Here is a 56169-nt window from a genome sequence, read left to right on the forward strand (position 1 = left end):
TTGAATACCAGTTATCAAGAACTGATGGTTCGGCTCGAAGGTGGGTATCAAACTGATCCAGTTCTTGCGGCGAGCCAAAAGGCAACGGTTCAGGAGGCTCAGCGCGCCTGGATCAAACTGCGCGATACTGATTGCCAGGTCGATGCGTTGGAGACGGAACGGGGCTCTTCGGCGCATGTGGCAGCGGTGAACAATTGCATCGCCAGTATGAGTCGTGACCGTTCAGTGTTTTTGGACAATATCGCGTCCGATACCGGGAGTGGCCCGACAATTGGACGTGGCTCGTGCCCTACGCAAGACTTTGCACAGTTTCTTCCAGCATTCTCCGCTAATGCCGAATCGCAGAAGCGACTAACTGCGCAGGCCGTGAAGCTATTGGTGTTGAAGGGGACGTCGGATATAGGACGGATAGTGACTCACGTCACTGCAGTGGTGGGGCGCGAGATGGCGTTTCCCTTAATGGCTGCGGTGCCAGATGGGAAAGTCGAAGGAATAGAAGTCGAGAAGGTGGATGATCGTCACGTTGACGTTGTGGATAAACGTGCCGGAAACAGCAATATCAAGATCTTCAACTTTTCGCGTAAAGCCTGCTGGACGCTTGAGGGGGTTGAGGATTGGTCGATTCCCGAAAAGGAGCTTTCTGTAGCCAGTACGCGCTCATTGAGTCGTGAGGAAAATTTCTGCTCACAGCGTGCACAAGGGTTTATTAGTTTGGGTGGTCTTGAGCAATATCGACTCACAGTGGAGCTTTTTGAAGCGGCTTTGGAAAATTACCTGTGTGCAGCTGCTTCAGGCGATCCTATTTCCAGTGAGTCTGCGGCTAGGCTGAGTCTGTCGGGTATGGCTCCGCACTTGGAATACAGCAAAGTTGAGGCTCTTTTCAAAGCAGCAGCTGTGAATTCACCAGGAGGCGCTGAGGGTCTGGCAAGCTTCTATTGTTTTGGCAATGAAACGGCCGGAAGCGGACCGTGCCAGCGGCCAATTGATGTTGAGAAAGAGCTTATTCGTGCCGGCTCCATGGGGTCAGCGCATGCAATTGTCGCGCTTGGTGACTATTGGAAGAGTGGCGATCTCGGCGAGAAGGATATTCCTCGTGCCTTGGCTTGCTATCAGCTAGCCGCCGACAAGGGATACGAGTCAGGTCTCGATGCTGCTAAGCGACTTCGGTCGGAAGTGATTGAGCCAATAGCTCCGAGCAAATGCTACTAAATGTGCAACCGAGCGGCGGGAGCCGTGGAGGTCGTCGGCGAGGTCTGAGGCAATGACGCTTATGGACAGGCGGTCTTCGGAGGCGTTGGCCATGAGTGCTTCGGCGTCGGTGCCGGGGAGAGGCTAAAGAGGCCGGTCTCGCGTGTTGCGTTTGGTTCAGTGGGCAGTTTGACGTGGTGGTCGATGGCGCGTTCGGCGGCTTTGTGGAATTTCTTGGATTCCAGCGATTCAATTGAATGTATTGGAGCAGGTGGCTCAGTGAATGGAAATGCGTACAGGGGCATTCAGTTGAGCTTGCCCCAATCTTGTTTGAGGTGGGTGTTCGCATTCTGCACGACACTTCTATCACCGACATTGTTTGCTCAAGAGTCCACCTGCGAGTTTCATGACGTTCAGCCAATGCTGGAGCTCGTCAGCTGTGTCAGCAAGGGCGCAATTGAAGTCCTGAAATTTTCGCCACTTCATCAGTCAACTTATGAAGGTGATCTAGACGGCCTCCCCACGTTTATCGTGCGGGGTAAGGACCTCGCCGAAGTCACGAAAACCGTGGGAATGAGTTCTTTATCGTCGCCATACAACTTGCTCGTCAAGCTGCCGAATGCTGAGGCAATCATGCACTTCGATGGACTTCCTGAATCAGCCAGGACGAAATTGGCAATGGCAGGCTGGGTGCTGACGGATGCGCGGGATGTCGTGTATGGAAGGCAGGATGGCGGGGAAGGTCCGGGGATTGTATGCAGCACCCATGAAAAAGCGACCGGCTATGAATATGTGGTCGTGACGCAATGTAATGCCTTTTATGAGGAGGATATTGCTAGGTTGAAGGAGCTGCTCGTCTTGATTGACGCTCACTCAGTGCGATAGCGACAAAACGTATTGTGTTCGAGCGACTGAAAACCCCCATTTTCCTTTAAACTCCCCACCCCCAAGGAATGCGCTCAGGACTCGGAATGCCAGCCCCCTCGACCTCGCTTCGCCCCGCGTTAGTGCTCTGGCTATACGCCGCCGCAATCGTGCACATTCTCGCCGGCCTCACCCTGACCTGGGCGGGTCATTCCGGATTACTCGACGGCTATCTGCACACACTCGAACTCGCATTCTGGGGCGCCGATGTGGTACCCGCTGCCGGCCACGAACAACAAGTCTGGTGGCTCGCGCTGTTCGGCGCGACGCTGCAAAGTTATTCGCTGTACATGCTCGCGTTGGTGCACTTAGGCAATCGCTTGAAAGCCCCGGCAGTCTGGGGCTGGTTGAGCGCCGGCATCCTGTTATGGGCGCCGCAGGACATGTGGCTTTCAGCGCAACAGCAGGTCTGGTCGCACCTGTGGCTAGATGGTTTTGCGTTGCTGGTGTTGTTGCCGCCGCTGTTCTGGTTGTATCGGCATGACCGCCGAAAATCCCCTTCAGTAAAGGCACCGAGCCAATCCAACCCGTTTGCCGGTGGCGCTTTCAAACGCGTGCTGATCACCGGCGGCACCGGTTTTATCGGTGAAGCCTTGGTCAATCAATTACTCGACGCGGGCCACTCGGTCAGCGTACTGACGCGCGATCCGTTGAGCGCGGCCAATCTGTTCAACGGCCGCGTCCGCTGTGTGCATTCGCTCAGCGAAATCAGCCACGACGAAGCCTTCGACGTAGTGATCAATCTCGCAGGCGCACCGGTCGCCGGCCCACGCTGGACTCCCGAGCGTCAGGCACAACTGCTCGCCAGTCGAGTCGGCACCACCGAAGCGCTGATGACCTGGCTGAAGAACACCAAGCACAAACCCGCGCTATGGATTCAAGCCTCGGCCATCGGTTTCTACGGCGTGCGCGATGCCAGCGAAAGTCTCGACGAACACGCCAGCAAGGGCGACGGTTTCATGGCTGAACTCTGTGCGCGTTGGGAAGCTGCCGCGCAACCGGCCACTGAGTTTGGCGTGCGTCAGGTGGTGCTGCGTCTTGGCGTGGTCTTTGGCTTGGGCGGTGCGTTGACGCCGTTGCTGCTGCCGTTCCGCTTGGGTTTCGGCGGGCGCATGGGTGATGGTCGGCAGATCATGAGCTGGGTGCATCGCGACGATGTGCTTCAGGTGATCGCGCGGGCGTTCAACGACGACACTCTGCGCGGCACCTACAACATGGTCGCGCCCGAAACGGTCAGTCAGGCAGCGTTCGCCGAGCAGGCCGGCAAGGTCCTCAAGCGTCCGGTGTGGTTGCACATTCCCGCCGCGCCAGTGCGTGCAATGGCGGGGGAGATGGCGCAGTTGTTCTTCGACGGTCAGCGCGTGGTGCCGCAGCGTTTGACCGACGCCGGTTACACATTCCGTTATCCAACCCTCGACGCCGCTCTGCGCGATCTGACCTGAGGATCGCTCATGAGCAAGCCGTTGATGTACCTGCTAGCCGGCAACGGTAGCACTGCCGATTGGTGGGACGACGCGCTGCCGCACTTTCAGCGCTACGACGTGGTGCCGCTGGAGTTGCCGGGCTTCGGCGCGAATCTGCAGCCGCCCTGCGAGGATCTCGCGGACTACGCGCAGACCTTGTTGGCGATGACGCAGAAGGGCAGCGCGATCATGGCGGTCGGGGTCAATGCCTTGCTGGTGCTGCACGCGTTACAACGTCGTCCCGGGCACTTTTCCCGCAGCGTTTTGCTGGCGCCGGTCGGTGCGTTTTTGTGGCAGCGTCGCTTGCCGGCATTGATGTCGCCGCTGCCGATCCGCAAGACCATCCACTGGCTGCTGTCGAACAAACCCACGCTGTTCGCGCGCAAGTTTTCCAACCAGATCTGGACGCCCGCGCAGTACCAGCGCATGGGCGCCGGCTATGCGCGCTGCCGTGCGTTCGTGCCGCACTGGGATCTGATTCGCGCCGATACCGCGCTGCCACTGCTGGAGTGGATCACCGATCCGGTCGAGCTGGTCTGGGGCGATCAAGACGCGGTTCTCGGCATCGAGCAAGCGGCGGCGTGGTCGGCGATTCTGGCTCGCGCTGATCTGACCATCAGCCTCAAACCCGGTTGGGGTCATTACCCGTGGATCGATTCGCCCGCCGAATTCGCGCAGTGGCTGGAGTCGGGCGAGCGCGGGTTTGTCGCGCACACCAAGGGCGGGCGTTTGCGCTTGGCTGAACTGGCGCGGCAAGCGGTGCCGGCAGCGCTGACGCTCAACGATTGCAGCGATCCGCGCCTGCCGGCATTTCTCGCTGCTCAACCTGATGTGACCTGGGCGGTGCGCTCCTCCAGTTATGGCGAGGATCAGGCCGATTCGGCGAATGCCGGATTGAGCACAACCTATCTGCGCGAGCCGACCGCCTATGTGCCGAAACGCATTGCCGAACTGACGGCCGAAGGCGTCGAGGAAGTGGTGGTGCAGCGCTTCATCACCCCGGTAGTGTCCGGGATCGCTTTCGTGCGCCATCTCTCGGTAGAACTGGAATGGGTTGAAGGCCATCTCGAATCGCTGGCCGACGGTCACGTCAGCCCCTCACGGGCAACGCTTTCGAGGCTCGGCGATGCGTGGCGCAGCGGCACAATCACGCCATCCCACGGCTTGACCGAAGACCTGCTCTGGCACTTTCTGCAAGACGTGCTGCGCGTGTTCCACTACGTGCCCGGCGACGTCGAATGGGCCTGGGACGGCGCGCAATTGTGGCTGCTGCAATACCGGCCAATCAGCGACTACGGCTGGCGCCGGCACCTCACCGCCGCCAACATCGCCGAGATCCTGCCGCCGCAACCGAGCGTGTTGGTTGAGTACGCCCAGCGCCGCGCGGCAGCGAGTATCCCGGCGATCATGGCGCGGTGGGATGCGCGGGTGTTGCAGGACAACGAGCCGTTCACCGCGGTGTTCGGCGGCGCGTCCTATATCAACAATGATCTGTTTCTTGCCCGGCTGGCCGACTGGGGCATCAGCGCCAGCAACTACGCCGGTGAAGTTGGTGGTGCGACGCCGCATCTGCCGTGGCAATCGCTGAAGATGCTGCGTTCGTTGCCGCTGTTTTTGCGTATGCAACGCAAGGCTCGCGGCCATTTGCTGAACCTTGAAAATGGCTTGCAGCGCTTCGATCAGGAACTGGCTGAACTCGTCGCCCAAGCTGCCGATGGTCAGCAATTGGCGGACTGGTTCACTCGGTTTTACGTGTTCGTGGTGCAAGGCAATCTTTGCATCGCCACGGCGCTGGCCAGCAGTGGCGGTGATTGGCTGGGTCGCCCGCCGACCGCTTACGACAACCTTGAAAACAGTCCACATCGATTGCCATGGGAAACCGATCCGGCTACACCTCGACCCGCGCCGAGCGAACTGCCGCTACAGTCATTCCCGCAATGGTCAGGGCTGATCCGCCTCGCGCATTCGACCGGCCTGCCGGGCCTTCGCGGCTACTACCTGCAAGTACGCGAGTGGTATCGCGACAATCTGATGCGCATCTTCTTCCGTCTGCATCACGCCATGCCGCTGGCGGATCGCGAACATTGGTTTGCACCGCACCCGGATGTGCGCACCCGCGATGGCAGCTTTTGGCAGGACGGTCGTGAAGGTGCGGAGCAGGCGACCGGGTTCATGATTTATCCGGGACAGGTGCAAGGCATCCTCGGCGCCGACATCCTGCTCGAAGACACCCTCGATCCGGGGCGGCACGCGCATTACCAAACCGCGCGGGCGGTGATTGCGCGGATGGGTGGGCGCTTGTCGCATGGTTCGACGTTGCTACGCGAATTGCGCAAGCCGTCGGCGGTGATACCGCAGGTGGATCCGGCGTGGGTGGGGTGTGAGGTGTTGTATCGGGATGGTGAGTTGGAATTGATCAATTCGAAGGATGCGAAGTGAAACGACTGTTGTTGATGTGTTTGGCCTGGTTGCCGATGGTGAGCATGGCAACGGATCTGTGCAATTCGGAGACCGATACGAAGAATTTTCTCTCGCAATGGGTGGAAAGACCCGATTACGTCCTGGACATACATTCAAGTTTTCAAACTGATGGATTCAGTCTGGAGGAGGGCAAGGTGGTGTATCGCGGCGATCTCAACGGCGACGGTCAGGAGGACTTCATTTTCACCTCCTACTCAAGCCGTGGTTCAGCGGGTGACTCGACCTTCGCCTTCCTTATCCAGTGCCACGGTTACTTGAAGCATGTCGGCGGCGATTACTTCGCCGAGGTCAAGGTACTGGACGGACCGCCCAAGAACGGCGGCGATGTAAAAGACATCGAGATCTACTCCTACATCCGCGATAAGCGCGACCAGATCCGCTACAAGGGCAAAGAGGCCATGACCCGGCCCCATCTGTGGCAATTCAATCCGCAGACACAGCTTTATGAAGGGCAGTCTGAGTAAGTCGACGGTCCCCACTGCATTTACGGAGTTATTACGTGAAAGGATTTTCAGTTCTTCTCGGCAGCTTGATATTGGCTGCCGCGTCCATGGCATTCGCTGCCGATCCAACCTTCAAGGATTACACCGTCACGCCAGTTTTCACCGGCCCCAACCATAAGCTGGTGCCGCAAGAGAACAGCGGCCCAATGATGGATCAGGCACGGGTGCAAGCCCTGAAAGGCAAGGTCAACTTCGCCGGCCATTACATCCTGCACAGGCTCGGCTGTGGCGGCAGCGCGATTTGTGGCGAAGTGCTGGACGCTCAGACTGGGGAAGTCGTTGGCGGTCTGCCGAATGCTTACGACGGCAGCACCTTCGGCATGGTCTACCAGCCCGACAGCCGCTTGATCATCGTCTCCGGCATCACGCTCGACGGCGAAGAAGATGCGCAGGGGAATGCGTTGGCAAGTGGTAACCGGGATCGTTACTACGAGTTTGTGAACAATGAGTTTCGGCTGCTGAGCATGACCGACGTGGAATCGTCGCCGATGGATGAGGAGTGAGTGGATGAACCGGTTTTTCATTCGGCCTGTGCTGATTGCGCTTTCGCTTTTACCTCATTCACTGCCCGCGATTGCCAGTGAAGGGAGTTGCTACGGCTACCTTACTGAGCTTGTCAGGAGCAGCGATTTTCCGTTTCGTTATGTCGGCAAGGACAAGATCAACCTGCTGATCGACGAGGACGACGGTGAAGTAGTGCGCGCTCAGTTGTTCTTCGACACCGACGGCACCGGCACGATCGGCTGGATCAAATACACCCCGGCTACCCGTGTATTGCTCAATAGCTCGGCGGAGTTGGAGGAGCCAGTGGCATTGTCATTCGATGCCAAGTTTGCGGACGGCTATGCGAAGTGCTTGGCGGAACAACAGGCCGGCTAACGGCGAAAAGGATTTCTCAATGAATCAGCTTTTGTTCGCCGGGAGCCTGGCATGGTTGTTCTCTTCCCCAGCCTTCGCCACGCCGACGGATGCTTACACCCAACGCGATGTCATGCAGTGTGGCGGTGTTGAAGTGGTGTTGGTGTCGTCTTGCCGATCGGTGACGGTGGATGATGCGGAAACCCACGTCATCCCGGTTTGCTCTGACCAAACCATCAACATCGGCGGCAAAGTGCTTCGTCGCGATATCAGCAAAGTTTCACAACTCACTTCCGACGGTGCGAAGACGAAGATGCTGAGCAATGTTGTTGTGGCGATGGATTGCGTGGAAGGCACCCAGGGCAGCCTTGTTTCCATAGGCGGATATGGCGGTTGTGGTGCCTGCGCGGAGTGGCATGGGTATTACTCGACAGCAGGGCGATTGGAGCAATACAGCTTCGATAATAACCAGCGCTCGTTTGGCTCGAAGGGATCTCGGGAAGAGCTGATCAAGGCCTATGGCGTTACGAAGAGACAGTTAATGTCAGAAAGCCCGGCGGTGAAGAGGATCGTCTATGGCCAGCCTTAAGTGGGTGTTGATGATCGGCAGTTTGTTCAGCGCTACCAATGTCTCGGCAAGAAGAAGCGCAGCGTTATTACCGCGAGTACCGCGACGCGATGAGTGCCGCCGGTAAAGCGCAGAAGATTCCGCAACGCGTCGTTGAGCGATCTGAAATTAAGGGACTGAAACAGTGAATATGTTCTTCCGCTTTATCGTGTTGAGCCTTGGGCTGCTAACCACTTCATGCGCACTCGCTGCCCCACAAGTCCTGAAGGAAATTCCGGCTAGCTTGCTGGGTGATGCATCACGGCAAAAGGTATTTGTTCTGACAGGGGATGCGGACGAGGCCTCCAACCGGTTGTTGATCGCGCCGGTGCAGGCACGTAATGAGGAAATTTTGCTCGATACGTCGAAGGCGCTGCCTCTGATCAAGAGTCAGTACTCGTCTGCGCTTCAGGGGGTCTTCAGCGTCCAAGTACTCAAAGGTCGCCCCGGCGTCATGACTGTCATTGATCCGCAGGCTGAGGAAGCTGTCGTCAATCAGCCGTTCGTTGAGGAAGGGGATTACATCGCGCTGGTAACCAGCGAAGAAGATAACGCGGTTTACAACTTCAACCTGTTGTTCGCCTTCAACAGAGGTTCAAAGCAGTTTGAGCTGAAAGCTCTGCTGGAAGTGGCGAATAACGACTCCTGTGACCGGTCGCTTGTTAGCGTAGTGGAGTTGCCGGTGCAGACATTGGGCCCCATCACTCTCGCTTCTTTCGATGGGCGTGAAGTGCTGCAGAAGCTGCGGGTTGCTCGTACTGGCAGTATTGAGGGAGTTAGAAAGAAATTGATGACCGTCAATTCGGCTGATTTGCTGGATATGGCGCTGGCAGCCTACCGAAAGGGTGATGACTCTTCCTTCAAGGATACGATGAGCTACGCGTTAATGGGCGGTGGCTCGCATGACACTTGTCCCCCGGATAGCTATATCGTCGCAAAGTACTACTACCCGCAGCGTCCCGGCTGGTCCAACGACCTCGGTTTTCTGCTCGGCGAGGCGGGTTACTACGCTGAGTCGATTGAGCTGCTCAATGCAGTGATTGCTAACCACCCAAACAGGACGGTTGCTTACCTGAATCTCGCTGACAGTTATTGGGCCGTGAACGATAAAGAGCGGGCGGTGGCGGCGTACAAGCAATACGCATCGCGAATGTCTGAAGCGGGAAAAGCTTCGAAAATCCCGGCGAGGGTGGGTGAGCGCAGCGCTGTGGCGCCCGAGGCGTGACCAGCACTCGTTGAGTTGCTGAAAGCATGTTTTTTTATTACCCATGAACCGCTAAAGGAATGTTCGGTTTGAAATTTTCGTCTGTATTGTTTTCCGCGTTGCTCGTTTTCGTTCCTCTGGCGGCTCATAGCGAGGTCACGACTGAGGTTTTTTGCTTCCGCTCCTACGAAGGCAAACCCATAAATTTTGAATTCCGAACCTATTACGACTCTGTCGCCAAATGGAGCGGTGCTGGCGTCAAGTACAGCAAGTCGAAGAAGGCCATCACTCTGGTTCATCGCAGTACTGAACAAGAAGAACTCGTGTATGGCCGGCCTTACCAGTACACGACGACCTGGGTTGAAGTAGTTGATGGCGCACTGACAGGTGAGTATCAGATGGTCACTCAGGGTGGCCGGGTTGATGCGATGACGTATACGAATTACAAATCTGCAAAGAAGTATTCGTTTGAAAACGATTACAACGTGGATTCGAAACCTGAAACAGGTTGCCAGTGGTGAAGCAGGGAATATTCAGAAAGGGGACTTAACGTCCCCTTTTTTCATCCGCAAATCTCGCTACGGCTTGGCCGCCACGCTTCGCACTTCAATCTGGTCGAGCGTCCCTTCCACCATCAATCTCACACCGTCCGCCATTCTGCTCAGGGCAAGGGCCACCGAGCGGCGGGAGCCGTGGAGGTCGTCGGCGAGGTCGCAGGCGATGACGCTGATTGACAGGAGGTCTTCGGAGGCGTTGGCCATGAGGGCTTCGGCGTCGGTGCCGGGGGAGAGTTTGAAGAGGCCGTTCTCACGTTTGGGGTGTGGATCGACGGCTGGTTTGAAATGGTGGTCGAGGGCGCGTTCGGCGGCTTCGTGGAATTTCTTCGAATTGGGGGATTCGTAGGGCGAGGTTGCTTCCGCGCTGAATGTTTCATCGGTCATCGGTTTAAATCCTGAGCAGTTAATTGATTTCCCCGAGTTCGGACTTGCACATCCGGCCACCGATTTTGCGGCGACCCACAGAGCCTATCTCCACCGCACCAACTCGCCTAGTTCATGGACAGCACCGCACTTTGCGGGAAATTTCCCATAGATTCGCGGGCCGGAAGATCAAAAGATCGCAGGCTTCGCCAGCTCCTACAGGGATGTGTTTCAACAGGTGTAGGACGTTGCCTGCGGAATCGTGACTTGGCGGTCATCGTGCGGGAAAAAGTCCGCATCCTCTTCCAACAGCGTCAGATACTGGCGTTATCGTCCGAATCCCTTACACTGCCCCGGCCGTTCATTTTCCTTTTGAGGCTGTACGCATGAAATTTCGTTTTCTTCTGTGGATGATGGGTTTGTTGATGGGTAAGGCCAGCCGGACAAATCCTGCGTTCCAGCAGCAGTTGGGTGACAAGGATCTGGTATTTCAGCTACAGACGCTGGACGGGAAAGTGGCGCGGCATTTCGTGGTCAAGGATCAGCGCATCACCAGCAAGTCTGGCGTGGTCGCAGAGCCGGCGTTTGCGATTGCGTTTAAAGATGCCGGTTATGGCTTTGCGACGATGCAGGCGAAGAACAAGCAGTTGGCGTTTATGCAGGGCATTCAGGACAAGTCGATCCAGCTTAAGGGCAACCCTGCGCTAGTGATGTGGTTTCAAGGGTTGATGAAGTATTTGAAACCAAGAAAGGTGAAGGCTAAAGCTTAGGAAGTCGCTGGCTAGAACAAACCCATGCACGCGCACTGAATAACGGTGCGCTTGTCTTGTAAGGCCATCATTGTGGCTCGCAAAGACTGCCGGACTGTCATTTCTATCAGGTGTTTCGTGCACAGTCGCGATGTTCTACTCAAGTTCCAGTTCCGGCATTAAGGGACTTAACTGACTTGATGGAGCAAGCTCATGACGCAGACACACAGTATTTCGATCCCTGGGTCTCTCGATCCGACATTTGCTCAGGATGGCGTGCTGACCTTACCGATACCTGGTATCGCGGGCGACGAAGCGGCGGCGGTCCTGGCGCTCCCCGATGCAAAATTACTCGTTGCGATACCTTTAACGGGAGCGAATGCCCCGGTTGCCATTGCGAGGCTGAATGACGACGGTTCGCTGGACGAAACCTTCGGTCCGGCGCGCAGAGGTTTTGTTGAAATAGCGCTGGAAGGGGCTCGGATCAGCTATGTATCCGGTCTCGATGCGCTTGAGGATGATGGTTGGCTGATACACCTTCAATATTCCTCGACTACCTCCAATGACGTTGGCCTTGCACTGGTCCGCCTGAAAAATACCGGTGAACTGAACGACGCGTTCGGCACCAACGGCATGCGGTTTATCTCCCATTACGGCAATCCCCATCCCGCTAGCGTGCCGCGTGAGGCAAGTCACCCGAACACCGGATCCTCACAGACTGCCCGCGTCCCATCACGATCAACGGCCCGGCAGGTGGATGGCAAAATCGTCCTGCTCCATTTAGTGTTTTTTGATGATGCACCACTGCCAGCGGGTGTTGTGATTCGTCTGCTAGCGGATGGCTCACTCGATCAATCATTCAACGGTTCAGGCTATGTGGTTGTGGATGTCGCCACATCGAATAACGTCTACGGCATCACCATTCAAGCCGATGGCAAGGTGCTGGTCTGCGGTTCATACCAGGACGGATCGGGAGGTCGTGGAGTTTTTCTGGCGCGTCTGGACGCCAGTGGCGCGCCGGACAGTCAATTCAACAACGGTGTGGCCGTGTTGATGCCCAACGATGAAGGCGAGAGTTTTCTGCAGTCGATTTCGGTACGTGAAGGCGATGGCAGGATTATCGTCGCGGGCCGAGCCCAGCGTGGTGGTCTCGACGGTGGGTTGATCGCTGCATTCACGACCAGCGGCGCGGCCAACCTTGTGTTCAATGGTGGCAAGCCGCTGTTTTCGCCGTTACTAAAAGGGTTGGCGTGGACGCATACCTCGCAGGTGGGTGGTTCGATCGCTGTTGTCGGTCAGGGTGAATCAGCCATGGTGACGGCGCGTTTCCTTGCTGATGGAAAACCGGATACGGCTTTCAACGGTACGGGTCATGCGTTGTTTGAAGACAGCGCAGGGGCAGCCTTTGCGCGAGGTGTCACCGTTATGACGGACGGCCGGATCGTGGTGTGCATCGAGCTCTCCGTCTACGCTGATCCTTCCAAAGTCCCTGGCCGTATCGTGCGCTATCTGGCGGGTGCGCCGTCTTTAAATAACGATCCGGCTTTTGGTGATGGCGGCATCCTCAGATTTCCATTCCCCGGATTCTCGGGATATGACGTCAGGGCGCTGCTGGCGCTGCCGCAAAACAAATTGCTGGTTGCCGTTCGCCTTTCAACGCCCGGTACACCTACGCGGATCGTTCGTCTGCTTGAAGACGGTGCTCTCGACTCAGCTTTCGGTGGAGAAGGCTCCGGCTATGTCGAGATCAGGCTGAAAGAAAATTTTTTCATGAGCCGGATCCTCGGGTTTACACCGCTGAGCGATGGCGGCTGGCTGGTTCGTGCTCAGTACACGGAAGAGGGCGCGAATAACTCGACGGGCCTGGTGCTGGTCAGACAGCGCGAGGACGGGCAACTGCAGACGTCTTTCGGGGAACAAGGTGTGCTCTATCTTCCCTACGCGAAGATGGGCGGCGGCGGATATACCGGGGTGGTGCAAGCGTCTGCCAGCGGTGCCGCAGGGAATGGCGCAGCAGGGATGGTCGCTCAACAACTGGACGAAAAAATCGTCGTGGTCAGTAACGTTGAGGATGCTTCCGGCCGGACAAAAGGTATCGTTCTGAGGTTCGAGCCGAATGGCTCACCCGATACGACCTTCAACGGCACCGGCTTTGCGTTCGTAGAGCTTGCAGATATTTCGCCTTTGGACATCGTTGCGCAAGCGGCGGCAACCCAGGCTGACGGCGCCGTGGTGATCTGCGGCAATTATTTTGCGGTGAGTGCGCATGGCGCCTTCGTTACTCGTTTCGACGCTACGGGTAAGGTTGACACAGGTTTTGGAATCAAAGGCGCGGTGGACGTGCCCCACGATCAATGGATAAGCCTGGACGTTGCGGCAATCGTCGACGACAAGATTGTTGTGGCCGGCGGTGCGGCGGTGGAGGGCGTCTCTCAGGGCTTGATTGCGGTGCTCAATCTCAGCGGCTCCTACAATCGGGTGTTCAATGATGGTCAACCACTGATTTCGTCACCTGTGTCCCAAGGCGTCAGATGGTTGCATTGCGTGCCGCGTACGGACGGTTCAGTCATCGTTTGCGGTAACAGTGGCACTGGCGCGCTTGACGAGAATCTCAGCGCGGTCACCGCACGCTTTCTGGCGGATGGTTCTCCAGACTCCTCTTTCTTTGGTTCGGGATTTACCGTTTTCAATGAAAGCGCGGGTTTCGAATACCCCCACGGCATGGCGGTAATGGACGATGGGCGCATCGTGGTGGGCGGAGTGTATTTCACCGACTCTGGGTACGATAAAGGCTGGGTGATCCGTTACCTGGACAAGTCGGCTTAAGCCGCAGGTTGGCCCATCGCGGGCAAGCGTCGCTCCAACTGGAGGTCGCTTGCCCGCTTTGCATTCAGGCCTGGCTGAACTGCGAAGCCAGTTCGCGCAGCAGCACTTCAGCCTCAAGCACTTTGCTAACCACGTCATTGGCCTTGTCGCGGGTCAGGCCCACACGCTCAAGCAGCGCGTCGGGGATGTCTTCATCCGGACCGGAGCCAATCCCGCGGCTGCGCAGCAGGCGCACAGCCAGGCAAACGAGGTTCGGGTATTCAGCATAAGCGCCGTCGTAGCTTGGGTCGTGCTGGAAGCGCAGAGCGGTGGCCAGTTCATCGGGCATGTCCCAGTAGCGCATCAGCCACGAGCCGATCTGTTCACGGCTGATACCGAGCAGGTGTTGCTCGATGTAGCTGTGGCACAGGTGCGGGTTGACCTCCAGGTGGCGGCAGATCAGCGAGAAGTGCGGCGGAAAGACGTGGGCCAGCAGCAGGTAACCGAAGTTGTGCAGCAGACCGGCCAGATACGTCAGGCCGGCTTCCGGGCGCTGGGCGCGCGGCATGGCGCGGGTCAGGCCTTCGATGACGGCGGCGGTGTAGATCGACTGCTGCCAGTACGGCGTGGTGTGTTGCGGGTGGTCTTTGGGCAGGCTCAGGGTCTTGCCGAGGGCCAGGCCCAGCGCAAGGTTGATCACCAGATCAAAACCGAGCACGCGGACGATCGCGTCTTCCACCGAACGAATCTTGCCCGGCGAGGCGTAGTACGGCGACGCCGCCCAGCTCACCACTTGCGCGGCCAGCGCCGGGTCGGTTTCAACCACGCCGGTGATGTCGTCGATGGTGGCGTTGGGGTCGACGCGCAGTTTGATGATTTTTTGTGCGGTTTCGGCCAGCGGCGGAATTTCGATGGTCGCTTCCAGACGCTGCTGAATGCGCCGCGCGGTGAACGCTTGCACGGCCTGGGTGATTTCCTCGCGGTCATCGTCCGGGCGGTCGAGGTTCGGACGGATGCTGCTCAGGGCTTCGCCGAAGTTAGCGGCGCTGGCCTTGGTCAGCATGGTCTTGAAGTCTTCGCTGGCGATTTCCAGCAGCAGGCCCGGCTCACCGGAGTTGATCAGCAACTTCGGTTCGCGCAGGAGGCTTTCTTCGTAGAGGCATGGCGAACTGGTCAGCGCCGGCAGGCCCGGCAACAGGCTCAGGCTGTGTTTGCCGAGCATCTTTTCCAAGCGCTCGGTCGACACAGCGGTGAGGCGCCGGCCCGTCAGTTCGGCGAGGCGATTGAGGTCGAGCAATTGGCTCTGCGGAAACAGCACCATCAGCGCGCCGACGGCGTCGTCCAGCAACACGGCTTGTACCTTGCGCGATGCATTGAGGCCGTGGTGGTCGAGCACTTCTTCGTAGGCGATCCCGAGTTTGCCTAGCAGCAGCCGAATGACAGACGGCGCGTGCGGGGATTCGGGGGCGAGAGCGGCTTCGGTCATGGTCTGTATCCGTTTTTGAAACAATGGCAGGAGTATAACCAGCTTGATCAGAACGATCTGTCAGAAACTGCGACGGTGCTCACACTTGGCCGTATTGCTGCCCGTGGCGCAGCCAGCGATCGAGTAATGGGCTGACGTGGGTTGGCCAGCGTTCCAGCAAGGCTTGCGCGGCGTCGCGGACGGCGGGCAGCAGGTCGGCGTCGCGCATCAGGTCGGCGACCTTGAATTGCAGCAGGCCGGTCTGGCGGGTGCCGAGCATTTCCCCGGGACCGCGCAGTTCGAGGTCTTTTTCGGCGATGACGAAGCCGTCGTTGGTCTCGCGCATGATGCCCAGGCGCTGGCGTCCGATCTGTGACAGCGGCGGATGGTAGAGCAGCACGCAATGGCTGGCGGCGCTGCCCCGGCCAACGCGGCCGCGCAACTGGTGCAGTTGCGCGAGGCCGAGGCGCTCGGGGTTTTCGATGATCATCAGGCTGGCGTTGGGTACGTCGACGCCGACTTCGATCACGGTGGTCGCGACCAGCAGTTGCAGGTTACCGGCCTTGAATTCGGCCATGACGGCGGCCTTCTCGACGGGTTTCATGCGCCCGTGGATCAACCCGACTTTCAGTTCGCCGAGGGCTAGGGTGAGGTCTTCAAACGTGGTTTCGGCGGCCTGACAGGTCAGTTCTTCCGACTCTTCAATCAGCGTGCACACCCAATAGGCCTGACGACCTTCGGCGCAGGCGCTGCGCACGCGCTCGATGACTTCGACGCGGCGGGTGTCGGTGACCAGCACGGTGTTGACCGGGGTGCGCCCGGGCGGCAGTTCGTCGAGGATCGAGGTGTCGAGGTCGGCGTAGGCGCTCATCGCCAGCGTCCGCGGAATCGGCGTGGCAGTCATGATCAGTTGGTGCGGGCACATGCGCCCGCCGACGCCTTTCTGCCGCAGCGCCAGACGTTGCTGCACGCCGAAGCGATGCTGTTCGTCGATGATCACCAGCGCGAGGTTCTTGAACTGCACTTCGTCCTGGAACAGCGCGTGGGTACCGACCACCATCGGCGTGCCGCTGGCGATCTGTTCCAGCGCGGCGACGCGGTTCTTGCCCTTGAGCTTGCCGGCCAGCCAAGCGACGTCTATGCCCAGCGGTTCGAGCCAGCGCTTGAAGGTGATGAAGTGTTGTTCGGCAAGGATCTCGGTCGGCGCCATCAGCGCAACCTGATAACCAGCCTCCAGCGCTTGCAACGCGGCGAGGGCGGCGACGACGGTTTTACCGGCGCCGACGTCGCCCTGAATCAGCCGCAGCATCGGTTCGTGCTGACTTAGATCGTAGGCGATTTCGTTGCCGACGCGCTGTTGCGCGCCGGTCGGGTTGAAGCCGAGGTTGGCCAGGTATTTTGGCGGCAGCTTCGTCGCTTTCGGCATCGCTGGCGCGCGCAGCGAACGCATGCTTTCGCGCAGACGCTGTTGCGACAGTTGGTGCGTCAGCAGTTCTTCGAAAGCGAGGCGATGTTGCGCCCAGTGATGACCGAGGGCGAGTTCGTCGACGTCGGCGTCGGCGGGCGGGTTGTGCAGGTAGCGGATCGCATCGGCCAGCGGCGCCAGTTGATAGTCGCGCGCCAGCTCGGTCGGCAACCAGTCGGGCAGGGTGTCTGGCTTGAGCATGGTCAGCGTTTGCATGCACAACTGACGCAGACGTGCTTGGGTCAGGCCTTCGGTGAGCGGATAGACCGGGGTCAGGGTTTCATCCACGGGCGGCGGTTCGTCACCGGTAATGGCGCGATATTCCGGGTGGTAGATTTCCAGGCCGGACGCACCGGGCCGGGCTTCGCCGTAGCAGCGAACCCGCGTGCCGCGTTTGAGGCCTTCTTTCTGTGCGTTGCTGAAATGGTAGAAGCGCAGGCTGAGGCCGCCAGTGCCGTCCTGCAGGCGTACGACCAGGCTGCGGCGTCGGCCCATGACCACATCGGCGCCGCTGACGGTGCCTTCGACCACGGCGTCCTGCCCCGGCCGCAGAGCGCCGATCGGCACCACGCGGGTGCGATCCTGATAACGCAGCGGCAGGTGAAACAGCACGTCCTGAAGATTCTCCAGACCGACCTTGGCCAATTTATCGGCCATGGCTTCGCCGACACCCTTGAGTGCCGTCACCGACACTTGCGACAGCTCCGTCATGACGCTCGCTTAACCGGCTGTAACCGGTGCCGCTGGCTTGGCCACCGAACACAGGCGAATGGAGTCGGCGAGGATCTCGATGGCTTTTGGCCGTGGGAAGCTCGCGCGCCAGGCAATGGCCACGGTGCGGAACGGCACCGGCGGCGACAGTGGGCGCACTTCGATCACGCCCGGGGCGTAGTGATGGCTGTCGACCGCCGACAGCGGCAGGATCGAGATGCCCAGACCGGACGCGACCATGTGGCGGATGGTTTCCAGCGAGCTGGATTCAACCGTGGTGTGCTTGGCGCCATCGTTGCCCTTGGTCAGGGTCGGGCAGGCTTCCAGCACTTGGTCGCGGAAGCAGTGGCCTTCGCCGAGCAGCAGCAGACTCTTGTCGTTGAGCAGGCCGGCGTCGATGGTTTCTTTTTGCGTCCACGGGTGCTGCGCCGGCATCAGGACGTAGAACGGCTCGTCGTAGAGCGGCAGGGTCAGCACGTCGGCTTCGTTGAACGGCAGGGCGATGATGATCGCGTCGAGCTCGCCGTTGCGCAGTTTGTCGCGCAGCACGTGGGTGAAGTTTTCTTCGATGTACAACGGCATCTGCGGGGCGACCCGGTGCAGTTGCGGAATCAGGTGCGGGAACAGGTACGGGCCGACGGTGTAGATCGCGCCGACTTTCAGCGGTGCGGTCAGCTGGTTCTTGCCGGCCTGGGCCAGTTCGCGGATGCCTTGCGCTTGCTCGAGGACTTTCTGCGCCTGGGCGACGATGCCTTCGCCGACCGGGGTCAGGCGCACGGCGCTTTTGCTGCGCTCGAAAATCAGCACACCGAGTTCGTCTTCAAGCTTTTTCACGCCCACCGACAGGGTCGGCTGGCTGACGTGGCAACGTTCGGCGGCGTGGCCGAAATGCTGCTCTTGGGCGAGGGTGACGATGTAGCGTAATTCTGTGAGGGTCATAGCAAGCGTCCATGAAGATGCGGGCCAAGCATACCGGCTGCAATCGATAGACGCACGTTATCAGACTGAGTGTGGAATGCGACACCGGGCAATGTCGGTTTGCCGTTGCCAGATATGCAAAAGGCACCTTTCGGTGCCTTTCTCTTGATTTAACGGTCGACTCATAACCCATGTGGGAGCGAGCCTGCTCGCGAAAGCGGTGGGTCAGACAAGCATGTGCTGACTGACACGACCTCTTCGCGAGCAGGCTCGCTCCCACAGAGTATTGCGGTGTTGCTTAGCGGCGGCGTTCGAGGGAGTAAACAAACGGCGCAACAATTTCGATCGAGCCGTTGGTCAACATGTCGGCCGGTGGCTTGGGCAGCGGTTGTGCGCGGCGGATCATTTCCAGGGTGGCCCGGTCCAGATCGGCGTTGCCTGAGCGGCCCACCAGTTCAAACGACAACACGTTGCCTTCGGCATCGACTACAAAACGCAGGCGGTTCAAGCCTTCCTTGCCCCGTGCCTGTGCACTTTGCGGGTACTTCTTGTACTTGGCCAAATGCGCAAGCAGAGTGCCTTGCCAACTGGCCTTGGCTGCCAACTGTGCCGGCGACGGGCCGGGCGCCGGTGCAGCGGATTTCTCCGTCGGTGCCGGGGTCGGTGGTGTATCGGCCGGTTTCTCCTCGGAAGGTTTTTCCTTCGGTGGATCAGGCAGCTTCTTCTCGACCGGCTTCGGCGGTTTAGGCTTTGGCTTCGGCTTGGGCTTCTGCACCGCGATTTCAGCTTTCGGTGCTTCGGCCAACTTCGGAATCGGCAACTCTTCAACCGGAGCCGGTGGCTGCGGCGGTGTGACGACTTTCGGCGGAGCAGGCGGTGGCGGGGCTGGAACCGGGGCCAGCTCGACCATCATTGCCTGTGGGGGCAATTCGATGGGCGGGCGGGCGGTCCAGTTCAGTGCCAGCGCGATGGCCAGCGCATGCACGCCCAGCACCACGGCCAGGCTACCGCTGTAACGCGTCAGCTTATGGCGCGTCGTGATCATTTCTTGGCTGCCGTCTCAAGTCCGACCAGGCCGACCTTCAGGTAACCGGCGGAGCGTAGCTTGTCCATCACGCTCATCAGGTCGCCGTAATCCACGCCTTTATCAGCCTGGAAGAAGATAGTGGTGTCTTTCTTGCCCTGAGTCTTGGCGTCGAGCACGGCGCCAAGGGTTTCGGCTTTCACTTCGTCGTCGCCGATGTACAGGCGCTGGTCAGCTTTGACGCTGAGGAACACCGGCTTCTCTGGCCTTGGCGCCGGTTTGGCGGTCGAGGCCGGCAGGTCGACTTTGATGTCCACGGTGGCCAACGGAGCGGCCACCATGAAGATGATCAACAGCACCAGCATCACGTCGATGAACGGCGTGACGTTGATTTCGTGGTTCTCGGCCAGATCGTCGTCTGCGCCTTCTTTCAAATGCAGGCCCATGGCCGATTACCCCACTTTGACCATGTGCGGCTGCGAGCTGCGCTCAGGCTGGTGATCGAGGTCACGGCTGACCAGCAGCAGAACTTCTGCCGACGCGTCGGAAACCTGCGCCTTGTAACCGGCGATGGAGCGGGCGAAGACGTTGTAGATCACTACCGCAGGAATCGCCGCAACCAGACCCAATGCAGTGGCCAGCAGCGCTTCAGCAATACCGGGCGCTACGACAGCAAGGTTGGTGGTCTGGGTTTTGGCGATGCCGATGAAGGAGTTCATGATGCCCCACACGGTACCGAACAGGCCCACGAACGGTGCGGTGGAACCGATGGTGGCGAGGACGCCGGTGCCGCTGCTCATGTTGCGACCGCAGGCCGCTACCAGACGCTCGAGGCGGAAGCTCACGCGTTCCTTGATGCCTTCTTTCTCGCGGCTGTTGACCGACAAGCGCATCTCTTCGAGGGCGTCGTGCACCAGCAGGTTGGCGAGGGTGCCTTCCTTGCCGGCAGTGGCGCTGGCTTCTTTAAGGGTGGTGGCTTTCTTCAGGGCGGCGATTTCGCCACGCAGGCGACGCTTGGCGCCCATCAGCTCGAAGCCTTTGGCGATCCAGATGGTCCAGGTGATGATCGAAGCGATGGCCAGACCGATCATCACGATTTTCACGATGATGTCGGCGTTCTGGTACATGCCCCACGGCGACAGGTCGTGGGCCATGCCCAGGCTGTTGTCGGCTTCGAGAACAGGTACGTCGGCAGCGTCTACCGCTTGCACTGGATCAGTGGCAGCGGGAGCAGCGGCAGGCGCGTTGGCGGCCGGTGCGTGCTGTTCGGTCGCGGCCGGGGCTGCTGGCGCTTGTGCGTCGGCGAACGCGGCGGTCGGTGCCAGCATCATGCTGAGCAGCAGAGCCGCCAGCGCGCTCCAGGCGCGAGGTCGATTGGTTGGCGAAGCGGGGATTTGATTGCGTGTCATGCTGGCCGGACCTGAGATAGAAAAACGTTGATGCTCTTCCAGGCCTCGTGAGGCCGAGAACAAAAGTGAGGTGCATTATTGCAAGTAATTCTTGTTAACAAAAGTAATAGAGTATCTTTTTTTCCTTCATTGCTAGCCGCCCGTCCTTTGCCAGCGCTAGTCTGTGTCTTTCCGATAGGAGTTTTTTGATGTCCGCGCCTTCTGTTTTGATTGCCGGTTGTGGTGATGTCGGCAGTCGTCTGGCCAGGCAATTGCTGGCGGCTGGTTGGGAAGTTCATGGCTTGCGCCGGGATGTTTCGAAGCTGCCCGACGGGGTGATTGGCGTTGCCGGCGACTTGTTCAATGAGGACTGCCCGGCGACCTGGCCGGTGGGTGCCGTGGACTATCTGGTGTATTGCGCTGCAGCGACTGATCACGATGAGGCCGGTTATCGCGCGGCTTATGTGCAGGGTTTGCAGAATGTCCTGAGCTGGCTGGACGATTACGGGCAAGTGCCTGAGCGGCTGCTGTTCGTATCCAGCAGCAGTGTCTACGGTCAGCAGGATGGCGAGTGGGTTGACGAGGCATCCGCGACGGTCGCTGCGGGTTATTCCGGGCGACTGATGCTCGAAGCAGAGCAGGTGGCTCTAAACAGTGGCATCCCTGCGAGCATCCTGCGTCTGACCGGGATTTACGGCCCGGGTCGCGAATGGCTGCTGACTCAGGTGCGTCGCGGTTATCGCGTCGCGGTGGAGCCGCCGCTGTATGGCAACCGGATTCACGCTGACGACGCGGCGGGATTGCTGGCGTTTCTGCTGGAGAAGGATCGGCAGGGCGTGAAGCTGGAGGATTTCTACATCGGCGTGGACGATGCACCGGCACCGTTGGCCGAAGTGGTGGGCTGGTTGCGTGAATATCTGGGCGTTACCGAATGGGCGGAAGACGCCAGCGTTCGGCGCACCGGCAGCAAGCGATGCAGCAATGCCCGGGCGAAAGCGTTGGGCTGGACGCCAGCGTACCCAAGTTACCGCGAGGGCTATGCCGCGATCCTCGAAGGTAAGTGCTGACTTCCTGACACCCCAAAACAACTGTAGGAGTGAGCCTGCTCGCGATAGCGGTCTAACATTCAACACTTATGCTGACTGTTACACCGCTATCGCGAGCAGGCTCACTCCTACAGGTGATTTCTGCGAATTGAGGTCCGGGTTACTGCTTCTCCAGCAACCACTTACGCTCGCCCGGCGTGTATTGCGGCATTTCATCCGCCAGCGCGGTGTTCACCGCCTGGAAAATCTCCAGTTCCTTGCCCTTGCGCGCAAAGATGTAGGCATTGCCCTGACCGTTGAGCTGTAACCACATGTTGTCGTTGGTGCTGCTCATCGACGCGCAATCGCCCGCCAGGCACAAGGCATAACGGTCGGCGCCCGGCAAACCGGAAACCTGGCCGTCAGCCTGGAACTGCACGGTGCTGCCTTCGCCCTGACCACTGGCGATTGTCCAGCTGCCGCCCATGTAGGCGGAATACAGCGCACGTTCGAAACTGGCGCCGATCGGCGCACCTTCCGGCACCGGAATCTGTGCGCGGTCGAACACCTGCTCGGGTTCGTTCTCGCTGGCGGCTTGCTGCAGTTGCCCGCCGTCGCGTTTCAGCTCGCTGGCGGAGCTGCCATAGAAGTCGACTTTCCAGGCGCCGGATTTCTCACCCAGCAGCCGTCCTTCGACGTTCTCAAAGCCGTTGGTGTAGCGGGCCTGACCGGCCTTGGTGTTGACGTCCCACTCAAGGTTCGGGCCGTAAGCCTGAAGCGCTTCGCGCAGGGGGCCGCCCTTGGCTGCGGCATCGATCGCCACCTGGTTGATCCAGGTGCCGCTGATGTCACGGTCGGCAGGGTTGCTGGCGCAGCCGCCGAGGAAAATGGCGAGCAGCGGGAGAGCTAGCGCTTTGCGCATGGTGGAATCCTTTCAAAACCTTTTCTTGCTGAGCAGTCGGCGCGGCGTTTGAAGGCCGCGCCGTGCGCATCACTCGATGACCAGAATGGCATCCATTTCAACCTGCGAACCCTTTGGCAGGGCAGCCACGCCGATGGCGGCGCGAGCCGGGTATGGCTGGTCGAAGTACTTGCCCATGATCTCGTTGACCTTGGCGAAGTGGCTCAGGTCGGTGAGGAAGATGTTCAGTTTGACGATGTCCTTGAACGAACCGCCAGCGGCTTCAGCCACGGCTTTGAGGTTCTCGAATACCTGGACGGTCTGGGCTTCGAAGCCTTCAACCAGTTCCATGGTTTTTGGGTCCAGAGGAATCTGGCCCGACATGTAAACGGTGTTGCCTGCCTTGATCGCCTGGGAGTAAGTACCGATGGCGGCCGGGGCCTTGTCGCTGGTGATAACAGTCTTGGTCATGTATGACTCCTTGTAATGGTTGAGTTATGCACGCATGCGGGTGATGCGGATCACCCCGGTCAAGGCGCGCAGCTTCTTGATCACGCGGGCCAGGTGCACACGGTCGTGGACGCTGACCACCAACTGGACCACGCTGATGCGACCATCGCGCTCGTCCATGCTGATTTTCTCGATATTGCCGTCGGCTGCGTTGACGCTGCTGGCCAGCAGGGCAATCAGGCCGCGCTGGTGTTCCAGCTCGACGCGCAGTTCGACGTTGAATTCGCCGGTGACATCCTTGGCCCAGGAGAGCTGGATGCATTTTTCCGGGTTGTGCCTGATTTCGCTGATGTTACGGCAGTTGTCCAGGTGCACGACCATGCCTTTACCCGCCGACAGGTGCCCGACAATCGGGTCGCCCGGGATCGGCGTGCAGCACTTGGCGTAGCTCAGCACCAGACCTTCGGTACCGCGAATCGCCAGCGGGCCTTCCGGGCTTGGCAACTGCTCGCCTTCGCCAAGCAGGCGGCGGGCGACCACGTAGGCCATGCGGTTACCCAGGCCAATGTCTTCGAGCAAATCTTCGATCAGTTCGAGGCGGTACTCGGTGAGCATGGCTTTGACGCGTTCGGCCGGGATCTTTTCCAGCGCGCTGTCGAAACCGTTGAGCACTTTGTTCAGCAAGCGTTCGCCGAGGCTGATGGACTCCGAGCGACGTTGCAGTTTCAGCGCATGACGGATGTGCGTGCGCGCCTTGCCGGTGACCACGAAATTAAGCCATGCCGGATTCGGTCGTGCGCCCGGAGCGCTGACGATCTCGACCGTGGAGCCGCTTTGCAGCGGTTCGGACAGCGGTGCGAGTCGACGGTTGATCCGGCAGGCAATGCAGCTGTTGCCGACGTCGGTGTGTACCGCGTAGGCAAAGTCGACCGCCGTGGAGCCTTTCGGCAGCTCCATGATCCGGCCTTTGGGTGTGAACACGTAGACCTCGTCCGGGAACAGGTCGATCTTCACACTCTCGATGAATTCCAGCGAGTTGCCGGCGCGTTGCTGCATCTCCAGCACGCCTTTGACCCACTGGCGGGCGCGGGCGTGAGTGCCTTTCGGCTGTTCGTCACCGCTGGACTTGTACAGCCAATGGGCGGCGATGCCGTTGTTGGCCATCTCTTCCATTTCGCGGGTGCGGATCTGGATTTCGATCGGTACGCCGTGCATGCCGAACAGCGTGGTGTGCAGCGACTGATAGCCGTTGGCCTTGGGAATCGCGATGTAATCCTTGAAGCGCCCTGGCAACGGTTTGTACAAATTATGTACAGCACCCAGCACGCGGTAGCAGGTATCGACCTTGTCGACGATGATCCGGAACGCATAGACGTCCATGATCTCGTTGAAGGCCCGACGCTTGCCGCGCATTTTCTTGTAGATGCCGTAGAGGTGTTTCTGCCGACCGCTGACTTCGCCCTGGATGCCGTCGATGGCGAGGCAATGGCCAAGGGATTCTTCGATTTTGTTGACGATTTCCTTGCGGTTGCCCCGGGCGCGTTTGACCGCTTGGTAGATCCGCGCGGAACGCATCGGGTGCATGGCCTTGAAGCCAAGGTCTTCAAATTCGATACGAATGGCATGCATGCCCAGCCGGTTGGCGATGGGCGCGTAGATTTCCAGGGTTTCCTTGGCGATGCGTCGGCGCTTTTCGCCGGACAGCACTTCCAGCGTGCGCATGTTGTGCAGGCGGTCGGCGAGTTTGACCAGGATCACGCGAATGTCGCGTGCCATGGCCATGGCCATTTTCTGGAAGTTTTCGGCTTGGGCTTCGGCCTTGGTCTCGAAATTCATCTGGGTCAGTTTGCTGACCCCGTCGACCAGTTCGGCCACGGTTTCACCGAACTGCGCTTGCAGCGCTTCTTTGGCGATACCGGTGTCTTCGATCACGTCATGCAGCATCGCCGCCATCAGGCTCTGATGGTCCATGTGCATGTCAGCAAGAATATTGGCCACGGCAAGAGGATGCGTGACGTACGCCTCGCCGCTGCGACGGCGTTGACCGTCATGGGCTTGTTCGGCGTAGAAATACGCTCGGCGGACCAGGTTGACCTGGTCGTTGCCGAGGTAGGTCGATAAGCGATCGGCGAGGGCGTCTATGCTCGGCATGATGATTCCTGCCGTAAGCTGTGATCCCGCGCCGTGCTACGTCGACCAGGCATAGGCTTAGACGGCCTCGTTGGACTCGTCCTCGAACGCTGCAAACAGCGGCTCATCCTGGACGATTTCCTGCTCGGCGATGAACTCGTAGCTCATCAGGCCTTCAGCGATTTCACGCAGTGCGACAACAGTCGGCTTGTCGTTTTCCCACTGGACCAATGGCTCTTTGCCGCCGGTGGCCAGTTGACGGGCACGCTTGGTAGAGAGCATGACCAGCTCAAAGCGGTTTTCCACGTGTTCTAGGCAGTCTTCAACGGTTACGCGGGCCATGGTATTCCTCGGAGCGAATGCAATATGCGCGCTGCCCGGTTGGGCGAGCGGACTCAACAGTTTAAAAAATCACCAGCGATTAGGGAAGCGCTGATTTTTTGACCAAGCCCTTCAACGCGCTGCAAGCACCAATGTAAAGCGCTTGCAGCTGTTTTGGGAAGTGCTGATTATCCGAGCAATTCGGCCAGCAATTTGCCGAAACGTACTTGCTGGCGTTTCTGCTGGAGTTGATTGGCGCGGAAAATCGCCTTCAGATCGTCCAGTGCGTGAGCAAAATCGTCGTTGATGATCAGGTAGTCGTATTCGACATAGTGACTCATCTCGCTGACCGCTTCGCGCATCCGCCCGTCAATGATCTCGTCGCTGTCCTGACCGCGATTGGTCAGGCGTTGGTGCAGGGCCTGAAGCGACGGCGGCAGGATAAAGATCGAGCGTGCTTGCGGCATCAGCTTGCGTACTTGCTCGGCGCCTTGCCAGTCGATTTCCAGAATCAGGTCGTGACCTTCGTCCAGCGTCTGCTGCAGGCGGCTTTGCGAGGTGCCGTAGAAGTTGCCGAAGACTTCGGCGCGTTCGAGGAAGTCGCCATGCTCGCCCATCTTCACGAACTCTTCGCGGGTCACGAAGTGATAGTTCACGCCGTCCACTTCACCCGGACGCATGGCGCGGGTGGTGTGGGAAACCGAAACGCGAATTTCCGGTATGGCGTCGGTCAAGGCCTTGACCAGGCTGCTCTTGCCCGCGCCCGATGGCGCGGAAATGATGTACAGGGTGCCGGTGCTGTGGGTCATGTCGGGGTAGCCTTACTCAATATTCTGCACTTGTTCGCGCATCTGCTCGATCAACACCTTGAGGTTGACGGCGGCTTGGGTGCTGCGCGGGTCGAAGGCCTTGGAGCCCAGTGTGTTGGCTTCGCGGTTGAGTTCCTGCATCAGGAAGTCCAGGCGCCGACCAGCGGCACCGCCGGACTTGAGCACCCGGCGAACTTCGATGATGTGGGTGCTCAGGCGATCCAGTTCTTCGGCCACGTCGCTCTTTTGCGCGAGGATGACCATTTCCTGTTCGAGACGCTGCGGATCCAGCTCGGCCTTCATGTCAGCGAAGCGATCGAGGACTTTCTGGCGCTGGGTCGCGAGCATCTGCGGCACCAGTTCACGCAGGGTCACCACGTCTTCTTCAATGGAGGTCAGACGCTCGTTGATCAGGCGTGCCAGCTCCGCGCCTTCGCGCTCGCGGCCGGCCTTCAACTCTTTCAGGCCTTGATTGAACAGCGCCAGTGCGTCGGCATTCAGCGCCTGCGGGTCGCTCGCATCGCCCACCAGTACGCCGGGCCAGGCCAGCACTTCCAGCGGGTTGAGTGCGGCAGGGTTCTTGATCAGGCCAGCCACGGTCTCAGCCGCTGCGACCAGCTGCGCGGCGCGCTCGCGATCGACTTGCAGGGTTTTGCCGGTGCTTTCTTCGGTGAAACGCAGGGTGCATTCCAGTTTGCCCCGCGACAGGCCCTGACGCAGCGCTTCACGCACCGCGCCTTCGAGGTCGCGAAACGACTCCGGCAGGCGCAGGTGCGGTTCCAGATAGCGGCTGTTCACCGAGCGCAGTTCCCAGCTCAGGGTGCCCTGTGCGCCGGCTTTTTCGACGCGGGCGAAGGCGGTCATGCTGTGCACCATGGCGGTGACCTCGCAAATGCAGATCGGCGCGAAACCTGTGTTCCGCAGGCGCGATATGTATGAATTTAAGCCGACTGGCAGCAAAGGCGCAGGATTGTAGCGCAGTGCGGCGAATGCGCCCAAACACACGGTGTGACAAAGGGCTGCATCCCGTCGGTAACGGGTGTTTCAGGGCCTTCGATCGTCGGGCTGGATTTTTAACGAGTGCCCACGCGCGGTGCAGCGCTCTATAATGCTCGGCAGTTTTCCGTCCCCAGTACAGGTATTCCCTATGAAACGTCCAAGTGGTCGCGCTGCCGATCAGCTCCGCTCGATCCGCATTACCCGCAACTACACCAAACACGCCGAGGGATCCGTACTGGTCGAATTCGGTGATACCAAAGTCATCTGCACCGTCAGCGTCGAAAACGGCGTGCCGCGCTTCCTCAAAGGCCAGGGCCAGGGTTGGTTGACCGCCGAATACGGCATGCTGCCGCGCGCCACTGGCGAGCGTAACCAGCGTGAAGCGAGCCGTGGCAAGCAGGGTGGTCGCACCCTGGAAATCCAGCGCCTGATCGGCCGTTCCCTGCGCGCTGCGCTGGACATGTCCAAGCTGGGCGATGTGACCCTGTACGTCGACTGCGACGTGATTCAGGCCGACGGTGGTACTCGCACGGCTTCGATCACCGGCGCCATGGTTGCACTGGTTGATGCACTGAAAGTAATCAAGAAGCGTGGCGGCCTGAAGGGTGGCGATCCGCTCAAGCAGATGATCGGTGCCGTGTCGGTTGGCATGTATCAGGGCGAGGCCGTGCTGGATCTGGACTATCTTGAAGATTCCGCCGCCGAGACTGACCTCAACGTGGTGATGACCAGCACCGGTGGTTTCATCGAGGTGCAGGGTACGGCTGAAGGCGCGCCGTTCCAGCCTGAAGACTTGAACGCCATGCTGGAACTGGCCAAGCAAGGCATGAACGAAATCTTCGAACTGCAAAAGGCTGCACTGGCCGACTGAGCAGGTTCATAACCGCAAGGAGGACGCGATGAGTGACGAACAAGAATTGCTGCCCAAACCGAGCCAGGAGGTTCGCCAATGGGCGATGTTTTGTCACTTGTCCGCCTTGCTGGGGATCTGGATCCCGTTCGGCAATCTGATCGGGCCGTTGATCCTCTGGCAGATGAAGCGCGAAACGGACCCGTTCATCGACGCTCAAGGCAAGGAGGCGCTGAATTTTCAGATCACCGTCGCCATCGCCTCGTTGATCTGTTTCCTGCTGATGGTGCTGATCATCGGGTTCTTCCTGTTGGGGATACTGGCCATTGGTGCGCTGGTATTGACCATCATCGCCGGTGTGAAGGCCAATGAAGGTTTTCCTTACCGATATCCGTTTACCTGGCGGCTGATCAAATAAGGCGCTCGAAAAGTTTTAAAACAAATGCCCTGACCTGTCAGGGCATTTTATTAATGCAACAAAATTAATCGTTATTATGGGTAGGAATGATCTGATCGCGATGATCGGTCGATACTCTTTCTGTATATACACTTTTAGTCACAACTGCATCGGCTTAGTTAGGATTCATGGCCTTGGAATCAAAGGCGACGATTGTTAAAGTTGCTCGGATAATATTTCTCCTGAAATATTAAGATATATTCAAGCCATCGACGGCTATTGAATTTCCGAGTAATCAGTGTTGAGACAATCAGCCGGTTCATGAGGCGCGTGCAGGTAAACAGCTCGCCTCTGAATATATAGCCAAGAATAATCCCAATGATTCAGCTCGATTTTTACGGAACACTTGTGGCCGCCTCCTTAGTCCTTCTGCTAGGACGCGGGCTCGTTATGCGTGTTGGTTTCATGCGCAGTTACAACATTCCCGAACCTGTCGCGGGTGGCCTGGTAGTTGCGTTGATCTTGTTGCTGCTGCGAACGCTCAATATTGAAATTCGTTTCGATACTTCGCTGCAGACACCTTTGATGCTGGCCTTTTTTGCCACCATTGGTCTAAGTGCAGACTTTGCCAGCTTGAAGAAAGGCGGGCGCGTTGTCGGGATATTTCTATTGGCAGTCACCGGATTGTTGGTAGTGCAGAATGCGATGGGGATCGGGCTGGCAACAATGCTCGGGCTCGATCCATTGATGGGACTGCTGACCGGATCGATCACCTTGGCGGGCGGTCACGGCACTGGGGCTGCGTGGGGTACGGTATTCAGTGAGAAATACGGTCTGGCATCTGCGTCGGAGCTGGCGATGGCTTCCGCGACGTTTGGCCTGGTGCTGGGTGGTTTGATCGGCGGACCAGTCGCGCGCTTGCTCATCAAGCGAGTGCAGGTGCCCGGTTGTCAGAGTCCGGATGCGCCGCTGCGGTTGCCGAAAGGCTTCGAGCAACCAAACAAAGAACGCTCGATTACCCCGTTTTCGTTTATAGAAACACTCGCCCTGATCGCGGTCAGTTTGCTGGCGGGCAATCTGTTGAACGGCCTGCTGCAGGGCACCGCATTCGAGTTGCCGACGTTCGTTTGTGTTCTGTTTGTTGGCGTGGTCTTGCGCAACGGGCTTTCGGCGTTGGGTCTGTATCAGGTGTTCGAGCGTGAGGTGTCGGTGCTGGGCAATGTCAGCTTGTCGCTGTTTCTGGCGATTGCCCTGATGTCGCTCAAACTGTGGGATCTGGCAGCATTGGCGCTGCCCATTTTCATCATCCTGGCAGTGCAGGCGCTGGTCATGGCGTTGTTCGCGATTTTCGTGACATTCCGGATGATGGGGCGCAACTACGACGCGGCCGTGCTGGCGGCAGGGCACTGCGGTTTTGGCCTGGGTGCCACGCCGACTGCCATTGCCAACATGCAGGCCGTGACGCAGCGCTACGGCCCCTCGCAGATCGCGTTTCTGGTGGTGCCGATGGTTGGAGCGTTCTTCATCGACATTATCAATGTCATCGTGATCAAGCTGTATCTGGCCTTACCGTTCTTCGCGGCAGTCTGAGTTCGAATCTGCTGCACTGTGAGGCACAAAAAATGCCCGTATCTTGCGATACGGGCATTTTTAACTGCGAAACTACGCTTAGATGGTCAGCGTCCAGTCGTAGTCGACGATCAGCGGTGCGTGCTGCGAGAACCGTGGCTGACGCGGCAGGCGAGCACTGCGCACGAAGCGCCGCAGGCCCGGGGTCAGGATCTGGTAGTCAAACCGCCAGCCGAGATTGAGCATCTCGGCCTGTTCGTTGTCCGGCCACCAGCTGTACTGGTCGCCTTCGCGGCTGACTTCGCGCAGGGCATCGACATAGCCCATGTTGCCGACAATCTCGTCCATCCAGGCGCGTTCTGGCGCCAGGAAGCCCGGGGATTGCTGGCTGTCGCGCCAGTTCTTGATGTCGAGCTTCTGCTGCGCCACGTACAGCGAGCCACAATAAATGTACTCGCGACGTTTGCGCCGCTGTTTGTCCAGGTACTTGCCGAAGTCGTCCATGAGCTTGAACTTCTGGTTCAAGTCCTCATCGCCGTTCATCCCCGAAGGAAGCAGCAAGGTGGCAATACTGACTTTGTCGAAATCTGCTTGCAGGTAGCGCCCGTAGCGGTCGGCCGTCTCGAAACCGAGACCGCTGATGACAGCCTTCGGTTGCAACCGCGAATACAAAGCCACGCCGCCTTGGGCAGGGACTTCAGCATCGCAGGCATAAAGGAAGTAGCCATCCAGTTGGAAGGCTGGGTCATCCAGTTCAAAGGCGGAGGCACGGGTGTCCTGCAGGCAGATGACGTCGGCATTCTGTGCTTGCAGCCAACTGAGCAAACCACGCTCGACTGCAGCCTGAATACCATTGACGTTCACACTGATGATCCGCATAAATGGCCCCAAAAATCGCGTGCGTGTATGATACACGGCGTCAAGCTAATTAGCTAAATCCGTGGTATTTGGGGTTTTTTTCATGCAAGCGTATCAGCGCGATTTCATTCGTTTTGCCATCGATCGCGGCGTTTTGCGCTTCGGTGAGTTCACCCTGAAGTCCGGGCGCACCAGTCCTTACTTCTTCAATGCCGGCCTGTTCAACTCGGGTTCGGCCCTGGCGCAGCTGGGGCGTTTCTACGCGGCAGCCATCGCTGAGAGCGGCATTCCCTTCGACGTTCTGTTCGGCCCGGCCTACAAAGGCATCCCGTTGGCGGCAACCACCGCTGTGGCACTGGCCGAGCACCACGACCGTGATCTGCCGTGGTGCTTCAACCGCAAGGAAGCCAAGGCCCACGGCGAAGGCGGCAGCCTGGTCGGCGCGCCGCTGACTGGCGATGTGCTGATCATTGATGACGTAATCACGGCGGGTACAGCAATCCGCGAAGTGATGCAGATCATCGCTTCCCAGGACGGTGCCAAGGCTGCGGGCGTGCTGATTGCGCTGAACCGTCAGGAACGTGGCAACGGTGAATTGTCGGCCATTCAAGAAGTCGAGCGTGATTTCGGTATCCCGGTGATCAGCATTGTTTCGCTGAATCAGGTGCTGGAATTCCTTGCCGATGATCCGCAGCTCAAGCAACACCTGCCCGCCGTGGAAGCCTATCGCGCCCAGTTCGGCGTTTAACCGCAGAGCACTGTGGGAGCGAGCCTGCTCGCGAAGAGGGCTTCACATTTAACATTGATGTGATGCAGAGACCGCTTTCGCGAGCAGGCTCGCTCTCACAGGGAATGTGGTGCAAAAAAAGACCCCGCTCAGCCAGGCTGAGCGGGGTCTTTTGGTTTACGTCAGCGCTTATGGGCGCTTGCGATTGCTGATCAGCGTGCCCACACCGGTGTCGGTGAAGATTTCCAGCAGGATCGCGTTCGGCACGCGGCCGTCGATGATCAGCGAGCTGCCCACGCCGCCCTGAACCGCTTCCAGTGCGCAACGAATCTTCGGCAGCATACCGCCGTAGATAGTGCCGTCGGCGATCAGGTCGTCGACCTGCTGCGTGCTCAGGCCGGTCAACACGGTGCCCGACTTGTCCATCAGGCCGGCAATATTGGTCAGCAACATCAGCTTCTCGGCTTTCAGTGCCTCGGCGACTTTACCGGCCACCAGATCCGCGTTGATGTTGTACGACTCGCCGTTCTCACCCACGCCGATCGGCGCGATCACCGGGATGAAGTTGCCTTTGACCAGCAGGTTCAGCAGTTCGGTATTGATCCCGACCACTTCGCCGACCTGACCGATGTCGATGATTTCCGGTTGAGTCATCTCCGGCGTCTGACGGGTGACGGTGAGCTTCTTCGCACGAATCAGCCCGGCGTCTTTACCGGTCAGGCCGATGGCGCTGCCGCCGTGACGGTTGATCAGGTTGACGATGCTTTTGTTGACCTGGCCGCCAAGGACCATTTCGACCACGTCCATGGTCGCGGCGTCGGTGACGCGCATGCCATCGACGAAGTGGCTTTCGATCGACAGACGCTTGAGCAGATCGCCGATCTGCGGGCCGCCACCGTGAACCACGACCGGGTTGATGCCCACGGCTTTCATCAAGACGATGTCGCGCGCAAAGCCGGTTTTCAGCTCCTCGCTTTCCATCGCGTTGCCGCCGTATTTGATCACCAGGGTCTTGCCGACATAACGTCGGATGTAAGGCAACGCTTCGGACAGGACCTGGGCGGTATGGGCGGCGGCTTCGCGTTCGAGGGTCATTCAGGGCTCCGGGTGGATCAGAACGGTAGTTGGAGATCAGGTGCAACGCGTTTCAGTTGGGCGTGGAACACATCCTTGATGCGTTGCAATTCAGCCTCGTCATCGGCCTCGAAGCGCAGCACCAGCACCGGTGTGGTGTTGGACGCGCGCACCAGGCCCCAGCCTTTGGCGTAATCGACTCGCACGCCGTCGATGGTGGTCAGGTCAGCGCCTGCGCCCCACTGTGCGTCGTGCAGTGCATCAATGATGCTGAATTTGCTCTCTTCGGTCACATGGATATTGATTTCCGGCGTAGAAATATCGTTCGGGAACGTCGCAAACAGCTCTTCCGCGGTGGATTTTTCCTTGCTGAGGATCTCCAGCAGCCGTGCGGCGCTGTAGATGCCGTCGTCAAAACCGAACCAGCGTTCCTTGAAGAAGATGTGCCCGCTCATTTCCCCGGCCAATAGCGCACCGGATTGTTTCATTTTCTTTTTGATCAACGAATGACCGGTCTTCCACATTAGCGGACGACCACCGTATTCCTTGATCAGCGGCACCAGGCGACGGGTGCATTTGACGTCGAAGATGATTTCCGCGTCCGGGTTGCGCGCGACCACGTCACGGGCGAACAGCATCAGCAGGCGGTCGGGATAAACGATGCTGCCGGTGTTGGTCACCACGCCGACGCGGTCGCCGTCGCCGTCGAAAGCCAGGCCGATATCGGCGTTGGTTTCCTTGACCTTGGCGATCAGGTCGACGAGGTTCTCAGGCTTGCCCGGATCCGGGTGGTGGTTGGGGAAGTTGCCATCGACCTCGCAGAACAGCGGGATGACTTCGCAATTCAGCGCTTCGATCAGTTGTGGGGCGATCACACCGGCCGCGCCGTTGCCGCAGTCGACCACGACTTTCAGGCGCCGTGCCAGTTTAATGTCCTGGACGATTTCGGTGTTGTAGCGGTCGAGGATCTCGACCTGAGTGACACTGCCGGTGCCGCTGCTCAAGTTGTTGCTCTTGAGGCGCTCGTGCAGGGCCTGGATCTGTTCGTTGGCGAGGGTGTCGCCGGCGATGACGATCTTGAAACCGTTGTAGTTCGACGGGTTGTGGCTGCCGGTGAGCATCACCCCGGATTTGCCGGCCAGGACGTTGGCGGCGTAGTACAGCGCGGGCGTTGGCACCAGGCCGACATCGCTGACGTGGCAGCCGCTTTCGGCGATGCCGCGAATCAGTTCTGCAACCAGCTCCGGGCCGGACAGGCGGCCGTCGCGACCGACGGAAACGTTCGGTTCACCTTGGGCCAGGCTCTGCGAACCGATGGCGCGGCCGATCCAGTAAGCGGTTTCGGCATTGAGGAATTCCGGCACGGTGCCGCGAATGTCATAGGCGCGGAAAATGCTGTCGGGCAGCTTCGGGGCGATCTTGGCTGGGGTGCTCATCTACGGAAATGCTCCATCTCGAAAGTGGCGGGACAGACCGACGAATCGTTCGACGGCAGGCTCAAACTGAAGGGTATGACGGCGTTTTCCACGGAGAGTTCGTGGTATGAAAGGGCCATGATGCCTCGGCGGGCGTGGCTTTCGGCCGGCAAAACCTTGATTTTCGGTGTTAAACCTTTCAGCTGATCTGCTGAAACTTCCCCCTGTAGGAGCTGCCGCAGGCTGTGATCTATTGATCTTGATCTTAAAAATAAAAAAATCGCAGCCTGCGGCAGCTCCTACAGAAGATGACTCCGGTTATTTGGTGCCGGTATGGCCAAACCCGCCGGTGCCGCGTTCGGTTTCGACGAACTCTTCAACCATTTCGAAATGCGCCTGTACCACCGGTACCAGCACCAGTTGCGCCAGACGTTCGCCGACGGTCATGGTGAAGTCGGTCTGGCCACGGTTCCAGCAAGACACCATCAGCGGGCCCTGATAATCCGAGTCAATCAGACCCACGAGGTTGCCCAGCACGATGCCGTGCTTATGGCCCATGCCCGAGCGCGGCAGGATCAGCGCGGCGAGGTTCGGGTCGCCGATGTAAACCGACAGACCGGTGGGGATCAGCACGGTTTCACCCGGCTTGATCACGATGTCCTGATCCAGCATGGCGCGCAGGTCGAGGCCGGCGGAACCCGGGGTGGCGTATTGCGGCAGCGGGAAATCGGTACCGATGCGTGGGTCGAGGATCTTGGCTTGCAAAGCGTGCATGTAAATTAAACCTGGTTCAGACGTTCGGCGATAAAGGTGACCAGTTGGCGAGCGATCTTGCTCTTGCTGGTCTGGGCGAAAACCGTGGCGTGCAGCGCACGGTCAATCACGCTGCAGGCGTTTTCTTCGCTGTTGAAACCGATGCTCGGGTTGGCGACGTCGTTGGCGACGATCAAATCGAGATTCTTGTCCTTCAGCTTGCGTGCAGCGTAGTCGAGCAGGTGTTCGGTCTCGGCGGCGAAACCGACACTGAACGGACGGTCGGGACGGGTCGCGATGGTGGCCAGGATGTCCGGGTTACGCACCATTTGCAGGACGAAGCCGTCACCGCTCGTAGGATCTTTCTTGAGTTTTTGCGGGGCGACGACTTCCGGGCGGTAGTCCGCAACGGCCGCCGAGGCGATGAACACGTCATACGGGATCGCCGACTCACAGGCCGCGAGCATGTCGCGGGCGCTGACCACGTCGATACGCGTGACGCGATCCGGCGTCGGCAGGTGCACCGGGCCGCTGATCAGCGTGACGCGGGCGCCGGCCTCAACTGCGGCTTCAGCGAGTGCGAAGCCCATTTTGCCGGAGCTGTGGTTGGTGATGTAGCGAACCGGGTCGATGTTTTCCTGAGTCGGGCCGGCGGTGATGACGACGTGTTTGCCGGTCAGCGCCTGGCGCTGGAAACAGTCCGCCGCGCATTGTGCGAGGTCGGTGGCCTCCATCATGCGGCCCATGCCGACGTCGCCGCAGGCCTGGCTACCCGAGGCCGGGCCGAAGGTCTTCAGGCCACGGCTTTCCAGGAGTTGCAGGTTGGCCTGGGTCGCCGGATCACGCCACATCGCCTGATTCATTGCCGGCGCGACTGCCACAACGGCGTCGGTGGCCAGCACCAGGGTGGTCAGCAAATCGTTGGCGATGCCTTGGGCCAGGCGGGCGATCAGGTCGGCAGTGGCCGGGGCGATCAGTACCAGATCGGCCCATTTCGCCAGCTCGATGTGGCCCATCGCGGCTTCGGCAGCCGGGTCGAGCAAGTCGAGGTGGACCGGGTGACCGGACAGCGCTTGCATGGTCAGCGGGGTGATGAACTCGGCGCCGCCATGGGTCATGACCACGCGTACTTCGGCACCCTGATCGATCAGGCGACGAACCAGATCGGCGCTCTTGTAGGCCGCGATGCCGCCGCCGACGCCGAGCACGATGCGTTTCCGATACAGCCGCTGCATAGGTCTGCCTTTCATTTCGTGGGTGACATACGTGGCGAAACCCCCTCCCCAGGGTGAATTCGCCCGCAAAAAAGATGGGCTACGATATCACAGCGACCGCTACGGAACAGCGGCGCCCACAGACAGGGAAGTGCTATGAGTATTCGCGATTGGCCTGCGGCGGAACGTCCGCGGGAAAGGTTGTTGGAACACGGGGCAGCGAGCCTTTCAGACGCTGAGTTACTGGCGATTTTTCTGCGCACCGGGTTGCCCGGACTAAGTGCTGTGGATCTGGCGCGCAATCTGTTGACTCAATTCGGCAGCCTGCGTTTGCTGCTTGAGGCCGATCAGGACGAATTCAGCAAACAATTGGGGCTCGGGCCGGCGAAGTTTGCGCAACTGCAAGCTGCTCAGGAAATGAACAGGCGACATCTGGCTGAGAAATCACGGCAGAAACCAGCCCTGGAAAACCCTCAGGTCGTTCGCGATTATCTGAAATCGATGCTGCGTCACGAACCGCATGAGGTGTTTGGTTGCCTGTTTCTCGACTCCAAACATCAAGTACTGAATTTCGAGATACTGTTTCGCGGCTCAATCGACAACACCAGCGTGCATCCACGCGAGGTTGTGAAGCGATGTTTGGCCAATAACGCCGCTGCGTTGATCCTGTGCCACAACCATCCATCGGGGAACACTGACCCCAGTCAGGCAGATCGGCTGCTGACTAAACGCCTGCAAAAGGCACTGGAGCTGATTGACGTGCGGGTACTCGATCACTTCATCGTTGGTGATGGTGAGCCGTTGTCGATGGCTGAGTGTGGCTGGATGTAAAGTTCAGGGGAAAAACGCTAAACCCCTGTAGGAGTGAGCCTGCTCGCGATAGCAATTTTCCAGTCACCGAATGGGTTGACTGAAATGACGCCATCGCGAGCAGGCTCACTCCTACACGTTATGTGCAGGGCAGGTTATTTCAGGTTTACCTTCGAATAGTCCTGGCGGCCAAAGGGGCTTACCGAGTAACCCTGCACGTCCTTACGTGTCAGCGCATAAGCGGTCGGATGCGCCAGCGGCAGCCACAACGCCTGCTGTTGAATCTGCGCCTGCGCCTGCTCGTACAGCTTGGTGCGGACGCCTTGTTCGCTGGTGGTCTTGCCGGCGCTGATCAGCTTGTCCAGATCGGCGTTGCAGTAGCGTGCGAAGTTGGTGCCCGATTTGACCGCGGCGCAGGAAAACTGCGGTGTCAGGAAATTGTCCGGGTCGCCGTTGTCGCCGGCCCAGCCCATGAACAGCAGGTCATGCTCGCCCGCCTTGGCGCGGCGAATCAGTTCGCCCCACTCGATCACGCGGATTTCCGCCTGAATACCGATTTCCGCCAGATCCGATTGCAACAACTGTGCACCGAGGCTTGGGTTCGGGTTGAGCAGGCTGCCCGAAGGACGCGTCCAGATGGTGGTCTGGAAGCCGTCTTTCAAGCCGGCCTTGGCCATCAGCGCCTTGGCTTTGGCCACGTCATGCGGGTAACCCGGCAGGTTCTTCGCATAACTCCAGGTGTTCGGTGGGTAAGGGCCATTGGCCGCTTCGGCGGTGTCTTCGAACACCGCCTTGATGTAGTTGGCCTTGTCGAAGGCGAGGTTGATGGCCTGACGCACCTCTGGCTTGTCCAGCGGCGGATGCTGGCTGTTGATGCCAACGAAAGCGGTCATGAACGCGTCAGTCTTTTCGACTTTTAGTGTCGGCTCTTTCAGCGCGGCCTGTACGTCCAAAGGTTTTGGCGACAGGGCGATCTGGCATTCGTTGCGTCGTAGCTTTTGCAGGCGCACGTTGGCGTCCGGGGTGATGGCGAAGATCAACGGGTCTACCGAAGGCTTGCCGCCGAAGTAATCCGGGTTGGCCTTGTAGCGAATCGCCGCGTCTTTCTGGAAGCGATTGAACACAAACGGGCCGGTACCGATCGGCTGGCTGTTGAGCTTGTCCGTGGCGTTGGCCTTCATCAATTTGTCGGCGTATTCGGCGGAGTAGATCGAGGCGAAGCCCATGCTCAGGGTCGCCAGGAAGGTCGAGTCCGGGTGATCAAGGGTGAAGCGCACGGTCAGCGGATCGAGCGCGTCGATCTTCTTGATCAGCGCGGGCAACTGCATCGATTGCGCATGGGGGAAGCCGCTCTGGGCGACTTTGTGCCACGGGTTGGCCGGGTCGAGCATGCGGTCGAAGCTGAATTTGACGTCTTCTGCGGTCAGCTCACGGCTCGGCTTGAAGTAGTCAGTCGTATGAAACTTCACCTGCGGGTGTAGCTTGAAGACATACGTCAGGCCATCGGTGCTGACTTCCCAGCTGTCGGCCAGGCTCGGCACGACTTTGCCGCTGGCGGTGTCGAATTCAACCAGACGGTTCATCAGCACGTCGGCCGAGGCGTTGGTGGTGGTCAGCGAGTTGTACTGCACCACGTCGAAACCCTCAGGGCTGGCCTCGGTGCAGACGCTCAGCGCGGCGGCCTGGGCCAGGGGGCTCAGCAGGAGCGGGGCGAGCAACAGGGGTAGGGCAGCGAGGCGCATGGTCGGTTTCCTTTTACAGATCGAAGGCCCATCTGCAAGTGCAGTCTGGAAAAGGCCTACCCTAGAGGTCTGGATTACAAATGACTATCCCCTTTTTGCATTGTCGGGGCACAGTGATGGCGGTTTTTCAGACCGCGGTGCGCGGTAAAAAGTCTGAATCGCCCGTAGGGACGATTTTCTGCGACGAGTGGTAAAAATCGATGCCAGCCTTTATCCAAGCCGTTCGCAGGCTGAAAAAGCGCCTTTTTGTGGATTGTTTGCACACCGAATGTTGTTGCTCCGAAGTCTTTCTGGTATAAAGCAGCGCTCTTTTCTAGGGGCCCGGTTCCTTCACTGTAGGTGTAGCCGGTAAGACCTCTAAAGAAACGCGGCGCCTGGCGCCAAATGACTGAGAGATTAAGCGGCCAACCCATGCCGGGTTGGGCATGTGGTTTTAGAGGGCTGAGGCATGTCGAGAGTATGTCAAGTTACCGGTAAGGGTCCGGTGACTGGGAATAACATTTCCCACGCAAACAACAAAACCCGTCGTCGTTTCCTGCCGAACCTGCAGCATCACCGCTTCTGGGTTGAAGAAGAGAAACGTTTTGTGCGTCTGCGCGTATCTGCCAAAGGCATGCGTATCATCGACAAGCGTGGCATCACTGTCGTGCTCGCCGAACTTCGCCGCGATGGCAAGATTTAAGGGAGCTAATCATGCGTGAATTGATTCGTTTGATCTCGAGCGCCGGTACTGGTCACTTCTACACTACCGACAAGAACAAGCGTACTACCCCGGACAAAATCGAGATCAAGAAATTTGATCCGGTTGTTCGCAAGCACGTGATCTACAAGGAAGGCAAAATCAAGTAATTGATTTTTCCCGACTTACGAAAAAGGCCCGTATCTCACGATACGGGCCTTTTTTGTGGTCTCGATTTTTGTGTCGCCTGTCCTGACGCCTTCGCGAGCAAGCTCGCTCCCACCATGGAATGCGGTCACCTGTAGGAGTGAGCCTGCTCGCGATAGGGCCGGATCAGCCAGCGAAAATCCTCAAGCCTTCTGTTCAAAGATCACATAGATCTTGCGGCAAGCTTCGAGCACTTCCCAAGTGCCCCGAAACCCTGCCGGAATCACAAACCGGTCGCCAACGCGCAACGTCTTGGCATTGCCCTCGCCGTCACGCAGCACCGACACGCCCTGTAAAATCTCGCAGTATTCATGCTCGGTGTAATTCACCGTCCACTGACCCACCGCACCTTCCCATACGCCAACGCCCATCTGCCCACACGGGCTGTCGTATTGATGAAACACCGCTTGCTCAGGATCACCCTTCAGTACTTTCGCCGGGTCCGGGCGATAGCGTTCGGCTTCGCTGCTGGTCAGGCTGATGTCGACGACGTTCTGGATGTTCATTGTTGTTATCCCCCGTAAATACGGCGCGATTGGCTGGAAAGGGCCAAAGTCTATGTTGATTAAAATCAACACCGCAAGGCCGTATGACCACCTTGTGTCAAATATATTGAAACAACCCCGGCCGCTGGTTTAGGGTGGCGGGTGCCTTGGGCCGAAATGCAGGCTGGCCGGGCAGAATTTTTGAGGACGCTGGCGACGATCGCGCGGCGCTCGTATTGAACAAGAGGAGGACACTTAAATGACCACCCTGACTCGTACCGACTGGGAACAACGCGCCCGCGATCTGAAAATCGAGGGCCGCGCCTACCTCAATGGCGAATACACCGACGCCGTCTCCGGCGAGACCTTCGAGTGCATCAGCCCGGTCGATGGCCGTCTGCTTGGCAAGATCGCCAGCTGTGACGCCGCCGACGCCCAGCGCGCCGTGGAAAACGCCCGCGCCACCTTCAACTCCGGCGTCTGGTCGCGTCTGGCACCGACCAAACGCAAAGCCACCATGATTCGTTTTGCCGGCCTGCTGAAGCAGCACGCTGAAGAACTGGCCCTGCTCGAAACCCTCGACATGGGCAAGCCGATCAGCGATTCGCTGTACATCGACGTTCCGGGCGCGGCGCAGGCGCTGAGCTGGAGTGGTGAGGCGATCGACAAGATCTACGACGAAGTGGCGGCCACACCGCACGACCAACTGGGCCTGGTGACCCGCGAGCCAGTGGGTGTCGTCGGTGCCATCGTGCCGTGGAACTTCCCGCTGATGATGGCCTGCTGGAAACTCGGCCCGGCACTGTCGACCGGTAACTCGGTGATCCTCAAACCATCGGAAAAATCCCCGCTGACCGCCATCCGCATCGCTGCACTGGCTGTTGAGGCCGGTATTCCGAAAGGCGTGCTCAACGTGCTGCCGGGTTACGGTCACACCGTCGGCAAGGCGCTGGCCCTGCACAACGATGTCGACACACTGGTGTTCACCGGTTCGACCAAGATCGCCAAACAACTGATGATCTACTCCGGCGAATCGAACATGAAACGCGTCTGGCTGGAAGCCGGCGGCAAGAGCCCGAACATCGTCTTTGCCGATGCGCCGGATCTGCAAGCCGCTGCCGAATCCGCTGCCAGCGCCATCGCCTTCAACCAGGGCGAAGTCTGCACCGCCGGTTCGCGTCTGCTGGTCGAGCGTTCGATCAAGGACACATTCCTGCCGATGGTGATCGAGGCACTGAAAGCCTGGAAGCCGGGCAACCCGCTGGATCCGGCCACCAACGTCGGTGCATTGGTCGACACTCAGCAGATGAATACTGTGCTGTCGTACATCGAATCCGGTCACACCGATGGCGCCAAACTGGTCGCCGGCGGCAAGCGCATTCTTCAGGAAACCGGCGGCACTTTTGTTGAGCCAACGATCTTCGATGGCGTGAGCAACGCGATGAAGATCGCTCAGGAAGAGATCTTCGGCCCGGTGCTATCGGTCATCGCTTTCGATACGGCTGAAGAAGCGATCCAGATCGCCAACGACACGCCGTATGGCCTGGCCGCTGCGGTATGGACCCAGGACATCTCCAAGGCGCATCTGACCGCCAAGGCACTGCGCGCAGGCAGTGTCTGGGTTAACCAGTACGATGGTGGTGATATGACCGCACCGTTCGGCGGCTTCAAGCAGTCGGGTAACGGTCGCGACAAATCGTTGCACGCGTTCGACAAGTACACCGAGCTGAAAGCGACGTGGATCAAGCTGTAAGCCGTTAAAGGAGCCTGATTCAATCAGGCTCCCGAACCATACAGAGATCCCTTGTGGGAGCGAGCTTGCTCGCGAATGCGGTGTATCAGTCAGCAGATCTGCTGAATGTGAAACCGTATTCGCGAGCAAGCTCGCTCCCACATTGGTTTTGTGGTGCACATAAAAATAATCCACAGGAGCGTGGAACATGCGGTGGGCGACGTATTTCGCCGTGTTGGCGTCTGTCTTGAGTGTCGGCCTGGCCCTGGGGGTCAGCATGCCGTTGGTGTCGTTGCGCCTCGAAGGTTGGGGCTACGGCTCCTTTGCCATCGGCGTGATGGCGGCGATGCCGGCGATTGGTGTGCTGCTGGGCGCGAAGATTTCCAGTCATCTGGCGGCACGTTTCGGCACGGCTAACCTGATGCGCCTGTGCCTGTGGGCCGGGGCGCTGTCGATCGGTCTGTTGGCGTTGCTGCCGAGCTACCCGATCTGGCTGGTGCTACGGCTGATGATCGGGGTGATCCTGACCATCGTGTTCATCCTCGGCGAGAGCTGGATCAATCAACTGGTGGTCGAGAACTGGCGCGGGCGACTGGTGGCGCTGTATGGCAGCAGCTATGCGTTGAGCCAACTGTCGGGTCCGTTGCTGTTGGGCGCGCTGGGTACCGAGCATGATTACGGTTTCTGGGTCGGTGTCGCTTTGCTGTTGCTGTCGCCATTGCTTTTGCTGGGCCGCAGCGGTGCGCCGAGCAGTGGAGCCAGCAGCGTAACGTTCAAGGAATTGTGGGGCTTCGCCCGTGAGTTGCCGGCGATTGCCTGGGCGGTGTCGTTGTTCGCCGCATTCGAGGCGATGATCCTGACGTTACTGCCGGTGTATTGCCTGCAACAGGGCTTCACTGCCGAGATCGCGCTGGCGATGGTCAGCACGGTGGTGGTGGGTGATGCGCTGCTGCAACTGCCGATTGGTGCGCTGGCCGATTATCTGTCGCGGCGCACCCTGTTCACTGGGTGCGCAGTGATCCTGATGCTGTCGAGCCTGGCGATTCCAATGTTGATCGACACGCTGTTGATCTGGCCGCTGTGGGTGCTGTTCGGTGCCAGCGCCGGCGGGCTGTTTACCCTGTCACTGATCCTGATTGGCGAACGTTATCGTGACGATGCACTGGTGCGGGCCAATGCACATATTGCGCAGCTGTGGGGGGTTGGCTGTCTGATCGGGCCTCTGATGGCGGGGGCGGGCAGTCAGTGGATCAGCGGACATGCGTTGCCGCTGCTGATGGCGGTTGGGGCGTTTGGACTGGTGATTCTGCTGATGCGGCAAGGTGCATTCGGTACGGTGCAAACGGCTTAAGGTCAAAAGATCGCAGCCTGCGGCAGCTCTTGCAGGGGGAATGCATTTCAACTGTAGGAGCTGCCGCAGGCTGCGATCTTTGCTTTTTAAAGCATCCGCTCAAGGCCGACAGTGGTGCTGAACCATGCGTTGAAGCGCCGCCACCAGCTCCCCGGTTCCTTGGTCAGCGTGTGCAGCTGGCCGTTGTCTTCGGTCACCCAAATGATCTGGCCATCCTGCAATTTCGCTTGGTAACTCAGCGCCGGCGCCATCCCCTGCAAGGCCAGCTCACGCACATGCTCGGCCAACTCCGGACTGTCGACCAAGACCCCGACCTCGGTGTTCCACAACACCGAGCGCGGGTCGAAGTTGAACGAGCCGATAAACGACTTCTGCCGATCAAAGATCATCGCTTTGCTGTGCAAGCTTGAATCAGAGCCGCGAAACGATTTGCTGTAAAACACATGCGGGCCACTGCCGTAGTTATCCCCAGGCTGACGGCGCAGTTCATACAGTTTCACGCCATGCTCCAGCAACGCTTTGCGATACGGCGCATAGCCGCCGTGCACCGCTGGCACATCGGTGGCTTCCAGCGAGTTGGTCAGAAGGCTTACCGAGACGCCGGCATCGGCACGACCGGTCAGGTAGACCAGTCCCGGCTGGCCCGGAACGAAATAGGCCGAGATCATCACCAGTTCTTTGCTGACGTTTTTCAACTCCGGGCCCAACTGCGTGGTCAGCAGCAATTGCGGATCCGGTTCAGCCTTGGCCAGCACCTTGCTCGGCGCGTCCCACAGCGCCTGATTCCATGCCCAGATCAGCTCTTTGCGCCAGATATCCATGCGCGGCGCAGTCTTGAATGTCATCAACTGCTGGTACAGCGCGTGATTCTGTTTGCGGGTTTCCTCCAGCGATTCTTCCAGACGTGTGCGGGTGTTCTGCAGGTCCTTGGCGGTCGGTCGGCTGGAGAGAAATTCGTCGATCGGTTTGCTCAGGGCGCTGTTCCAGTACTGGTCGAAACTGTGCCCGAGCTGCTCGGCCACCGGCCCGACACTGAGCATGTCGATGTCGGTGAAATTCAGGTTTGGCTCGGCGTCGAAATATTCGTCACCGAGATTGCGCCCGCCGACGATGGCCACACTGTTGTCCGCCAGCCACAGCTTGTTGTGCATGCGCCGGTGTTGCAGCGACAGGTTGAACAAGCGGCCCGCCGCGCGGGTGACGCCGGTGCTGCGGCCCAGATGCAGCGGGTTGAACAGGCGGATCTGGATCTGCGGATGCGCCGCCAGCGTGGCGATGATCTGGTCCAGACCGTCGCTGGTGGTGTCGTCGAGCAGAATGCGCACGCGCACGCCGCGATCGGCAGCCTTGAGCAGTTCCTCCACCAGCATTCGCGTGCTGATGCCGTCATGGACGATGTAGTACTGCAGATCGAGACTGGTCTGGGCGTTGCGAATCAGCTCGGCGCGGGCGGTGAACGCCTCGCTGCTGTTGGACAGCAGGCGAAAACCCGAGCGGCCCTGATAGGGCGCCGCTTGCGCCTGAATCGAACGGCCGAAGCTGGAATCAGCTGCCGGTAACGCCTGACTTGGCTCGCGCGGGACATCGAGACTGGCACAGCCGCTCAGGAACGAGGCGAGTAACAGCAAAGCGAGTAGGGGCTGTCTGAAGCTCACGTAGGATCATTCCGGTTGGCGGCAAGGGTCGGCATATGGACGCGGTTCTCTGGAAAAAGGTCAGTCGGCTTCCGCCAGCAATCTGACAGCGGTCGCGCCGACCTTGCGCACCGCCTCTTCGATCTGCGCTGTCGGTTTGGCAGCGTAGTTCATCCGCAGGCAATTGCGGTACTTGCCTGAGGCGGAAAAGATACTGCCGACGGCAATCTGTACGCCTTGGTCGTGCAACTCACGATTCAGTTTCAAGGTGTCGAAACCTTCCGGCAATTCGACCCACAACATGAAGCTGCCTTGCGGCCGGCTGGCGCGGGTACCTGCCGGGAAATAGCGGGTCACCCAATCGATCATCAGGTCGCGGCTGCGTTGGTATTGCGTGCGCATGCGCCGCAAATGCGGTTCGAAATGACCAGCCTTGAGAAATTCGGCAATAGCGATCTGCGGCTGCGGCGCGGTCGAGCCGGTGCTGATGTATTTCATGTGCAACACCCGTTCAAGGTATCGACCCGGCGCGACCCAGCCAATGCGCAGTCCCGGCGCCAGGGTCTTGGAAAACGAACTGCACAACAGCACACGGCCGTCTTCGTCGAAGGATTTGATCGTGCGAGGGCGCGGGTAGGTGTAGGACAGTTCGCCATACACGTCGTCCTCGATGATCGCTACGTCGAAGCGCTGCGCGAGGTTGAGCAGGGCGCGTTTGCGCGACTCCGGCATGATGTAGCCGAGCGGGTTATTGCAGTTGGGCGTGAGCTGGATGACCTTGATCGGCCATTGTTCCAGTGCCAGTTCCAGCGCTTCGAGGCTGATCCCGGTGAGCGGGTCGGTGGGAATTTCCAGGGCTTTCATGCCCAGGCCTTTGAGGGTCTGCATGGCGCCATGAAAGCTTGGCGAGTCCACCGCGACAATGTCGCCCGGTTCGCAGATCGCGTGGATGCTGGTAGACAGCGCTTCGTGGCAACCGGTGGTGATCACCAGATCGCTCGCGCTCAACTGGCAGCCGGAGTCGAGCATCAGTCGAGCGATCTGTTCGCGCAGTTCGAGAGTGCCGTGGATGTTGTCGTAATACAGACCGGGCATGTCCTGACGGCGGCTGATCCGCGCCAGCCCACGCAGCAAAGGCTTCATCGTCGGCGAGCTGATGTCCGGCATGCCACGACCCAGTTGCACGACATCCTTGCGCGGCACCGCGCGAATCAACTCCAGCACTTGATCCCACTGCGAAATCTCCACCGGGCGCTGGGCCGGACGGCCGACGGCGGGCAGCTCCGGCAGTTCGCGGCCGACCGGCACAAAGTAGCCGGACTTGGGTTTCGGCGTGGCCAGGCCGCTGTCTTCGAGCACGCGATAGGCCTGTTGCACCGTGCTCAGACTGACCCCGTGTTCGACGCTCAAGGCGCGCACCGATGGCAGCCGGTCACCTGGGCGATAGAAGCCGTTTTCGATGCGCGTGCCGAGCAATTCGGCGAGGTTTACATAAAGGGTCATGGCGCTGCCTCGGTGCGGTGATTCGATAAACCAGTACAGATCTCGCAAAAATCGACAATTCAGTCGACAAAGCGGCAAATCTGTATGTAGTTAATACAGTGTCTTTGAATCTGTAATGGTTTTGCTCGCCCGCGCATCATGGAATCTCTGGCTACCCAAGTAAACAGGAGCATTGAAAATGAACGGCTTGAGCGATGTGCGGTTGACGTTACACGGTCAGGAACTGGCGGCAGGGCAGAAGGACAGTGCGCGCAATGAGATCATGCGCAATGCGCCGTCCGGCCTGAGTCGCTGGAGTCTGTTGTGGCATCGTCTGCACACGCGCAAGGCGTTGCTGGCACTGACGGCGGATCAGCTCAAGGACATCGGGCTGACGCGTGAGCAAGCGCGGGAGGAGGGGTTGAAGCCTTTCTGGCGGATCTGAGATCTGTATGGTCGTTTTGGGCCTCATCGCGAGCAGGCTCACTCCTACAGGGGAACGCATTTCAACTGTAGGAGTGAGCCTGCTCGCGAAAGCGGCCTCAGGATCGCTGCAAAACCATCAGACCAACTCTTTCATCCGATGCCACAACATCCCCAACGCCAACAGCGGCGAACGCAAATGTTTGCCGCCCGGGAAGGTGATGTGCGGCACCTTGGCGAACAGATCAAAGCCACCGCTGTGCTGCCCGCTGATTGCTTCGGCGAGCAACTTGCCCGCCAGGTGCGTGGCATTCACCCCGTGCCCGGAGTACGCCTGTGCGTAATACACATTTGGTTGATCATTGAGCCGGCCAATCTGCGGCAACCGGTTCGCGCCGATGCCGATCATACCGCCCCACTGATAATCGATCTTCACACCCGCCAGTTGCGGGAATACCTCAAGCATCTTCGGCTGCATATACGCCGCGATGTCTTTCGGGTCGCGTCCCGAGTAATGGCAGGCACCGCCGAACAGTAGACGGCGATCCGCCGAGAGCCGGTAGTAATCCAGCGCCACACGCTGGTCGCAGACCGCCATGTTCTGCGGCAGCAGGTCGTGGGCCTGCGCTTCGCTTAACGGCTCGGTGGCGATGATGTAGCTGCCGGCGGGCAGGACTTTGCCGCTGAGTTGCGGGTTCAGATCGTTGAGATAGGCATTGCAGCCAAGCACCAACGTCTTCGCGCGCACTGAGCCTTGGGCTGTATGCACCTTCACTTCAGGGCCGTAGTCGATACGGGTTACTGCCGAATGCTCGAACAGCTTCACGCCCAGTTGCTGCGCTGCTGCTGCTTCGCCCAAGGCCAGGTTCAGCGGATGCAGATGCCCGGAGCCCATGTCGATCAAGCCGCCGACATAGCGTTTGGAACCGACCACCGTGTGCATGTCGTGGGCTTGCAGCAAGCGGGTTTCGTAGCGATAGCCAAGGCCACGCAGTTCTTCGGCGTCTTCGGCAAAGCCTTCGAGGTCGGACGGTTTGTTGGCGAGGTCGCAATAGCCCCAGGTCAGGTCGCAGGCAATCTGAAAACGCTCGACGCGCTGGCGAACGATTTCCACTGCTTCCAGGCCCATCAGTTTCATCTCGCGCACGCCGTCGGTACCGATGACGTTGGTGAACTGATCGAGACCATGACCGACCCCGCGAATCAGCTGCCCGCCGTTGCGACCGCTGGCGCCCCAACCGATCTTGTGCGCTTCCAGCAACACCACGCTGAGGCCGCGTTCGGCCAGTTCCAGCGCCGTGTTCAACCCGGAAAAGCCGCCGCCGACCACACAGACGTCGGCCAGTACGTCACCTTGCAACACCGGGTGATCGGGCTGCGGCAGGCTGCTGGCGGCGTAGTAAGAGGCAACGTGGGGTTGGCTCGCGGAGGTGAAAGCGCGGGCAGTCATAGGCGTCATCCAACGGCTAAGTGTCGAGAAAATTTGACGGAGCATAAGCCGCACGCCCGAACGTGGGCAACATTGGTCGGCCTGCGGTGTCTGGATCTCGGCTTTTGCGGCACAATTGCCGCCTATTCCTCCTCGGTCATCGCTGCAATGAGCTGCAACAGCCAGAAAATCCGCACCTTGCGCCAGCAGATTCCCTCGTTCGAGTGCGTGCCCGGCTGTCACGATTGCTGCGGCCCGGTGACCACTTCGCCGGAAGAAATGGCCCGCCTGCCACGCAAGACCCGCGCCGAGCAAGATGCGGCGATGGAAGAGCTGAACTGTGTGCACCTGGGGCCGAACGGCTGCACGGTGTATGAAGAGCGGCCGTTGATTTGCCGTTTGTTCGGCACGACCAAGACCTTGCCTTGTCCGAATGAGCGGCGCCCGGTGGAGTTGATTCATCCGCGGGTGGAGAAGCAGATATTCGAGTACATGGCGGCGAATCGGCAGGTGTTGGTTTAACGCGTTCACTCGGAACCGATTCGACGCCATCGCGAGCAGGCTCGCTCGCACATTTGGAATGCATTTCCCTGTGGGAGCGAGCCTGCTCGCGAATGGAGCGCCAGCGATCTTCAATCCGGAATAGGTAAGCTCAAGCTCTCCTTCACCTCTTCCATCACGATATAACTCTTCGACTCGCGCACATGCGGCAGCTTCAGCAGAATGTCGCCGAGCAGCTTGCGGTAAGACGCCATCTCGGAAATCCGCGCCTTCACCAGATAGTCGAAATCCCCCGACACCAGATGACACTCCAGCACGTGCGGCAACTTCAGCACCGCGCGTCGGAACTCCTCGAAAGTGTCGCCGGATTTGTAGTCGAGGCTGATCTCGACGAACACCAGCAAGCTACCCTTCAAATGCTGCGGATTCAGCCGGGCGTTGTAGCCCATGATGATCCCTTCACGCTCCAGGCGCCGTACCCGTTCGGTGCAGGGCGTGGTGGAGAGGCCGACCTTTTCCCCAAGTTCGGTAAAGGAAATCCGCCCGTCCGCCTGCAGGATCCGCAAGATGTTGCGGTCGATCTTGTCCAGCTCACGTTTGGTCTGAGTGTTGGTACGCATAGGGGATGCGCCTCCGTGAAAAGGGTTTTTGCCGAGAATTGTCGCCAAATATAGGCGCTTATATAGTGAAAAGCACTGGCATTTCTTTTTTACACTGCGCCCATCATTGCTCTAACAACAGACGTACGCGGCCCTGCCGCGATGAGGGATACAAAAATGCGCGTAATGGTCTTGGGTAGCGGCGTCATCGGTACCGCCAGTGCTTACTATCTGGCCCGTGCCGGGTTTGAAGTGGTGGTGGTCGATCGGCAGCCAGCCGCGGCCATGGAGACCAGTTTCGCCAACGCCGGCCAGGTATCGCCGGGCTACGCCTCGCCGTGGGCCGCGCCGGGCGTGCCGCTGAAGGCGATCAAGTGGCTGTTGCAGCGCCACGCCCCTCTCGCGATAAAAGCCACCGCAGACATCGACCAGTACCTGTGGATGGCGCAGATGCTGCGCAACTGCACCGCCAGCCGTTACGCGGTGAACAAGGAGCGCATGGTGCGTCTGTCCGAGTACAGCCGCGACTGCCTCGATGAATTGCGCGCCGAAACCGGTATTGCCTACGAAGGCCGCAGCCTCGGCACGACTCAATTGTTCCGCACTCAGGCACAGCTTGATGGCGCCGCCAAAGACATCGCTGTGCTGAAAGAATCCGGCGTGCCGTTTGAAGTCCTCGACCGCGCCGGCATTGCCCGCGTCGAACCAGCCCTGGCGGGCGTCACCGACATTCTCGCCGGTGCCCTGCGCTTGCCGAACGACCAGACTGGCGACTGCCAGATGTTCACCACACGTCTCGCCGAAATGGCGGTGAAGCTGGGTGTCGAATTCCGTTTCGGTCAGGACATCCAGAAACTCGACTACGCCGGTGATCGCATCAACGGTGTGTGGATCGACGGCAAGCTGGAAACCGCTGACCGCTACGTACTGGCGCTCGGCAGCTACTCGCCGCAACTGCTCAAACCGCTGGGCATCAAGGCGCCGGTGTATCCGCTCAAGGGTTACTCGCTGACCGTGCCGATCACCAACCCGGCAATGGCCCCGACTTCGACTATTCTCGACGAGACCTACAAGGTCGCGATCACCCGTTTCGACAACCGTATCCGTGTTGGCGGCATGGCCGAGATCGCCGGTTTTGACCTGTCGCTGAACCCGCGTCGCCGTGAAACCCTGGAGATGATCGTCAACGACCTTTATCCTCAGGGCGGTAATCTGGCCGAGGCGAGCTTCTGGACCGGTCTGCGTCCGACCACCCCGGACGGCACCCCGATCGTTGGCGCCACGCCGTTCAAGAACCTGTTCCTCAACACCGGTCACGGCACGCTCGGTTGGACCATGGCGTGCGGTTCCGGTCGTTTGCTGGCCGACCTGATGGCGAAGAAAAAGCCACAGATCAGCGCCGAAGGCCTCGATATTTCCCGTTACGGCAACAAAATTCAGGAGTCCGCAAAACATGTCAATCCAGCGCCAGCTCACCAATGAGCGCATGAGTCAGATCGTCAGCCACAACGGCACCGTGTATCTGGCCGGGCAGGTCGGCGACGACTTCGACGCCGGGATTGAGCAGCAGACCCGCGAGGTACTGGCTAATATCGAGCGCTTGCTCGATCTGGCCGGCACCGACAAACAGCATCTGCTGTCGGCGACCATCTACCTGAACGACATCGAAGCACACTTTGCCGGGATGAACTCGGTGTGGGACCAGTGGCTGCCCAAAGGCGCCGCCCCGGCCCGTGCCACCGTCGAAGCGAAAATGGCCAAACCGAGCATTCTGGTGGAAATTTCCATCGTCGCCGCGCTGCCGTAACCGTTGTAAAGATCCCTCTCCCGGCGCTGTTGGCGGTTCACGTCGTCAGTCGGCGCCGGTTTTTCTTCCCATGACCGCCTAGAAGTCTGCCGCCATGCGTCCTGCCCGTGCCCTGATCGACCTAGAAGCCCTGCGCCACAACTACCGAATTGCCCGCGAAGTCACTGGCGCCAAGGCGCTTGCGGTGATCAAGGCGGACGCCTACGGCCATGGCGCGGTGCGTTGCGCCCAGGCACTGGAAACCGAGGCCGACGGTTTTGCCGTCGCCTGCATCGAAGAAGCGCTGGAGTTGCGCGCGGCCGGCATCAAGGCCCCGGTGTTGTTGCTGGAAGGCATCTTCGAAGCCGATGAGCTGGCGCTGATTGTCGAGCATGATTTCTGGACCGTGGTGCATTCGCTGTGGCAGCTCGAAGCGATCGAGCAGGCGACACTGAGCAAGCCGATCACCGTGTGGCTGAAGCTCGATTCGGGCATGCACCGCGTTGGTCTGCATCCGAAGGACTATCCGGCGGCCTATCAGCGTCTGCTGGCCAGCGGCAAAGTGGCGAAAATCGTCTTGATGAGCCACTTCGCCCGTGCCGATGAACTGCACGCGCAGAGCAGCACCGAGCAAGTCGCGGTGTTTGAAGCGGCGCGTCAGGGCCTGGCGGCAGAAGTCAGCCTGCGTAACTCGCCGGCCGTACTCGGTTGGCCGCAGATTCACAGCGACTGGGTACGTCCGGGCATCATGCTCTACGGCGCGACCCCGTTCGAGGAGGCCAACGCCGTGGCTGATCGCCTGCAACCGGTGATGACCCTGGAGTCGAAAGTCATCTGCGTCCGTGAACTGCCCGCCGGTGAGCCGATCGGCTACGGTGCCAAATTCATCACCGACAAGCCGATGCGCGTCGGCGTGGTGGCGATGGGTTATGCCGATGGCTACCCGCGTCAGGCGCCGACCGGTACGCCGGTACTGGTGGCGGGTAAACGCAGCCGGATTCTCGGTCGCGTGTCGATGGACATGCTCTGCATCGACCTCACCGATGTGCCTGAAGCTGGCCTCGGTTCGAGCGTTGAGCTGTGGGGTAAAAACATCCTCGCCAGCGAAGTGGCGCAGTGGGCCGACACCATTCCGTACCAGATCTTCTGCAATCTGCGTCGGGTGCCAAGGCTCTATTCCGAGGGTTGACGCCGCTACGGGGGCCAAGTGTTGTAAATACTGAACGCTGTCGCCATGATAACGCTCAATATTCTTACAACATCAGGAGGCTCCCGCCTTGGACGTCGGTGAACGACTGCAATCGATCCGCAAGCTCAAAGGGCTTTCCCAGCGTGAACTCGCCAAACGCGCGGGCGTCACCAACAGCACCATTTCGATGATCGAAAAGAACAGCGTCAGCCCTTCGATCAGTTCGCTGAGGAAGGTACTGGGCGGGATTCCCATGTCGATGGTCGAGTTCTTTTCCGAAGAAATCCTGCAGGAAGTCCCGACCCAGATCGTTTACAAGGCCAACGAGCTGATCGACATTTCCGACGGCGCCGTGACCATGAAACTGGTCGGCCGCGCGCACCCCAGCCGCGCCATCGCCTTCCTCAATGAAATCTACCCGCCGGGCGCCGATACCGGCGAAGAAATGCTCACCCATGAAGGCGAAGAAACCGGGATTCTGGTGGAAGGTCGTCTGGAACTGGTGGTGGGTCTGGAAACTTTTATTCTCGAAGCCGGCGACAGCTACTACTTTGAAAGTACCAAGCCGCACCGTTTTCGTAATCCGTTCGACGCGCCTGCGCGACTAATCAGCGCAGCCACGCCGGCGAATTTTTAACAAAGAGGTGCCAAGCCATGATGGCAAAGGCATCCGTAGAGTTTTTCTACCGTGCGGTATAACCCCTTCGACTATGGGGTTGTTTCAGTGTGGCGGGCTACCCGCTATACTTCCGCCTGCCTGCGAACCGTGGCCGCAGGCGTGAATAGCCACCATTGAGGGTGAACGCGTGAACCTAATTATGAAAATGCTGGCTGCACCAGCAACCGTACTGGCCCTCTGGGCTGTCAGCGCTCAAGCTGCGACGAATGACGACATTGCCAAACGCCTCGATCCGGTCGGTCAGGTGTGTGTTCAAGGCAAGGAGTGCAAGGGGATGGAAGTTGCCGCTTCGGCAGGCGGCGGTGGCGGGGCGAAAACCCCGGATGAGGTGATTGCCAAGCATTGCAATGCTTGCCACGGTACCGGGTTGTTGGGCGCGCCGAAGATCGGTGACACCGCAGCGTGGAAAGAGCGTGCTGATCATCAGGGTGGTCTTGATGGCATCCTCGCCAAAGCCATCACCGGTATCAATTCGATGCCGCCGAAAGGCACCTGCGCCGATTGCTCGGATGATGAGTTGAAGGGCGCGATCCAGAAGATGTCTGGCCTGAAGTAAGCCGCGTCTCTGGCGAAAAAAACCGTCTTCGGACGGTTTTTTTGTGCCTGCGATTCAGTAGCCCTCATCGGAACGCCGCCCGCCCAGCCCTCTCCCTGAGGGAGAGGGGGCCGACCGAGGTGTCTTTCGCTATCCATCGACCTGAGAGACCTTAGCGATTATGGATTCAGCACATCACTTTCACGTCGGCATACCTCCCCAATATCCCCCAATCTGTCCCCTCTACCTCTGGGAGAGGGCTAGGGTGAGGGCAAGCGATCTCCAGCCATAAAAAACTCCTGTGGCCGACAATCGTCCAGAACTTTTTGGCTGTCCTTTGCAGCAAACTCAAGGCAAGCTCGGTCTACCCCTATTCACGGAACGGGCAGGAGGCTTCAGATGGTGCAGTTGTGTTCGATCGAACAGGCGGTGGACGACGTGCTGGCGCGGTTGCCGGCGCATATCCACATGGGCATGCCGCTGGGGTTGGGCAAGCCAAATCACTTCGTCAACGCGCTGTACCGACGGATCAAAGGCCTGCCCGAGCGGCAACTGACGATCTACACCGCGCTGTGCCTCGGCCGGCCGAACCTGGGCGATGGTTTGCAAAAACGCTTTATCGAACCCTTCGTCGAACGCGTCTTCGGTGACTACCCGGAGTTCGATTTCCTCGCCGACCTGCACCGCGACAGCCTGCCCGCCAACATCCGTATCGAGCAGTTTTTCATGCAGCCCGGCAGCCTGCTCAATAGCGCGCCGGCTCAACAGGATTACGTCAGCAGCAACTACAGCCACGCCGCGCGCGACATCAACGCCGCCGGGCTCAATCTGGTGGCGCAATTACTGGCCAGCAGCAGCGAACACCCCGACCGTCTGAGCCTGAGTTGCAACCCGGACATCACCCTCGACCTGTTGCCGATGATCGCCAAGCGCCGCCACGCCGGGGAGACCATTTTGCTGGTCGGTCAGGTGCACACCGATCTGCCGTACATGCCCGGTGATGCCGAAGTCGATATCGACACCTTCGACCTGCTGATCGACGCGAAAGACAGCAGCACGCTGTTTTCCACGCCGAACATGCCGGTGGGCTTTCAGGATCATTTCATTGGCTTGCACGCCAGCACGCTGGTGCGCGACGGCGGTACATTGCAGATCGGCATCGGCTCGATGGGCGATGCGCTGACTGCCGCTCTGCTCGCCCGTCAGGCAGATAACGCCGGATACACAGCGTTACTCAATGACATCAACCTCAGCCAGTGGGCGCAATTGATCGAACGCGAGGGCGGCACGGGGCCGTTCGCCAAAGGCCTGTACGGTTGCAGCGAAATGTTCGTCAACGGCCTGCTGGTGCTGGCGGATGCCGGGATCATCCGCCGCAAGGTCTACCCCGATGTGCCAACGCAGGAACAGGCCAACGCCGGCACCCTCGACGAGGCGGCGCAGACTGACGGCATCTCGGTGCACGGCGGTTTCTTCCTTGGCCCGCGCAGTTTCTACGAGCGCCTGCGTGAGTTACCGCAGAGCAAACGCCTCGAATTCAACATGACCCGCATCAGTTACATCAACGAGTTGTATGGGCAGGAAGAGCTCAAGCGCTTGCAGCGTCTTGACGCGCGATTCATCAACACCGTGTTCACCATGACTTTGCTCGGTGCCGGTGTGGCGGATCAGCTGGAAGACGGGCGGGTGCTCAGCGGTGTCGGCGGGCAGTACAACTTTGTGGCGCAGGGGCACGCGCTGCACGATGCCCGTTCGATTCTGATCCTGCGCAGCTGGCGTGAGTCCGGTGGTGATGTCAGCTCCAACATCGTTTGGGAGTACGGTCACTGCACGATTCCACGGCATCTGCGCGATCTCGTCGTGACCGAATACGGCATCGCCGATCTGCGCGGTAAATCCGACGCAGTGGTGATCGAGTCGCTGCTGAACATCAGCGACTCACGCTTCCAGCAGGGCTTGATCGAGCAAGCGCAAAAGGTCGGCAAGCTGCCAAAGGATTTCCGCCTCGACCCACGCTTTGCCGATAACACACCGCAGCGTCTGCAGGCGATCGCCGCACGGCATCCGAACCTGTTTCCGGAGTATCCGCTGGGCTGTGATTTCACTGCGATCGAACGGGATTTGCTGCGGGCGCTGAACTGGCTGAAGAGCAAATTCAAACTCACCGAAATCCTCGAACTCGGCAAGGCGGCCCTCGATGCGCCGGAGGCTTCGCTGTATCCCGAGCATCTTCAACGCATGCAGCTGACAAACCCGGAAGGCCTGAAAGAAGACCTCTTTCAGCGCCTGCTCCTCACCGGCCTCAAAGCCACCGCGCAGTAACAAGCGACAAAAAACCTGTGGGAGCGAGCTTGCTCGCGAAAGCGGTTAGTCAGTCACTGAAGAGGGGACTGATCTGACGCCTTCGCGAGCAAGCTCGCTCCCACAGGTATTGCGGTGAGCTTGCGGCTTTCAGCGGTTATTCGATGAAGGTAACAACGCCATCCTTCAGCGATTTCACCCGAGCCAGCGATTCAACGCGGTAGCCCTGCGAATCCAGCTCGGCGCGGCCGCCCTGGAACGACTTCTCGATGACGATGCCCAGACCGGCAACGGTCGCGCCGGCTTGCTTGATGATCGAGATCAGCGCTTGCGACGCCTTACCGTTGGCCAGGAAGTCGTCGATGATCAGCACGCGGTCGCTGCTGGTCAGGTGGCGCGGGGAGATGGCCACGGTGCTTTCGGTCTTCTTGGTGAACGAG

General features: G+C 59.3%; 55 protein-coding genes and 2 pseudogenes (2 of these 57 cut by a window edge). 31 read left to right on the forward strand and 26 right to left on the reverse strand.

All coding sequences use genetic code 11. The features are described 5' to 3' along the window. Positions 1 to 1209, forward strand: the 3' portion of a protein-coding gene (locus BMY54_RS01325; protein WP_093429967.1) for a lysozyme inhibitor LprI family protein. It extends 159 nt beyond the left edge of the window; 1209 of the gene's 1368 nt are visible here — the last part of the coding sequence; its start codon lies off the left edge, out of view; its stop codon occupies positions 1207 to 1209. A gap of 3 nt (positions 1210 to 1212) precedes the next feature. Here the strand turns inward: BMY54_RS01325 and BMY54_RS30780 are convergent. Next, positions 1213 to 1493: pseudogene (locus tag BMY54_RS30780) on the reverse strand (DUF6124 family protein); the annotation flags it as partial. Between BMY54_RS30780 and BMY54_RS01335 the strand changes: the two are divergent. From BMY54_RS01335 to BMY54_RS01375, 10 genes are all read left to right on the forward strand, one after another. Next, positions 1393 to 2073, forward strand: a complete 681-nt coding sequence (locus BMY54_RS01335; RefSeq protein ID WP_175559539.1) for a hypothetical protein — start codon at positions 1393 to 1395, stop codon at positions 2071 to 2073. The pseudogene BMY54_RS30780 and the gene BMY54_RS01335 sit on opposite strands and share 101 nt — an antisense overlap. A gap of 86 nt (positions 2074 to 2159) precedes the next feature. Next, positions 2160 to 3554, forward strand: coding sequence for a TIGR01777 family oxidoreductase (locus tag BMY54_RS01340; protein ID WP_093429649.1), 1395 nt, complete (start codon positions 2160 to 2162; stop codon positions 3552 to 3554). Positions 3555 to 3563: 9 nt separating this feature from the next. After that, positions 3564 to 6014 (forward strand): alpha/beta fold hydrolase, encoded by a 2451-nt coding sequence (locus BMY54_RS01345; RefSeq protein WP_093429650.1) that lies wholly within the window; start codon positions 3564 to 3566, stop codon positions 6012 to 6014. Then, complete coding sequence (locus BMY54_RS01350) at positions 6011 to 6520, forward strand: hypothetical protein (protein ID WP_224796879.1); 510 nt, start codon at positions 6011 to 6013, stop codon at positions 6518 to 6520. Before BMY54_RS01345 ends, BMY54_RS01350 begins: the two co-directional genes overlap by 4 nt. An 86-nt stretch (positions 6521 to 6606) precedes the next feature. After that, positions 6607 to 7062: a hypothetical protein gene (locus tag BMY54_RS01355; RefSeq protein ID WP_093429968.1), complete on the forward strand. Its 456-nt coding sequence runs from the start codon at positions 6607 to 6609 to the stop codon at positions 7060 to 7062. A gap of 4 nt (positions 7063 to 7066) precedes the next feature. After that, positions 7067 to 7438, forward strand: a complete 372-nt coding sequence (locus BMY54_RS01360; RefSeq protein ID WP_093429651.1) for a hypothetical protein — start codon at positions 7067 to 7069, stop codon at positions 7436 to 7438. Positions 7439 to 7457: 19 nt separating this feature from the next. After that, complete coding sequence (locus tag BMY54_RS01365; RefSeq protein WP_093429652.1) at positions 7458 to 8006, forward strand: hypothetical protein; 549 nt, start codon at positions 7458 to 7460, stop codon at positions 8004 to 8006. Between the two features lie 38 nt (positions 8007 to 8044). Beyond that, positions 8045 to 8173, forward strand: coding sequence for a hypothetical protein (locus BMY54_RS29720; protein WP_256573766.1), 129 nt, complete (start codon positions 8045 to 8047; stop codon positions 8171 to 8173). 2 nt (positions 8174 to 8175) lie between these two features. Then, positions 8176 to 9249 (forward strand): tetratricopeptide repeat protein, encoded by a 1074-nt coding sequence (locus BMY54_RS01370; RefSeq protein ID WP_093429653.1) that lies wholly within the window; start codon positions 8176 to 8178, stop codon positions 9247 to 9249. A gap of 59 nt (positions 9250 to 9308) precedes the next feature. Next, a complete protein-coding gene (locus BMY54_RS01375) occupies positions 9309 to 9749 on the forward strand; it encodes a hypothetical protein (protein ID WP_175559540.1) in 441 nt (146 codons plus the stop codon). 57 nt (positions 9750 to 9806) lie between these two features. On the opposite strand, the gene BMY54_RS01380 is transcribed toward BMY54_RS01375, so the two are convergent. Then, positions 9807 to 10169, reverse strand: a complete 363-nt coding sequence (locus tag BMY54_RS01380) for a DUF6124 family protein (protein ID WP_093429654.1) — start codon at positions 10167 to 10169, stop codon at positions 9807 to 9809. Between the two features lie 365 nt (positions 10170 to 10534). Between BMY54_RS01380 and BMY54_RS01385 the strand changes: the two genes are divergently transcribed. Both BMY54_RS01385 and BMY54_RS01390 read left to right on the forward strand, forming a co-directional pair. Continuing rightward, positions 10535 to 10918, forward strand: coding sequence for a helicase (locus tag BMY54_RS01385; RefSeq protein WP_093429655.1), 384 nt, complete (start codon positions 10535 to 10537; stop codon positions 10916 to 10918). A 192-nt stretch (positions 10919 to 11110) separates the two neighbouring features. Continuing rightward, positions 11111 to 13723 carry a hypothetical protein gene (locus BMY54_RS01390; RefSeq protein ID WP_093429656.1) on the forward strand — a complete coding sequence of 871 codons (2613 nt, stop codon included), beginning with the start codon at positions 11111 to 11113 and terminating at the stop codon, positions 13721 to 13723. 64 nt (positions 13724 to 13787) lie between these two features. On the opposite strand, the gene BMY54_RS01395 is transcribed toward BMY54_RS01390, so the two are convergent. From BMY54_RS01395 to exbB, 6 genes are all read right to left on the reverse strand, one after another. Next, positions 13788 to 15188, reverse strand: coding sequence for an aminoacyl-tRNA deacylase and HDOD domain-containing protein (locus BMY54_RS01395; RefSeq protein WP_016985804.1), 1401 nt, complete (start codon positions 15186 to 15188; stop codon positions 13788 to 13790). A 79-nt stretch (positions 15189 to 15267) separates the two neighbouring features. Next, complete coding sequence (gene recG, locus BMY54_RS01400; protein ID WP_093429657.1) at positions 15268 to 17343, reverse strand: ATP-dependent DNA helicase RecG; 2076 nt, start codon at positions 17341 to 17343, stop codon at positions 15268 to 15270. Between the two features lie 9 nt (positions 17344 to 17352). Further along, entirely contained in the window at positions 17353 to 18282 is a 930-nt protein-coding gene (locus tag BMY54_RS01405) for a hydrogen peroxide-inducible genes activator (protein WP_007920331.1), read from the reverse strand. 277 nt (positions 18283 to 18559) lie between these two features. Beyond that, positions 18560 to 19306 (reverse strand): energy transducer TonB family protein, encoded by a 747-nt coding sequence (locus BMY54_RS01410; RefSeq protein ID WP_093429658.1) that lies wholly within the window; start codon positions 19304 to 19306, stop codon positions 18560 to 18562. Beyond that, positions 19303 to 19731, reverse strand: coding sequence for a TonB system transport protein ExbD (gene exbD, locus BMY54_RS01415; RefSeq protein ID WP_007920333.1), 429 nt, complete (start codon positions 19729 to 19731; stop codon positions 19303 to 19305). Before exbD ends, BMY54_RS01410 begins: the two co-directional genes overlap by 4 nt. 6 nt (positions 19732 to 19737) lie before the next feature. Beyond that, positions 19738 to 20694 carry a tonB-system energizer ExbB gene (exbB, locus tag BMY54_RS01420; RefSeq protein ID WP_093429659.1) on the reverse strand — a complete coding sequence of 319 codons (957 nt, stop codon included), beginning with the start codon at positions 20692 to 20694 and terminating at the stop codon, positions 19738 to 19740. Positions 20695 to 20882: 188 nt separating this feature from the next. Between exbB and BMY54_RS01425 the strand changes: the two genes are divergently transcribed. Beyond that, entirely contained in the window at positions 20883 to 21740 is an 858-nt protein-coding gene (locus tag BMY54_RS01425) for an SDR family oxidoreductase (protein WP_093429660.1), read from the forward strand. 139 nt (positions 21741 to 21879) lie between these two features. Here BMY54_RS01425 and BMY54_RS01430 read toward each other — a convergent pair whose 3' ends face one another. The 6 genes from BMY54_RS01430 to BMY54_RS01455 all read right to left on the reverse strand — a co-directional run bounded on the left by BMY54_RS01430 (position 21880) and on the right by BMY54_RS01455 (position 27185). After that, positions 21880 to 22620, reverse strand: coding sequence for a putative periplasmic lipoprotein (locus BMY54_RS01430; protein WP_093429661.1), 741 nt, complete (start codon positions 22618 to 22620; stop codon positions 21880 to 21882). Positions 22621 to 22689: 69 nt separating this feature from the next. Then, complete coding sequence (locus BMY54_RS01435; RefSeq protein WP_003229509.1) at positions 22690 to 23070, reverse strand: RidA family protein; 381 nt, start codon at positions 23068 to 23070, stop codon at positions 22690 to 22692. 24 nt (positions 23071 to 23094) lie between these two features. Continuing rightward, positions 23095 to 25200: a bifunctional GTP diphosphokinase/guanosine-3',5'-bis pyrophosphate 3'-pyrophosphohydrolase gene (spoT, locus tag BMY54_RS01440; protein ID WP_064589822.1), complete on the reverse strand. Its 2106-nt coding sequence runs from the start codon at positions 25198 to 25200 to the stop codon at positions 23095 to 23097. Between the two features lie 57 nt (positions 25201 to 25257). Then, on the reverse strand, positions 25258 to 25521 hold the full coding sequence (gene rpoZ / locus BMY54_RS01445) for a DNA-directed RNA polymerase subunit omega (protein ID WP_008030604.1): 264 nt from the start codon (positions 25519 to 25521) through the stop codon (positions 25258 to 25260). A 167-nt stretch (positions 25522 to 25688) separates the two neighbouring features. Continuing rightward, positions 25689 to 26309 (reverse strand): guanylate kinase, encoded by a 621-nt coding sequence (gmk, locus tag BMY54_RS01450; protein ID WP_008078609.1) that lies wholly within the window; start codon positions 26307 to 26309, stop codon positions 25689 to 25691. A gap of 12 nt (positions 26310 to 26321) precedes the next feature. Next, positions 26322 to 27185 (reverse strand): YicC/YloC family endoribonuclease, encoded by an 864-nt coding sequence (locus BMY54_RS01455; protein WP_093429970.1) that lies wholly within the window; start codon positions 27183 to 27185, stop codon positions 26322 to 26324. A 271-nt stretch (positions 27186 to 27456) separates the two neighbouring features. Between BMY54_RS01455 and rph the strand changes: the two genes are divergently transcribed. The 3 genes from rph (at position 27457) to gltS (ending at position 30145) form a co-directional block, all read left to right on the forward strand. After that, entirely contained in the window at positions 27457 to 28179 is a 723-nt protein-coding gene (rph, locus tag BMY54_RS01460) for a ribonuclease PH (protein WP_016985814.1), read from the forward strand. Positions 28180 to 28207: 28 nt separating this feature from the next. Further along, entirely contained in the window at positions 28208 to 28576 is a 369-nt protein-coding gene (locus BMY54_RS01465) for a DUF4870 domain-containing protein (RefSeq protein WP_007920344.1), read from the forward strand. Between the two features lie 357 nt (positions 28577 to 28933). Next, a complete protein-coding gene (gene gltS / locus BMY54_RS01470; RefSeq protein WP_093429662.1) occupies positions 28934 to 30145 on the forward strand; it encodes a sodium/glutamate symporter in 1212 nt (403 codons plus the stop codon). 78 nt (positions 30146 to 30223) lie between these two features. Here the strand turns inward: gltS and BMY54_RS01475 are convergent, their stop codons facing one another. Further along, complete coding sequence (locus tag BMY54_RS01475) at positions 30224 to 31003, reverse strand: exodeoxyribonuclease III (RefSeq protein WP_007920349.1); 780 nt, start codon at positions 31001 to 31003, stop codon at positions 30224 to 30226. Between the two features lie 82 nt (positions 31004 to 31085). Here BMY54_RS01475 and pyrE point away from each other — a divergent pair, with 82 nt between their 5' ends. Continuing rightward, entirely contained in the window at positions 31086 to 31730 is a 645-nt protein-coding gene (gene pyrE / locus BMY54_RS01480; RefSeq protein WP_008078597.1) for an orotate phosphoribosyltransferase, read from the forward strand. A 168-nt stretch (positions 31731 to 31898) separates the two neighbouring features. Here the strand turns inward: pyrE and argB are convergent, their stop codons facing one another. The 4 genes and pseudogenes from argB to coaBC form a co-directional block, all read right to left on the reverse strand. Next, positions 31899 to 32804 carry an acetylglutamate kinase gene (gene argB, locus BMY54_RS01485; protein ID WP_003229488.1) on the reverse strand — a complete coding sequence of 302 codons (906 nt, stop codon included), beginning with the start codon at positions 32802 to 32804 and terminating at the stop codon, positions 31899 to 31901. A 17-nt stretch (positions 32805 to 32821) separates the two neighbouring features. Further along, a pseudogene (locus tag BMY54_RS01490) lies at positions 32822 to 34198 on the reverse strand (phosphomannomutase/phosphoglucomutase); the annotation flags it as partial. A 318-nt stretch (positions 34199 to 34516) separates the two neighbouring features. Next, positions 34517 to 34972, reverse strand: coding sequence for a dUTP diphosphatase (gene dut, locus BMY54_RS01495; protein WP_038359240.1), 456 nt, complete (start codon positions 34970 to 34972; stop codon positions 34517 to 34519). 5 nt (positions 34973 to 34977) lie between these two features. Next, on the reverse strand, positions 34978 to 36186 hold the full coding sequence (coaBC, locus tag BMY54_RS01500) for a bifunctional phosphopantothenoylcysteine decarboxylase/phosphopantothenate--cysteine ligase CoaBC (protein ID WP_093429664.1): 1209 nt from the start codon (positions 36184 to 36186) through the stop codon (positions 34978 to 34980). A 135-nt stretch (positions 36187 to 36321) separates the two neighbouring features. Between coaBC and radC the strand changes: the two genes are divergently transcribed. Continuing rightward, complete coding sequence (gene radC, locus BMY54_RS01505) at positions 36322 to 36996, forward strand: RadC family protein (RefSeq protein WP_093429665.1); 675 nt, start codon at positions 36322 to 36324, stop codon at positions 36994 to 36996. A gap of 134 nt (positions 36997 to 37130) precedes the next feature. On the opposite strand, the gene BMY54_RS01510 is transcribed toward radC, so the two are convergent. Further along, positions 37131 to 38717 (reverse strand): ABC transporter substrate-binding protein, encoded by a 1587-nt coding sequence (locus BMY54_RS01510; RefSeq protein ID WP_093429666.1) that lies wholly within the window; start codon positions 38715 to 38717, stop codon positions 37131 to 37133. A gap of 448 nt (positions 38718 to 39165) precedes the next feature. Between BMY54_RS01510 and rpmB the strand changes: the two genes are divergently transcribed. Both rpmB and rpmG read left to right on the forward strand, forming a co-directional pair. Then, positions 39166 to 39399, forward strand: a complete 234-nt coding sequence (rpmB, locus tag BMY54_RS01515; protein ID WP_007920377.1) for a 50S ribosomal protein L28 — start codon at positions 39166 to 39168, stop codon at positions 39397 to 39399. Between the two features lie 11 nt (positions 39400 to 39410). After that, a complete protein-coding gene (gene rpmG, locus BMY54_RS01520) occupies positions 39411 to 39566 on the forward strand; it encodes a 50S ribosomal protein L33 (RefSeq protein ID WP_007894709.1) in 156 nt (51 codons plus the stop codon). 180 nt (positions 39567 to 39746) lie between these two features. Here the strand turns inward: rpmG and BMY54_RS01525 are convergent, their stop codons facing one another. Beyond that, entirely contained in the window at positions 39747 to 40109 is a 363-nt protein-coding gene (locus BMY54_RS01525; protein ID WP_093429667.1) for a cupin domain-containing protein, read from the reverse strand. Positions 40110 to 40347: 238 nt separating this feature from the next. Here BMY54_RS01525 and BMY54_RS01530 point away from each other — a divergent pair, with 238 nt between their 5' ends. Further along, complete coding sequence (locus tag BMY54_RS01530) at positions 40348 to 41841, forward strand: aldehyde dehydrogenase (RefSeq protein WP_093429668.1); 1494 nt, start codon at positions 40348 to 40350, stop codon at positions 41839 to 41841. Between the two features lie 187 nt (positions 41842 to 42028). Then, entirely contained in the window at positions 42029 to 43171 is a 1143-nt protein-coding gene (locus BMY54_RS01535) for an MFS transporter (protein WP_093429669.1), read from the forward strand. A gap of 86 nt (positions 43172 to 43257) precedes the next feature. On the opposite strand, the gene BMY54_RS01540 is transcribed toward BMY54_RS01535, so the two are convergent. Both BMY54_RS01540 and BMY54_RS01545 read right to left on the reverse strand, forming a co-directional pair. Further along, a complete protein-coding gene (locus BMY54_RS01540) occupies positions 43258 to 44826 on the reverse strand; it encodes a phospholipase D family protein (protein WP_093429670.1) in 1569 nt (522 codons plus the stop codon). A gap of 60 nt (positions 44827 to 44886) precedes the next feature. Continuing rightward, positions 44887 to 46308, reverse strand: coding sequence for an aminotransferase-like domain-containing protein (locus BMY54_RS01545; protein WP_093429671.1), 1422 nt, complete (start codon positions 46306 to 46308; stop codon positions 44887 to 44889). Between the two features lie 178 nt (positions 46309 to 46486). On the opposite strand from BMY54_RS01545, the gene BMY54_RS01550 reads away from it, so the two are divergent. Beyond that, the gene (locus tag BMY54_RS01550; RefSeq protein WP_093429672.1) at positions 46487 to 46732 is read left to right on the forward strand and encodes a DUF1127 domain-containing protein; all 246 of its coding nucleotides are present in this window, start codon (positions 46487 to 46489) and stop codon (positions 46730 to 46732) included. 117 nt (positions 46733 to 46849) lie between these two features. Here the strand turns inward: BMY54_RS01550 and BMY54_RS01555 are convergent, their stop codons facing one another. After that, entirely contained in the window at positions 46850 to 48160 is a 1311-nt protein-coding gene (locus BMY54_RS01555; RefSeq protein ID WP_093429673.1) for an NAD(P)/FAD-dependent oxidoreductase, read from the reverse strand. A gap of 147 nt (positions 48161 to 48307) precedes the next feature. On the opposite strand from BMY54_RS01555, the gene BMY54_RS01560 reads away from it, so the two are divergent. Then, a complete protein-coding gene (locus BMY54_RS01560; RefSeq protein WP_064389779.1) occupies positions 48308 to 48661 on the forward strand; it encodes a YkgJ family cysteine cluster protein in 354 nt (117 codons plus the stop codon). Between the two features lie 110 nt (positions 48662 to 48771). Here the strand turns inward: BMY54_RS01560 and BMY54_RS01565 are convergent, their stop codons facing one another. Beyond that, on the reverse strand, positions 48772 to 49260 hold the full coding sequence (locus BMY54_RS01565) for an Lrp/AsnC ligand binding domain-containing protein (protein ID WP_003177284.1): 489 nt from the start codon (positions 49258 to 49260) through the stop codon (positions 48772 to 48774). A gap of 156 nt (positions 49261 to 49416) precedes the next feature. On the opposite strand from BMY54_RS01565, the gene dadA reads away from it, so the two are divergent. The 6 genes from dadA (at position 49417) to BMY54_RS01595 (ending at position 55750) form a co-directional block, all read left to right on the forward strand. Next, positions 49417 to 50721, forward strand: a complete 1305-nt coding sequence (dadA, locus tag BMY54_RS01570; protein ID WP_093429674.1) for a D-amino acid dehydrogenase — start codon at positions 49417 to 49419, stop codon at positions 50719 to 50721. Beyond that, positions 50693 to 51046: a RidA family protein gene (locus BMY54_RS01575; protein WP_093429675.1), complete on the forward strand. Its 354-nt coding sequence runs from the start codon at positions 50693 to 50695 to the stop codon at positions 51044 to 51046. The genes dadA and BMY54_RS01575 overlap by 29 nt, the downstream gene beginning before the upstream one ends. Positions 51047 to 51140: 94 nt before the next feature. Continuing rightward, positions 51141 to 52214 (forward strand): alanine racemase, encoded by a 1074-nt coding sequence (alr, locus tag BMY54_RS01580; RefSeq protein ID WP_093429676.1) that lies wholly within the window; start codon positions 51141 to 51143, stop codon positions 52212 to 52214. Positions 52215 to 52302: 88 nt separating this feature from the next. Further along, the gene (locus BMY54_RS01585) at positions 52303 to 52851 is read left to right on the forward strand and encodes a cupin domain-containing protein (RefSeq protein ID WP_007920393.1); all 549 of its coding nucleotides are present in this window, start codon (positions 52303 to 52305) and stop codon (positions 52849 to 52851) included. Positions 52852 to 53032: 181 nt separating this feature from the next. After that, positions 53033 to 53449: a c-type cytochrome gene (locus BMY54_RS01590; RefSeq protein WP_093429677.1), complete on the forward strand. Its 417-nt coding sequence runs from the start codon at positions 53033 to 53035 to the stop codon at positions 53447 to 53449. Positions 53450 to 53827: 378 nt separating this feature from the next. Next, positions 53828 to 55750: an acetyl-CoA hydrolase/transferase C-terminal domain-containing protein gene (locus BMY54_RS01595; RefSeq protein WP_093429678.1), complete on the forward strand. Its 1923-nt coding sequence runs from the start codon at positions 53828 to 53830 to the stop codon at positions 55748 to 55750. A 136-nt stretch (positions 55751 to 55886) separates the two neighbouring features. Here the strand turns inward: BMY54_RS01595 and BMY54_RS01600 are convergent, their stop codons facing one another. After that, positions 55887 to 56169: the 3' portion of a xanthine phosphoribosyltransferase gene (locus BMY54_RS01600; protein WP_007920398.1), read on the reverse strand. It continues 290 nt past the right edge of the window; only the last 283 of its 573 coding nucleotides appear in the window; the start codon falls outside the window, past its right edge — the gene reads right to left on this strand; the stop codon is at positions 55887 to 55889.

The sequence above is a fragment of the Pseudomonas sp. ok266 genome (genome assembly GCF_900110195.1).
GTDB classification, from domain to species: Bacteria; Pseudomonadota; Gammaproteobacteria; order Pseudomonadales; family Pseudomonadaceae; genus Aquipseudomonas; species Aquipseudomonas neuropathica.

Bases quoted from the DNA above. Each gene is read 5' to 3' on its own strand.
- BMY54_RS01335 (WP_175559539.1), top strand. From the start codon at position 1,393: ATGGCGCGTTCGGCGGCTTTGTGGAATTTCTTGGATTCCAGCGATTCA.
- BMY54_RS01340 (WP_093429649.1), top strand. From the start codon at position 2,160: ATGCCAGCCCCCTCGACCTCGCTTCGCCCCGCGTTAGTGCTCTGGCTA.
- BMY54_RS01345 (WP_093429650.1), top strand. From the start codon at position 3,564: ATGAGCAAGCCGTTGATGTACCTGCTAGCCGGCAACGGTAGCACTGCC.
- BMY54_RS01355 (WP_093429968.1), top strand. From the start codon at position 6,607: ATGGCATTCGCTGCCGATCCAACCTTCAAGGATTACACCGTCACGCCA.
- BMY54_RS01360 (WP_093429651.1), top strand. From the start codon at position 7,067: ATGAACCGGTTTTTCATTCGGCCTGTGCTGATTGCGCTTTCGCTTTTA.
- BMY54_RS01365 (WP_093429652.1), top strand. From the start codon at position 7,458: ATGAATCAGCTTTTGTTCGCCGGGAGCCTGGCATGGTTGTTCTCTTCC.
- BMY54_RS29720 (WP_256573766.1), top strand. From the start codon at position 8,045: ATGTCTCGGCAAGAAGAAGCGCAGCGTTATTACCGCGAGTACCGCGAC.
- BMY54_RS01370 (WP_093429653.1), top strand. From the start codon at position 8,176: ATGTTCTTCCGCTTTATCGTGTTGAGCCTTGGGCTGCTAACCACTTCA.
- BMY54_RS01375 (WP_175559540.1), top strand. From the start codon at position 9,309: ATGTTCGGTTTGAAATTTTCGTCTGTATTGTTTTCCGCGTTGCTCGTT.
- BMY54_RS01380 (WP_093429654.1), bottom strand. From the start codon at position 10,169: ATGACCGATGAAACATTCAGCGCGGAAGCAACCTCGCCCTACGAATCC.
- BMY54_RS01385 (WP_093429655.1), top strand. From the start codon at position 10,535: ATGAAATTTCGTTTTCTTCTGTGGATGATGGGTTTGTTGATGGGTAAG.
- BMY54_RS01390 (WP_093429656.1), top strand. From the start codon at position 11,111: ATGACGCAGACACACAGTATTTCGATCCCTGGGTCTCTCGATCCGACA.
- BMY54_RS01395 (WP_016985804.1), bottom strand. From the start codon at position 15,188: ATGACCGAAGCCGCTCTCGCCCCCGAATCCCCGCACGCGCCGTCTGTC.
- recG (WP_093429657.1), bottom strand. From the start codon at position 17,343: ATGACGGAGCTGTCGCAAGTGTCGGTGACGGCACTCAAGGGTGTCGGC.
- BMY54_RS01405 (WP_007920331.1), bottom strand. From the start codon at position 18,282: ATGACCCTCACAGAATTACGCTACATCGTCACCCTCGCCCAAGAGCAG.
- BMY54_RS01410 (WP_093429658.1), bottom strand. From the start codon at position 19,306: ATGATCACGACGCGCCATAAGCTGACGCGTTACAGCGGTAGCCTGGCC.
- exbD (WP_007920333.1), bottom strand. From the start codon at position 19,731: ATGGGCCTGCATTTGAAAGAAGGCGCAGACGACGATCTGGCCGAGAAC.
- exbB (WP_093429659.1), bottom strand. From the start codon at position 20,694: ATGACACGCAATCAAATCCCCGCTTCGCCAACCAATCGACCTCGCGCC.
- BMY54_RS01425 (WP_093429660.1), top strand. From the start codon at position 20,883: ATGTCCGCGCCTTCTGTTTTGATTGCCGGTTGTGGTGATGTCGGCAGT.
- BMY54_RS01430 (WP_093429661.1), bottom strand. From the start codon at position 22,620: ATGCGCAAAGCGCTAGCTCTCCCGCTGCTCGCCATTTTCCTCGGCGGC.
- BMY54_RS01435 (WP_003229509.1), bottom strand. From the start codon at position 23,070: ATGACCAAGACTGTTATCACCAGCGACAAGGCCCCGGCCGCCATCGGT.
- spoT (WP_064589822.1), bottom strand. From the start codon at position 25,200: ATGCCGAGCATAGACGCCCTCGCCGATCGCTTATCGACCTACCTCGGC.
- rpoZ (WP_008030604.1), bottom strand. From the start codon at position 25,521: ATGGCCCGCGTAACCGTTGAAGACTGCCTAGAACACGTGGAAAACCGC.
- gmk (WP_008078609.1), bottom strand. From the start codon at position 26,309: ATGACCCACAGCACCGGCACCCTGTACATCATTTCCGCGCCATCGGGC.
- BMY54_RS01455 (WP_093429970.1), bottom strand. From the start codon at position 27,185: ATGGTGCACAGCATGACCGCCTTCGCCCGCGTCGAAAAAGCCGGCGCA.
- rph (WP_016985814.1), top strand. From the start codon at position 27,457: ATGAAACGTCCAAGTGGTCGCGCTGCCGATCAGCTCCGCTCGATCCGC.
- BMY54_RS01465 (WP_007920344.1), top strand. From the start codon at position 28,208: ATGAGTGACGAACAAGAATTGCTGCCCAAACCGAGCCAGGAGGTTCGC.
- gltS (WP_093429662.1), top strand. From the start codon at position 28,934: ATGATTCAGCTCGATTTTTACGGAACACTTGTGGCCGCCTCCTTAGTC.
- BMY54_RS01475 (WP_007920349.1), bottom strand. From the start codon at position 31,003: ATGCGGATCATCAGTGTGAACGTCAATGGTATTCAGGCTGCAGTCGAG.
- pyrE (WP_008078597.1), top strand. From the start codon at position 31,086: ATGCAAGCGTATCAGCGCGATTTCATTCGTTTTGCCATCGATCGCGGC.
- argB (WP_003229488.1), bottom strand. From the start codon at position 32,804: ATGACCCTCGAACGCGAAGCCGCCGCCCATACCGCCCAGGTCCTGTCC.
- dut (WP_038359240.1), bottom strand. From the start codon at position 34,972: ATGCACGCTTTGCAAGCCAAGATCCTCGACCCACGCATCGGTACCGAT.
- coaBC (WP_093429664.1), bottom strand. From the start codon at position 36,186: ATGCAGCGGCTGTATCGGAAACGCATCGTGCTCGGCGTCGGCGGCGGC.
- radC (WP_093429665.1), top strand. From the start codon at position 36,322: ATGAGTATTCGCGATTGGCCTGCGGCGGAACGTCCGCGGGAAAGGTTG.
- BMY54_RS01510 (WP_093429666.1), bottom strand. From the start codon at position 38,717: ATGCGCCTCGCTGCCCTACCCCTGTTGCTCGCCCCGCTCCTGCTGAGC.
- rpmB (WP_007920377.1), top strand. From the start codon at position 39,166: ATGTCGAGAGTATGTCAAGTTACCGGTAAGGGTCCGGTGACTGGGAAT.
- rpmG (WP_007894709.1), top strand. From the start codon at position 39,411: ATGCGTGAATTGATTCGTTTGATCTCGAGCGCCGGTACTGGTCACTTC.
- BMY54_RS01525 (WP_093429667.1), bottom strand. From the start codon at position 40,109: ATGAACATCCAGAACGTCGTCGACATCAGCCTGACCAGCAGCGAAGCC.
- BMY54_RS01530 (WP_093429668.1), top strand. From the start codon at position 40,348: ATGACCACCCTGACTCGTACCGACTGGGAACAACGCGCCCGCGATCTG.
- BMY54_RS01535 (WP_093429669.1), top strand. From the start codon at position 42,029: ATGCGGTGGGCGACGTATTTCGCCGTGTTGGCGTCTGTCTTGAGTGTC.
- BMY54_RS01545 (WP_093429671.1), bottom strand. From the start codon at position 46,308: ATGACCCTTTATGTAAACCTCGCCGAATTGCTCGGCACGCGCATCGAA.
- BMY54_RS01550 (WP_093429672.1), top strand. From the start codon at position 46,487: ATGAACGGCTTGAGCGATGTGCGGTTGACGTTACACGGTCAGGAACTG.
- BMY54_RS01555 (WP_093429673.1), bottom strand. From the start codon at position 48,160: ATGACTGCCCGCGCTTTCACCTCCGCGAGCCAACCCCACGTTGCCTCT.
- BMY54_RS01560 (WP_064389779.1), top strand. From the start codon at position 48,308: ATGAGCTGCAACAGCCAGAAAATCCGCACCTTGCGCCAGCAGATTCCC.
- BMY54_RS01565 (WP_003177284.1), bottom strand. From the start codon at position 49,260: ATGCGTACCAACACTCAGACCAAACGTGAGCTGGACAAGATCGACCGC.
- dadA (WP_093429674.1), top strand. From the start codon at position 49,417: ATGCGCGTAATGGTCTTGGGTAGCGGCGTCATCGGTACCGCCAGTGCT.
- BMY54_RS01575 (WP_093429675.1), top strand. From the start codon at position 50,693: ATGTCAATCCAGCGCCAGCTCACCAATGAGCGCATGAGTCAGATCGTC.
- alr (WP_093429676.1), top strand. From the start codon at position 51,141: ATGCGTCCTGCCCGTGCCCTGATCGACCTAGAAGCCCTGCGCCACAAC.
- BMY54_RS01590 (WP_093429677.1), top strand. From the start codon at position 53,033: ATGAAAATGCTGGCTGCACCAGCAACCGTACTGGCCCTCTGGGCTGTC.
- BMY54_RS01595 (WP_093429678.1), top strand. From the start codon at position 53,828: ATGGTGCAGTTGTGTTCGATCGAACAGGCGGTGGACGACGTGCTGGCG.